At 66.3% G+C, this 55,857-nt stretch carries 54 protein-coding genes (2 of these 54 only partly in view); 23 read left to right on the forward strand and 31 right to left on the reverse strand.

The window, feature by feature from the left end; genetic code table 11:
• Positions 1-1,038, forward strand: the 3' portion of a protein-coding gene (locus AC0Z35_RS27680) for a FecR family protein (RefSeq protein WP_485133079.1). Its footprint begins 51 nt before the window's first position; the window shows 1,038 of its 1,089 coding nt (coding positions 52-1,089); the start codon falls outside the window, past its left edge; the stop codon is at positions 1,036-1,038.
• Between the two features lie 219 nt (positions 1,039-1,257).
• Positions 1,258-3,684: a TonB-dependent siderophore receptor gene (locus AC0Z35_RS27685; RefSeq protein ID WP_485133078.1), complete on the forward strand. Its 2,427-nt coding sequence runs from the start codon at positions 1,258-1,260 to the stop codon at positions 3,682-3,684.
• A 32-nt stretch (positions 3,685-3,716) separates the two neighbouring features.
• Here AC0Z35_RS27685 and AC0Z35_RS27690 read toward each other — a convergent pair whose 3' ends face one another.
• Positions 3,717-4,649 carry an MBL fold metallo-hydrolase gene (locus AC0Z35_RS27690; protein WP_104144137.1) on the reverse strand — a complete coding sequence of 311 codons (933 nt, stop codon included), beginning with the start codon at positions 4,647-4,649 and terminating at the stop codon, positions 3,717-3,719.
• Between the two features lie 233 nt (positions 4,650-4,882).
• Here AC0Z35_RS27690 and AC0Z35_RS27695 point away from each other — a divergent pair, with 233 nt between their 5' ends.
• The 3 genes from AC0Z35_RS27695 to AC0Z35_RS27705 all read left to right on the forward strand — a co-directional run bounded on the left by AC0Z35_RS27695 (position 4,883) and on the right by AC0Z35_RS27705 (position 7,638).
• Positions 4,883-5,755: an RNA polymerase sigma-70 factor gene (locus AC0Z35_RS27695; protein ID WP_046804795.1), complete on the forward strand. Its 873-nt coding sequence runs from the start codon at positions 4,883-4,885 to the stop codon at positions 5,753-5,755.
• 135 nt (positions 5,756-5,890) lie between these two features.
• Positions 5,891-6,307, forward strand: coding sequence for a cupin domain-containing protein (locus AC0Z35_RS27700; RefSeq protein ID WP_046804794.1), 417 nt, complete (start codon positions 5,891-5,893; stop codon positions 6,305-6,307).
• A gap of 230 nt (positions 6,308-6,537) precedes the next feature.
• Positions 6,538-7,638, forward strand: coding sequence for a LysR family transcriptional regulator (locus tag AC0Z35_RS27705; RefSeq protein WP_082134468.1), 1,101 nt, complete (start codon positions 6,538-6,540; stop codon positions 7,636-7,638).
• Here the strand turns inward: AC0Z35_RS27705 and AC0Z35_RS27710 are convergent.
• Together AC0Z35_RS27710 and AC0Z35_RS27715 are read right to left on the reverse strand one after the other, a co-directional pair.
• Positions 7,530-8,285 carry an SDR family oxidoreductase gene (locus AC0Z35_RS27710; RefSeq protein ID WP_485133077.1) on the reverse strand — a complete coding sequence of 252 codons (756 nt, stop codon included), beginning with the start codon at positions 8,283-8,285 and terminating at the stop codon, positions 7,530-7,532. The genes AC0Z35_RS27705 and AC0Z35_RS27710 overlap by 109 nt on opposite strands.
• Positions 8,286-8,295: 10 nt before the next feature.
• Positions 8,296-8,775 (reverse strand): carboxymuconolactone decarboxylase family protein, encoded by a 480-nt coding sequence (locus AC0Z35_RS27715; RefSeq protein WP_120156526.1) that lies wholly within the window; start codon positions 8,773-8,775, stop codon positions 8,296-8,298.
• 269 nt (positions 8,776-9,044) lie between these two features.
• On the opposite strand from AC0Z35_RS27715, the gene AC0Z35_RS27720 reads away from it, so the two are divergent.
• Entirely contained in the window at positions 9,045-9,302 is a 258-nt protein-coding gene (locus AC0Z35_RS27720; protein ID WP_104144140.1) for a CrpP-related protein, read from the forward strand.
• On the opposite strand, the gene AC0Z35_RS27725 is transcribed toward AC0Z35_RS27720, so the two are convergent.
• Entirely contained in the window at positions 9,255-9,584 is a 330-nt protein-coding gene (locus AC0Z35_RS27725) for a hypothetical protein (RefSeq protein ID WP_314361818.1), read from the reverse strand. The two genes, AC0Z35_RS27720 and AC0Z35_RS27725, sit on opposite strands and share 48 nt — an antisense overlap.
• Between AC0Z35_RS27725 and AC0Z35_RS27730 the strand changes: the two genes are divergently transcribed.
• The 4 genes from AC0Z35_RS27730 (at position 9,573) to AC0Z35_RS27745 (ending at position 13,319) form a co-directional block, all read left to right on the forward strand.
• Positions 9,573-9,941, forward strand: coding sequence for a VOC family protein (locus AC0Z35_RS27730; protein WP_046804895.1), 369 nt, complete (start codon positions 9,573-9,575; stop codon positions 9,939-9,941). The two genes, AC0Z35_RS27725 and AC0Z35_RS27730, sit on opposite strands and share 12 nt — an antisense overlap.
• Positions 9,942-9,957: 16 nt before the next feature.
• Positions 9,958-10,821, forward strand: coding sequence for a LysR family transcriptional regulator (locus AC0Z35_RS27735; RefSeq protein WP_104144141.1), 864 nt, complete (start codon positions 9,958-9,960; stop codon positions 10,819-10,821).
• A 177-nt stretch (positions 10,822-10,998) separates the two neighbouring features.
• Complete coding sequence (locus AC0Z35_RS27740; protein ID WP_485133075.1) at positions 10,999-12,660, forward strand: YbfB/YjiJ family MFS transporter; 1,662 nt, start codon at positions 10,999-11,001, stop codon at positions 12,658-12,660.
• Positions 12,661-13,091: 431 nt separating this feature from the next.
• Positions 13,092-13,319 carry a hypothetical protein gene (locus AC0Z35_RS27745; RefSeq protein ID WP_104144142.1) on the forward strand — a complete coding sequence of 76 codons (228 nt, stop codon included), beginning with the start codon at positions 13,092-13,094 and terminating at the stop codon, positions 13,317-13,319.
• A gap of 113 nt (positions 13,320-13,432) precedes the next feature.
• On the opposite strand, the gene AC0Z35_RS27750 is transcribed toward AC0Z35_RS27745, so the two are convergent.
• From AC0Z35_RS27750 to AC0Z35_RS27820, 15 genes are all read right to left on the reverse strand, one after another.
• On the reverse strand, positions 13,433-14,641 hold the full coding sequence (locus AC0Z35_RS27750) for a zinc-dependent alcohol dehydrogenase (RefSeq protein ID WP_219990716.1): 1,209 nt from the start codon (positions 14,639-14,641) through the stop codon (positions 13,433-13,435).
• Positions 14,641-14,868, reverse strand: coding sequence for a hypothetical protein (locus AC0Z35_RS27755; protein ID WP_143215474.1), 228 nt, complete (start codon positions 14,866-14,868; stop codon positions 14,641-14,643). The genes AC0Z35_RS27750 and AC0Z35_RS27755 overlap by 1 nt, the downstream gene beginning before the upstream one ends.
• Before the next feature lie 69 nt (positions 14,869-14,937).
• Complete coding sequence (locus tag AC0Z35_RS27760) at positions 14,938-16,002, reverse strand: UDP-glucuronic acid decarboxylase family protein (protein WP_082134641.1); 1,065 nt, start codon at positions 16,000-16,002, stop codon at positions 14,938-14,940.
• On the reverse strand, positions 16,002-16,970 hold the full coding sequence (locus AC0Z35_RS27765; RefSeq protein WP_046807147.1) for a glycosyltransferase: 969 nt from the start codon (positions 16,968-16,970) through the stop codon (positions 16,002-16,004). The genes AC0Z35_RS27760 and AC0Z35_RS27765 overlap by 1 nt, the downstream gene beginning before the upstream one ends.
• Positions 16,967-18,028: a glycosyltransferase family 9 protein gene (locus tag AC0Z35_RS27770; protein ID WP_485133074.1), complete on the reverse strand. Its 1,062-nt coding sequence runs from the start codon at positions 18,026-18,028 to the stop codon at positions 16,967-16,969. Before AC0Z35_RS27770 ends, AC0Z35_RS27765 begins: the two co-directional genes overlap by 4 nt.
• Complete coding sequence (locus tag AC0Z35_RS27775; protein WP_485133073.1) at positions 18,025-19,011, reverse strand: glycosyltransferase family 2 protein; 987 nt, start codon at positions 19,009-19,011, stop codon at positions 18,025-18,027. The genes AC0Z35_RS27770 and AC0Z35_RS27775 overlap by 4 nt, the downstream gene beginning before the upstream one ends.
• Entirely contained in the window at positions 19,008-20,747 is a 1,740-nt protein-coding gene (locus AC0Z35_RS27780) for a carbamoyltransferase family protein (protein ID WP_485133072.1), read from the reverse strand. The genes AC0Z35_RS27775 and AC0Z35_RS27780 overlap by 4 nt, the downstream gene beginning before the upstream one ends.
• Complete coding sequence (locus AC0Z35_RS27785) at positions 20,728-21,852, reverse strand: glycosyltransferase family 9 protein (protein ID WP_052946115.1); 1,125 nt, start codon at positions 21,850-21,852, stop codon at positions 20,728-20,730. Before AC0Z35_RS27785 ends, AC0Z35_RS27780 begins: the two co-directional genes overlap by 20 nt.
• Before the next feature lie 2 nt (positions 21,853-21,854).
• A complete protein-coding gene (locus AC0Z35_RS27790; RefSeq protein WP_046807143.1) occupies positions 21,855-22,445 on the reverse strand; it encodes a D-glycero-alpha-D-manno-heptose-1,7-bisphosphate 7-phosphatase in 591 nt (196 codons plus the stop codon).
• On the reverse strand, positions 22,436-23,179 hold the full coding sequence (locus AC0Z35_RS27795) for an SDR family oxidoreductase (protein ID WP_485133071.1): 744 nt from the start codon (positions 23,177-23,179) through the stop codon (positions 22,436-22,438). The genes AC0Z35_RS27790 and AC0Z35_RS27795 overlap by 10 nt, the downstream gene beginning before the upstream one ends.
• Positions 23,180-23,236: 57 nt before the next feature.
• Positions 23,237-24,508: a glycosyltransferase family 4 protein gene (locus AC0Z35_RS27800; RefSeq protein WP_485133070.1), complete on the reverse strand. Its 1,272-nt coding sequence runs from the start codon at positions 24,506-24,508 to the stop codon at positions 23,237-23,239.
• 159 nt (positions 24,509-24,667) lie between these two features.
• Positions 24,668-27,442 carry an ATP-binding cassette domain-containing protein gene (locus AC0Z35_RS27805; RefSeq protein ID WP_485133069.1) on the reverse strand — a complete coding sequence of 925 codons (2,775 nt, stop codon included), beginning with the start codon at positions 27,440-27,442 and terminating at the stop codon, positions 24,668-24,670.
• Between the two features lie 114 nt (positions 27,443-27,556).
• Positions 27,557-28,030: a hypothetical protein gene (locus AC0Z35_RS27810; RefSeq protein WP_219990724.1), complete on the reverse strand. Its 474-nt coding sequence runs from the start codon at positions 28,028-28,030 to the stop codon at positions 27,557-27,559.
• A 71-nt stretch (positions 28,031-28,101) separates the two neighbouring features.
• On the reverse strand, positions 28,102-28,974 hold the full coding sequence (locus AC0Z35_RS27815) for a glycosyltransferase family 2 protein (protein WP_104144153.1): 873 nt from the start codon (positions 28,972-28,974) through the stop codon (positions 28,102-28,104).
• Complete coding sequence (locus AC0Z35_RS27820; RefSeq protein ID WP_485133068.1) at positions 28,971-29,693, reverse strand: PIG-L deacetylase family protein; 723 nt, start codon at positions 29,691-29,693, stop codon at positions 28,971-28,973. The genes AC0Z35_RS27815 and AC0Z35_RS27820 overlap by 4 nt, the downstream gene beginning before the upstream one ends.
• A 128-nt stretch (positions 29,694-29,821) precedes the next feature.
• On the opposite strand from AC0Z35_RS27820, the gene AC0Z35_RS27825 reads away from it, so the two are divergent.
• On the forward strand, positions 29,822-33,946 hold the full coding sequence (locus tag AC0Z35_RS27825) for a CheR family methyltransferase (RefSeq protein ID WP_104144155.1): 4,125 nt from the start codon (positions 29,822-29,824) through the stop codon (positions 33,944-33,946).
• A gap of 18 nt (positions 33,947-33,964) precedes the next feature.
• Here AC0Z35_RS27825 and AC0Z35_RS27830 read toward each other — a convergent pair whose 3' ends face one another.
• Positions 33,965-34,174 (reverse strand): hypothetical protein, encoded by a 210-nt coding sequence (locus AC0Z35_RS27830; RefSeq protein WP_046807136.1) that lies wholly within the window; start codon positions 34,172-34,174, stop codon positions 33,965-33,967.
• 370 nt (positions 34,175-34,544) lie between these two features.
• On the opposite strand from AC0Z35_RS27830, the gene AC0Z35_RS27835 reads away from it, so the two are divergent.
• Both AC0Z35_RS27835 and nadE read left to right on the forward strand, forming a co-directional pair.
• Positions 34,545-34,775 carry a CrpP-related protein gene (locus AC0Z35_RS27835; protein ID WP_319304754.1) on the forward strand — a complete coding sequence of 77 codons (231 nt, stop codon included), beginning with the start codon at positions 34,545-34,547 and terminating at the stop codon, positions 34,773-34,775.
• Positions 34,776-34,891: 116 nt separating this feature from the next.
• Positions 34,892-35,800, forward strand: a complete 909-nt coding sequence (nadE, locus tag AC0Z35_RS27840) for an ammonia-dependent NAD(+) synthetase (RefSeq protein WP_485133067.1) — start codon at positions 34,892-34,894, stop codon at positions 35,798-35,800.
• Between the two features lie 62 nt (positions 35,801-35,862).
• On the opposite strand, the gene galU is transcribed toward nadE, so the two are convergent.
• The 5 genes from galU to glf all read right to left on the reverse strand — a co-directional run bounded on the left by galU (position 35,863) and on the right by glf (position 43,135).
• The gene (gene galU, locus AC0Z35_RS27845) at positions 35,863-36,699 is read right to left on the reverse strand and encodes a UTP--glucose-1-phosphate uridylyltransferase GalU (RefSeq protein WP_485133066.1); all 837 of its coding nucleotides are present in this window, start codon (positions 36,697-36,699) and stop codon (positions 35,863-35,865) included.
• 94 nt (positions 36,700-36,793) lie between these two features.
• Positions 36,794-37,684 carry a manganese catalase family protein gene (locus AC0Z35_RS27850; RefSeq protein ID WP_104144158.1) on the reverse strand — a complete coding sequence of 297 codons (891 nt, stop codon included), beginning with the start codon at positions 37,682-37,684 and terminating at the stop codon, positions 36,794-36,796.
• Between the two features lie 74 nt (positions 37,685-37,758).
• Complete coding sequence (locus tag AC0Z35_RS27855) at positions 37,759-39,594, reverse strand: ABC transporter ATP-binding protein (RefSeq protein ID WP_485133065.1); 1,836 nt, start codon at positions 39,592-39,594, stop codon at positions 37,759-37,761.
• Positions 39,595-39,597: 3 nt separating this feature from the next.
• Complete coding sequence (locus AC0Z35_RS27860; protein WP_485133064.1) at positions 39,598-40,743, reverse strand: beta-glucosidase; 1,146 nt, start codon at positions 40,741-40,743, stop codon at positions 39,598-39,600.
• 13 nt (positions 40,744-40,756) lie between these two features.
• Positions 40,757-43,135, reverse strand: coding sequence for a UDP-galactopyranose mutase (glf, locus tag AC0Z35_RS27865; protein WP_485133063.1), 2,379 nt, complete (start codon positions 43,133-43,135; stop codon positions 40,757-40,759).
• Positions 43,136-43,364: 229 nt separating this feature from the next.
• On the opposite strand from glf, the gene AC0Z35_RS27870 reads away from it, so the two are divergent.
• The 4 genes from AC0Z35_RS27870 (at position 43,365) to AC0Z35_RS27885 (ending at position 45,413) form a co-directional block, all read left to right on the forward strand.
• Entirely contained in the window at positions 43,365-43,631 is a 267-nt protein-coding gene (locus AC0Z35_RS27870) for a hypothetical protein (RefSeq protein WP_485133062.1), read from the forward strand.
• On the forward strand, positions 43,621-44,088 hold the full coding sequence (locus AC0Z35_RS27875; protein WP_485133061.1) for a hypothetical protein: 468 nt from the start codon (positions 43,621-43,623) through the stop codon (positions 44,086-44,088). The genes AC0Z35_RS27870 and AC0Z35_RS27875 overlap by 11 nt, the downstream gene beginning before the upstream one ends.
• Entirely contained in the window at positions 44,085-44,909 is an 825-nt protein-coding gene (locus AC0Z35_RS27880; protein ID WP_485133060.1) for a DUF2243 domain-containing protein, read from the forward strand. The genes AC0Z35_RS27875 and AC0Z35_RS27880 overlap by 4 nt, the downstream gene beginning before the upstream one ends.
• 285 nt (positions 44,910-45,194) lie before the next feature.
• Positions 45,195-45,413 (forward strand): hypothetical protein, encoded by a 219-nt coding sequence (locus tag AC0Z35_RS27885; RefSeq protein ID WP_046807128.1) that lies wholly within the window; start codon positions 45,195-45,197, stop codon positions 45,411-45,413.
• A gap of 38 nt (positions 45,414-45,451) precedes the next feature.
• On the opposite strand, the gene AC0Z35_RS27890 is transcribed toward AC0Z35_RS27885, so the two are convergent.
• The 4 genes from AC0Z35_RS27890 to AC0Z35_RS27905 form a co-directional block, all read right to left on the reverse strand.
• A complete protein-coding gene (locus tag AC0Z35_RS27890; protein WP_046807127.1) occupies positions 45,452-45,784 on the reverse strand; it encodes a four-helix bundle copper-binding protein in 333 nt (110 codons plus the stop codon).
• A gap of 81 nt (positions 45,785-45,865) precedes the next feature.
• A complete protein-coding gene (locus AC0Z35_RS27895) occupies positions 45,866-46,873 on the reverse strand; it encodes a chemotaxis protein CheB (protein WP_485133059.1) in 1,008 nt (335 codons plus the stop codon).
• A 38-nt stretch (positions 46,874-46,911) separates the two neighbouring features.
• Positions 46,912-47,298, reverse strand: coding sequence for a hypothetical protein (locus tag AC0Z35_RS27900; protein WP_146073912.1), 387 nt, complete (start codon positions 47,296-47,298; stop codon positions 46,912-46,914).
• 13 nt (positions 47,299-47,311) lie between these two features.
• Positions 47,312-47,491: a hypothetical protein gene (locus tag AC0Z35_RS27905; RefSeq protein WP_104144168.1), complete on the reverse strand. Its 180-nt coding sequence runs from the start codon at positions 47,489-47,491 to the stop codon at positions 47,312-47,314.
• 199 nt (positions 47,492-47,690) lie between these two features.
• On the opposite strand from AC0Z35_RS27905, the gene AC0Z35_RS27910 reads away from it, so the two are divergent.
• The 3 genes from AC0Z35_RS27910 (at position 47,691) to AC0Z35_RS27920 (ending at position 52,479) form a co-directional block, all read left to right on the forward strand.
• The gene (locus AC0Z35_RS27910; RefSeq protein WP_319304779.1) at positions 47,691-50,825 is read left to right on the forward strand and encodes a CheR family methyltransferase; all 3,135 of its coding nucleotides are present in this window, start codon (positions 47,691-47,693) and stop codon (positions 50,823-50,825) included.
• Positions 50,826-50,835: 10 nt separating this feature from the next.
• Positions 50,836-51,213: a response regulator gene (locus AC0Z35_RS27915; protein WP_046807122.1), complete on the forward strand. Its 378-nt coding sequence runs from the start codon at positions 50,836-50,838 to the stop codon at positions 51,211-51,213.
• 66 nt (positions 51,214-51,279) lie between these two features.
• Positions 51,280-52,479 carry a mechanosensitive ion channel family protein gene (locus AC0Z35_RS27920; RefSeq protein ID WP_485133058.1) on the forward strand — a complete coding sequence of 400 codons (1,200 nt, stop codon included), beginning with the start codon at positions 51,280-51,282 and terminating at the stop codon, positions 52,477-52,479.
• A 69-nt stretch (positions 52,480-52,548) separates the two neighbouring features.
• On the opposite strand, the gene AC0Z35_RS27925 is transcribed toward AC0Z35_RS27920, so the two are convergent.
• A complete protein-coding gene (locus tag AC0Z35_RS27925) occupies positions 52,549-52,803 on the reverse strand; it encodes a hypothetical protein (RefSeq protein WP_046807121.1) in 255 nt (84 codons plus the stop codon).
• Between the two features lie 178 nt (positions 52,804-52,981).
• Here AC0Z35_RS27925 and AC0Z35_RS27930 point away from each other — a divergent pair, with 178 nt between their 5' ends.
• The 3 genes from AC0Z35_RS27930 (at position 52,982) to AC0Z35_RS27940 (ending at position 55,322) form a co-directional block, all read left to right on the forward strand.
• Positions 52,982-53,512, forward strand: a complete 531-nt coding sequence (locus AC0Z35_RS27930; protein ID WP_104144171.1) for a CinA family protein — start codon at positions 52,982-52,984, stop codon at positions 53,510-53,512.
• A gap of 171 nt (positions 53,513-53,683) precedes the next feature.
• Positions 53,684-54,520, forward strand: a complete 837-nt coding sequence (locus AC0Z35_RS27935) for an alpha/beta fold hydrolase (RefSeq protein WP_104144172.1) — start codon at positions 53,684-53,686, stop codon at positions 54,518-54,520.
• A 379-nt stretch (positions 54,521-54,899) separates the two neighbouring features.
• The gene (locus AC0Z35_RS27940) at positions 54,900-55,322 is read left to right on the forward strand and encodes a GreA/GreB family elongation factor (RefSeq protein ID WP_046807288.1); all 423 of its coding nucleotides are present in this window, start codon (positions 54,900-54,902) and stop codon (positions 55,320-55,322) included.
• Between the two features lie 143 nt (positions 55,323-55,465).
• Here the strand turns inward: AC0Z35_RS27940 and pcaG are convergent, their stop codons facing one another.
• On the reverse strand, positions 55,466-55,857 hold the 3' portion of the coding sequence (pcaG, locus tag AC0Z35_RS27945) for a protocatechuate 3,4-dioxygenase subunit alpha (protein WP_104144173.1). The gene runs 217 nt beyond the window's last position; only the last 392 of its 609 coding nucleotides appear in the window; its start codon lies off the right edge, out of view; it ends in the stop codon at positions 55,466-55,468.

A 55,857-nucleotide genomic window follows, 5' to 3' on the forward strand; every position in this document is an offset into this window, starting at 1 on the left:
CCCAGGCAACCGCGCATGCCGCCGCGCAATGACGACGGCGGCAGCGATGGCGGCAGCGATGGCAGCGACGCGCTGGACCATCCCGCCGACGCCGCCCACTGGTTTGCGCGCATGCAGTCCGGCGAAGTCACCGCCGCGGACCGGCAGGCCTTCACCGCCTGGCGCGATGCCAGCCCCGACAACGACCGCGATTACCGCCGCCTGAGCGCCCAATGGGACGCCGTGCTGTCGCTGCCGCACGCGCGCCTGCGCGGCTTGATGGACGCCTCGCTGACGGCGCCCCGCCCGCCCGCGATGTCGCGGCGGCGCTTTGGCCTGCGCGTGGCGGCGGTCTGTGCGGTGCCGCTGGTGGCCGGCTTGGTGGCGGCGCCGTTCGTCTTTGACGGCAACGACACGCTGGTCAATTACGCCACGCGCAAGAATGAGCGGCGCGAGGTCACCTTGCCGGACGGCTCGGTGCTGAGCCTGAACGGCGACACTCGCGTGGCGGCCCGTTTTGGCGCGGGGGAGCGGCGCGTGGAACTGGAACAGGGCGAGGCATTTTTCGATGTGCGGCACGATACGTCGCGCCCGTTCGTGGTGGTCGGCGGGCTGGGGCAAGTCACCGTGACGGGCACCCGGTTCAATGTGCGGCGCGACAGCGACCGTTTGCAGGTCAGCGTGGAATCCGGGTCCGTGCGTTTGCAGACGGGGTCCTGGTTGCGCCGGCACGAACGCCGGCTGAGCGCCGGCCAGCAAGCCGTTGCCTACCCGGGCAGCACGTTAAGCGAGGTCGCCGCCGTCAATGTGCAGGACCTGACGGCGTGGCAGCGCGGCAAGATCATATTCAATAACGTGCCGCTGGCCACCGTCATCAGCGAGATGAACCGCTACCTGCCCCGGCCCGCCAGCCTGGACGCCCCGGCGCTGGCGCAACACCGCGTGTCCGGCATCTTCAGCGTGGACGACCCGCTGGCGATGATCGATGCGCTGCCGGCCATTGCCCCCGTCACGCTGGACCGCCAACAGGATGGCGCGATACGCATCGTGGCGCGTTGAGAGGGAGGCGCTGATCCACGGGTCAGCCGGTCCGCTGGTCCCGTAGCACGCCGGTCCTTTTGTAACGCACCTGTTACACAATAATATCGATTCTTATTCCGGTTTTCGTGGGGCTCGTGCGTCTAGATAGGAAGGGGCCGACCGCCCCAGGGCATCCCTGCCCGATTCCGTTGAAACCGGCGCGCCGTGCGGGCGCGCCTTCCACCCGAGCTACCGATCTTGAAACCCGTATCTGCCCGACCCGCTTTGCGTGTGCCCTCGCGCGTGCCCTCGCGCGTGGTTCTCAGCGCGCTTGCATTCTCGCTATCGCTTGCCTTTGGCATGGCACCCGCCGCGCACGCGCAGGAAGCCCCCGTCAGCGTCTACATTGCCGCGCAGCCGCTGGGCGACGCGCTGTTGCAGCTGGGCTCGCAGACTTCCTTGCAGATCTTCTATTCGCAGGACATTCTTGCCGGCCAGCAGGCGCGCGCCCTGTCGGGCAAGCTGGCGCCCGAAGACGCGCTGCGCCAGCTGTTGCAGGGCACCGGCATCGAGTACACGCGCAACGGCAACAACGTCACGCTGTCGCGCCCGGCCACGGCCGGCGGCACCGTGCAGCTTGAAGCGGTGACCGTCACCGCCGGCATTCTGGGCGAGCTGGCCCCGCCCTTTACCGGCGGGCAGCTTGCCACCGGCGGCAGCCTGGGCGTGCTGGGTTCGGAAGACGTGATGGACACGCCGTTCAGCACCGTGAACTACACGTCCGAACTGCTGTACGACCAACAGGCCCGCACGCTGGCCGACGTGGTGGTCAACGACGCGTCGGTGCGCACGTTGACCTCAAGCGGCGGCTTTGGCGAAGACTTCCAGATCCGCGGTTTTGCCGTGGGCAGCGGCGACGTCAGCGTGAACGGCCTGTATGGCCTGGTGTCGTCCAGCCGCGTGCCGGTGCAGATCCTGGAGCGCGTGGAAGTCCTCAAGGGCCCCGGCGCCTTCATGCGCGGCATTCCGCCCAACGGCAGCATCGGTGGCGCGATCAACGTGGTGACCAAGCGCGCCGAAGACGAACCGCTGGCGCGCGCCACGCTGGGCTACGCCAGCAAGGCCAACTTCACCGGCCAACTGGACCTGGCCCGCCGCTTTGGCGAAGACAACGCCTGGGGCCTGCGCTTTAACGGCGTCAAGCGCGGGGGTGAATCCACGTTGCGCGACGGCAAGCAAGGCCTGGACATGGGCGCGCTGGGCATCGACTATCGCGGCGCGCGGCTGCGCTGGTCAGCCGACGCCATCCACCAGGAAGACGTGATCGAGAATTTCCGCTCGCAGATCGGCTGGCAGGCCAACGTGACCGAGCTGCCCTCGCCGCCCGACGGCGACATCAACTTCTACCCCGGCACGCGTCTGTCGCAGCGCGACAGCACGATCATGTCGCGCCTGGAATATGACTTCACCGACAACCTGACCGGCCACATCGCGGCGGGCTATCGCGACGGCAAGGTGCGGCAGATTTTCCCCGTCACCGTCAACATGGCCGGCGCGCGCCAGTCGGTGGACCAGGACGGCAATTTCAACGTCATGACGACGTACTACGACTCGTACTCGAAAACGCGCAGCGGCGACGCCGGCCTGACCGCGCGCTTTGCCACGGGCCCGGTCAATCACCGCGTGACGCTGGGCGCGACCTACATGAAGCAGGAATTGGGCAACGCCTATTCCACCGGGTCGGCCATCGTGGCGTCCAACATCTACGACCCCACGCCCATTCCCGACGGCCCAGCCGTACGCCTGACGCCGCAAAAAGCGTCCGACACCACGCTGACCAGCTTTGCGCTGGCCGACACGCTGTCCTTTGCGCAGGACCGCATCCTGTTGACGGCCGGCATCCGCCACCAGATCGTGGACGTAGACAGCTACAACACCGCCGGCGCGCGCACCAGCGGCTACCGGGCCAGCGCCAACTCGCCCATCGGCGGCATCGTTGTCAAGCCGCTGCAGAACGTGTCGGTCTACGCCAACTTCACCGAAGGCCTGACGCGCGGCACGATCGTGGGCGACACCTACGAAAACCGTGGCGCCGTGCTGGCGCCCTACAAGTCCAAGCAGTATGAAACCGGCGTAAAGGTGGACTGGGACGGCAACATCATCACCACCCTGTCGCTCTTTCAGATTGCGCGCCCGTCCGGCCAGGCTGACGACAGCAACGTCTACGGCTACTTCGGCGAACAGCGCAACCGTGGCCTGGAACTGACCGGCTACGGCGAACTGGTGCGAGGACTGCGCCTAATGGCCAGCGCCGCCTTCATCGACAGCGAACTGACCAAGACGCCCGGCGGCGTCAGCCAGGGCAACCGCCCGGCCGGCGTGCCCGCCAGCACCTACAACCTGGGGCTGGACTGGGACACGCCATGGGTGCAGGGCCTGAGCCTGAACGGCCGCGCCATCCGCACGTCGTCGGTCTACTTGAACAACGCCAACACGCTGCGCCTGCCCGGCTACACGCGCTTTGACCTGGGCGCGCGCTACGCGACGCAGATCGCCGGCAAGGACGTCGTGTTCCGCGCCAACGTCGAAAACGTGGCCGACAAGAAGTACTGGCTGGCCTCGGGCTCTTTCGTGACGAACGCGGCGGGTCGCACGTATATGTTGTCGGCGTCGATCAACTACTGATGCGTTAAGGCAGACCGGGCGACGCGCGGCGATCAGAAATCCCAAATCACCGGGACCCAGCGAAACGCGTCGCCCGCCACCGCAATCCGGCCCACCGACGGAAACGGCAAGTGGGCGGCCACCAGCAGCCCACGGTTTTCCGCAAGCTCGCGGAACAGCCCGATGCGAACTTGGGCGGATACGTCGGGGTCGTGCTCAAAGCCGTTGTGCCAGTCCGGGTGGTCAAAGCCCACGGGAAACATCGCGTCGCCCGCAAAGGTCAGGCGTTCGCCGCCCGAGACCAGATCGACCACGCTGTGGCCTGGCGTATGGCCACCGGTGACGCGCACCGTCACGCCCGGCGCCACCTGGTGCTTGTCGTCGAACAGGCGCAGCCGGTCGCGGTATTCGTTATAGAACGCGGTGGCCGTGGTGCGCAGCACGTCGGGCACCGGCTTGGGCATCACCGTCTGCGAAAAGTCGGGCGACGTCCAGAACGCGACCTCGGCAGCCGCCACGTGGATGCGCACGTCCGGGCGCAGACGCTTTTTCACATCGTCCACCAGCAGGCCGCCAACATGGTCCATGTGCATGTGGGTGATGATCACGTCCGTCACGGATTCCAGCGCAATGCCCGCGCAAGCGAGCCGCTGCGGAAACAGCCCGGCACGCGGGAAGCCGGGAAACTGCCCGCCCAGGCCCGCGTCGATCAAGATGGTTTGCTCGCCGCTGCGGGCCACCATCACGTTCAGCGGCCAGTCGAACGCATCGGGCGGCATGAACATGTGGTCCAGCCAGTCCGCCAGGTCGGCGGGGTCGGCGTTGGTGGCCATCGTGGACGTGGGCAGGGGCAGTACGCCGTCACTGACGACCATCGCGTCGATGTCGCCGATGCGTACCGCGTAACGGGACGGGACCAGGTCCACGGGGGTCTGGACGCCGGCATGCGAAGGCGAGGTGGACAGGGGGGTATCGGTGCGAAACATAACGAATCTCCTAAGTGGCTGGACAGCGTAGCCATCCTAGGCGCGGCCCCGGATGCGCGGTAGCCACGCGCGGTGAAGCGCCATGTTGCGAACGGCGCACCAATCGCTGGCGGGTGGTCCGGCTTGCACACCGTTGCGCGCTGACCCATTGCCCGGCTGACCCATTGCCCCGGCAAAGTGCGGCAAAATACGCGGCTGCACGCCCCGACTTCTACCTGGCGCTTGCGTCCGACATGACCGATTCATTGCTACTTTTCGAGCGTCACCGCCCGCGCCTGTTCGCGCTGGCGTATCGCATGCTGGGCGCGGTGGCTGAGGCCGAGGACGTGGTGCAGGAAGCATGGCTGCGCTGGCACGGCGCCGACCACGCCTTGGTGGAAAACGCCGAGGCCTGGCTTGTCACGGCCACCACGCGTTTGTCCATCGACCGCCTGCGCGCGGCCAAGCTTGAACGCGCCCAGTACACGGGCGTATGGCTGCCCGAACCCATGCTGATGGCCGCGCCGTCCACGCCTGAGCAGATCCACGAATTCGCGGACGATGTGTCCGTGGCGTTTCTGTTCATGTTGGAACGTCTGTCGCCCGACGCGCGCGCGGCCTTCCTGATGCACGACGTGTTCGATGCCGATTACGAAGACATCGCCGACACGCTGGGCAAGACACAGGCAGCCTGCCGCCAGCTGGTACGGCGCGCCCGGCTGCAACTGCGCCAGGGCGCGCCGCGTGAAACCGTCTCGCGCGCGGCCCTGCACCGCTTGTTGCTGGCCTTTGCCGACGCCATGCAGCGCAGCGATTTCCACGGCTTGCATGCGCTATTAAGCGACGACGCCGAACTGATCGGCGACGGCGGTGGCAAGGCCACCGCGTTTGCGCGGCTGGTGGGCGGCAAACGGCTGGCGCAATTGTTTTACGCGGGCAAGCGCCGCTTTGGCGACGGCCTGCGCGCCGAGGTCGTAGAGATCAACGGGCAATGGACCTTGCTTCGATACATCGACGGGCAACTGGAATCGGTGCAGTCGTACGAGACGGACGGACAACGGTTGACGCGCGTGCTGGTGCAGCGCAACCCCGACAAGCTCGCGCGGATCGCAGCAGCGTTGGCATAAGGCGGTACGCGGCGATGGGGCTTTGCCGCGGCGATGGTGCGCAGCGGGCAACATGGTGATCCCTTGCGCGGCTCTACCGCCACGCCGGTCGGCACTTCTACGATGGGGCCTTGTCACATCCGCCAAGGAACGCCCATGTCGAAACTGTTCAAGCTTGCCCTGCCCCTGGCCCTGGTCGCAACCGGCGCCCTGCTGGGCAACGCCCCGGCCCAGGCCGCGCCCGCCGAACCCATCGTTACCGAACTGATGACGAAGCCGCTGCCGGACATTCCCGGCAAAGACGCCTTGATGATCACGGTCGATTACCCGCCCGGCGCGGCCGACCCGATCCACCGCCACGACGCGTACAGCTTCGTCTATGTCCTGCAAGGCAGCATCATCATGCAGGTCAAGGGCGGCAAGGAAGTCACCTTGACGCCGGGCCAGACCTTCTTCGAAGGGCCGGACGATGTGCACACGGTGGGGCGCAACGCCAGCCAGACCGAACCGGCGAAGTTCGTGGTGGTGCTGATCAAGAAAAAGGGCGCCCCCGCCTTGATCCCCGTTCACTAAGCCGCCCCCCCTGAGCCGGACGCGCCGGGCAGCGGGCGCCGTCCGCCCCTGCCGGGCGCAATCCGCGCCCGCGCTTGAGGCGCTTTTTGATGCGCCTTTTGACGCGCTTTTTGATGCCTCTTTGGGTGGCGCCCCATCCTAGGGAAAACCCGAGTTTTTCCCATCCAATGTCACAGAATGGCCGCGTGCGCCGTCTTAGCCATAAGACCCACCCTTGCCGCGCCGCCACCATGTCGACACCCTTGTTTGCCCCATCGATCACCCCCTCTCCCCTTGGGCCGGATTCCCTGGCCGACAGCTTTGCCACCAGCTATGCCGGCGTGGTGGCATTCATTGCGGTGGCCGTCGAAGGCAACTTCGCCAAGGCGGGCGACCGGCTGGGCATCGGGCGGTCGGCCGTCAGCCGCAGCGTGCAGAAACTGGAAGACCAGCTGGGCACCCGGCTGTTCGTGCGCACCACGCGCAGCACGTCACTGACCGCCGAGGGGCGGCAGTTTTACGACCAGTGCCATCCCGGCGTGGCGCGTATCGTGCAAGCGCTGGATGACATGCGCGAACTGCGCGAAGGCCCGCCGTCGGGCCACCTGCGCGTGTGTTCCACCGTGGGCTTTGGCCGCAAGGTCGTCGCGCCCCTGCTGCACGGGTTCTGCCGGGCCAACCCCGGCATTGCGGTGGACCTGCTGCTGGACGATGGGCCGACCGACTTCGCGGCGGACGGCGTTGACGTGTCGTTTCGCAATGGCCGCATGGAAGACAGCCAGGTCATCGCAAAAAAAATCATCCCCATGCAGATGCTGCTGTGCGCCTCGCCCGGCTACGCCGCCGCGCACGGCCTGCCCGCCAGCGTGGACGACATCCTGGACCACCGTGGCGTGAACTTCCGACTGGCGTCGGGCCGGATCTTTGAATGGGAATTCAAGCTGGGCGACCGCTTGCAGAAGGTGACGCCGCCCGCGATGCTGACCTTCAACGACGCCGACCTGGTGTTGCAGGCGGTGCTGGACGGCCACGGCATTGCGCAGATGGCCGCCTACCAGGTTTGCGACCATCTGCGTGCCGGCACGCTTGTGGCCTGCCTGCCGCAGCACGCGCCCGATGACCGCGGGCATTACCTGTGCTTTTTAAGCCGCCAGCATCTGCCCGCCCGCATGCGCGTGTTCATCGACTACATGACCGAGCACATCCGGGGCTCCGGCTTGCTGCCGCCCCCGGCGCCGCCCCGCTATTTCCTGACGCCCGACTGGCTGAACCAGGTGTCGAAGTCTATCGAACCCAAGCGCGCCGAGGACGCCGGCACCAGGGTGTCGTCATTGAGCAGCGCGCCGAAATAGCGCGCACCGGGGTCGGCGCGCACCGTGCGGGTATCGCCGGTCTTGTCCAGGTATCGTTGCACCAGTGTGGACAGCCGCACCTGCTCAGGCCCGGCGATTTCCACGATGCCGTTCACCGGCGGGGCCAGCGTGGCGTCCGCCATGGCCAGGGCCACGTCGTCGGACGCAATCGGCTGCACAAAGGCGGGCGAGAGCCGCACGTCGTTGCCCTGCGCGCCCGCCTGCACGATGCCGCCCAGGAATTCAAAGAACTGCGTGCTGTGGACGATGGTGTAGGGAATACCGCCCGCCTCGATCAGCGCTTCCTGCGCGATCTTGCCGCGAAAATAGCCGCTTTCGGCCAGGCGATGCGTGCCCACCACCGACAGTGCCACGTGGTGCCGCACCCCGGCGCGCGCTTCGGCGGCCAGCAGGTTGCGCCCCGACGCCCGGAAGAATTCCAGCACGGCGTCGTCTTCAAACGAGGGCGAATTGGCCACGTCGACCACGGTGTCCACGCCCACCAGCGCGCTATCCAGGCCCACGCCCGTGACGGTGTTCACGCCGGTGGCGGGCGAGGCGGCGATGGCCTCGTGGCCGCGTTCGACAAGCCGCTTCACAAGCTTTGAGCCGATCAGGCCGGTTCCGCCGATGACCAGGATTTTCATGGCGCTTTCCTTAGCTGAAGTTGGCTTTGTCCAGGCCATAGGCCTTGTCGGCCGAGCCCGGCACGGTGCGAAAGCCCACGTTCAGCCGGTTCCACCCGTTGATGGCCATGATGGCGAAGCTGAGGTCGCTGATTTCTTTTTCGGACAATTCGCCGCGTACGCGCTCGTAGATGTCGTCCGGCACGCCATGCGCGCCCAACGTCGTCAGTGCTTCGGTCCATGCCAGGCAGGCCCGTTCGCGCGGTGAAAATTCCGTGGACTCGCGCCAGATCGCAACATGGTGCAGGCGCAATTCGCCTTCGCCACGGATCTTGGCCTCTTTCACGTGCATGTCCAGGCAGAAGCCGCAGCCGTTGATCTGGGACGCGCGGATCTCGATCAGGCCCAGGATGGACGGCTCGATCGACCCCGACTTCAACAACATGCCGAATTCGACAAACTTCTTGAACAGCGCGGGCGATTGCGCAAAAGCGTTAAGGCGTTGACTCATGGTGGCTCCCGGGAGGTTGGATTTGGGTAAGCGCGCCGCGCGGTGTCGCGGGGGGCGCGGGATGCTTGAACGACGCCCAAATCGTAGGCCTGCCCACACCAAGGCAGTAGGCCTGCACCAGGGACCACGATGTTGCCCGCGGGGCAACAATGCGCCTTGCCCCGGGAACAATCCAACTCCCCTCATCTGGTACCGCAACACTATTGCAAAGCCCCCCCGAACCGCACGATACTGGCGGTCCGTTCTTCATACTTTTGGAGGGTTCAGCAATGCATCGCGATGACATCCAGAAGCTCGGCGCGAACGCCGCCCGGCAGGGCTTGACCTTATGGGACTGCCCGTACTATCGCGCTGTTGAAATGCCCGGCCACACGGGCGAGTCGATCTCCCTGTGGCGTGAAAAGGTGCGCGCCTGGGAAGCCGGGTGGCGCATGCAGATGCGCAGCCGCCCGACCCCGGCGCGCGACCGCGCGCATCAGCTAGTCGCCATGGATCGAAGTGCGCCGGTAGTCCTCCGCACGGGCTAGGGTGCGATAGAACGAGGCGCCAATATTGATCAGCCTGTCGCACTCCTCCGGGCTCAGGCGCGGGCTGATCTGCACCAGACAGCTGGCGAATTCCGTCAGCACCTCGGCCCAGTCGTCAAAACGACGACACGGTGCAGTCTTTACGATCATCTTTGCAAGTAGTTCGTCCTGTAGCATGGGTTTCGCCTCTGTGTGGCCGACAAGAGCCGTGCGAAGCAAACGCCATACCCGGCGGCCATCGGCCGCCGCATTCAATTGATTAAGGCCAGCATGTTCGATCACATCGGATTCGGCGTCAGCGACATGGAACGCAGTCGCGCATTCTTCCTGCAAGCGCTGGCTCCCCTGGGGGTTGGCCTTGCCATGCAAGGGCCCGACAGCGTGGGCCTGGGCCGCGCGGGCAAGCCCTCAATGTGGCTGTACGGCACCCAGGCGGTGTCGCCGCCGCTGCACATCGCCATCACCGCCGCCAACCGCGCCGAGGTGGACGCGTTCTACCAGGCCGCCATGGCGGCAGGCGCCACCGACAATGGCGCCCCGGGCCTGCGCCCCCACTACCACCCCAATTACTACGCCGCCTTCGTGCGGGCGCCCGACGGCCACAACCTGGAAGCCGTGTGCCACCTGCCCCCGGCCTGAGCGCCGGGACGACACCATGAATTGGGACGATGCAAGAATATTTCTTGCGCTGCAACGCGAAGGAACGCTGCGCCGCGCGGCGCGTGTGGCGGGCGTGGACCAAGCCACGATAGGACGGCGGATCGGCGTGCTGGAACACAACCTGGGCGCCACCCTGTTTCTGCGCAGCTCAACCGGCTACACGCTGACGACGGCCGGCAGCGCGGTGCTGCACGCTGCCGAACGCATGGAGCAGTTCGCCAATGACCTGGTGCGCCAGGCCCAGGGCACGGACGGGCGGCTGGAAGGCGAAGTGAAGGTGGCCACCACCGATTCGCTGGCGATGGAATTCGTTATTCCGGCCATCGCCGACTTGCACGCGCGCCACCCCGACGTGCGGGTGCGACTGAGCGTGGCCACGCAGATGGCCAACCTGGCGCGGCGCGAGGCCGACATCGCCATCCGCAACATGAAGCCCGACAACCCGGACCTGATCGCGCGCCAACTGGCGCTGTGGCCGGTGGGCCTGTATGCCTCGACAGGCTATCTGGAACGACACGGCGCGCCCACCGAGCATGGCGGCTTCAAGGGACACGATCTGGTGTATTACCAGCCCTACCTGGAAGGCGGACGGCCGCCGACCATCGTGGGCGAACCGGCGCAAGCGGGCCGCATCGTGGCTACGGCCAATTCCAGCCTGATGCTGCGCACGCTGATCGCTAGCGGCGTGGGCATCGGTGAATTGCCGGTGCCGATGGGCGAACGCGGGGGCCTGACACGGCTATGGTCCGACCGCGAGCGGGAAGGTGGCTTTGCCGTCTGGCTGGTCACCCACCAGGACCTGCGCCACACGGCACGCGTGCGCGCGTTCATCGATACGGTCGTGGCGCAGTTCGAATAGCGCGGTGCGCAATGCGGCTGGGGGATCGATGCCGCACCCTGCGCACGCCGCCTACAAACCGCTGCGTTTTTGCATCATCGCCATTGCAAATTGCTGCGTGATTCCAGCACCTGGCGTTCCTATACTTTTTGGCATATCGACCCGATTGGGTCGTGCTGAAAACGTAGAGGTCCCACCATGTCACGCCCATCCACCCCTGCCCTGCCAGGCTCCGCCGGCGCCCCCTGGCGCTACGTGCTGGCCGGGTTTGCCGCCAGTCTGGCCAGCATCGGGCTGGCCCGTTTTGCCTATGCGCCCCTGGTGCCCGCGCTGATCCAGGCGCACTGGTTTTCGTCGTCCAGCGTGGTGTTTCTAAGCGCCGCGAACCTGACCGGTTACCTGGTCGGCGCACTGATCGGTCAGCCTTTGGCGCGGCGTTTTTCCAACACCCAGGTACTGCGCGCCATGATGGCGCTGGTGACGCTGGCGTTTCTGGCTTGTGCCTACCGCCAAGCGCTGGGCTGGTTCTTCGGCTGGCGCCTGATGTCGGGCATCGCGGGCGGCGCCATCATGGTGCTGGCCGCCGCCACCGTGCTGCCGCACGTGCCGCGCGAACGCCGGGGGCTGGCGGGCGGCGCGATATTCCTGGGTATCGGCGTGGGCATCGCGGGCTCGGGCACGGTCGTGCCGTGGCTGCTGGGCTTCGGGCTGCAAGCCGCATGGCTGGGGCTGGCCGCGATCTCGGCGGTGCTGACCTTGTTGACATGGAGCGCGTGGCCGGCTCATGGCGTGACCGTGCCCGTATCGCCGGCGGCACCGTCGCCGTCGGCGTTGGCCTCGGTCAGCGCCGGCGCCGGGACGAGCAGCGTTGGGACGAGGGGCGCTGGGACGACCGACGTTGGGACGACCGGCGCTGGAACGACCGGCGCTGGAACGAGCGGCGCGGGCACGTCCGGCAGGGGCACGCCCCGCGACTCATCCGCACCCGCGTCAGCCCATGCGAACGCTTCCGACCCGCGCGCCGGAGTTGTGTTGTTGTTCGGCCAATACGGTCTGATGGCCGTAGCGCTGGTGGCGCCGATGGTGTTTCTGGTGGACTTTGTCCAACGCGGCCTGACCGGCGATCCGCACGCCGGTGCGTATTACTGGATTCTGTACGGGGTGGGCGCGATGATGGGGCCGCCGCTGTACGGCTGGCTGGGCGACAGGCTGGGTCCGCGCAGCGCTTTGCGCCTGGTGTTGGCGATGCAGGCCGTTGCCATGGCCGCGTTGACCCTGGCGCACGGCGGCGCGTTGCTGGCGGCCGCCGCGTTCATGGTGGGCACCTTCCCCCCGGGCATCGTGCCGCTGGCGCTGGCGCGCATTCACGACCTGATTCCGCACGACCCCGTGGCGCAGAACCGCGCATGGAGCCGCGCCACCGTCAGCTTCGCCACCTTTCAGGCGGTGGCGGGATACGCCTACTCGGCCGTATTCAGCGCCACCGGAGGCCAACACCGCATGCTGTTCGCGGTGGGCGCGGTGGCTCTGGTGGTGGCATTGCTGGCCGAACTGCGCCCGATTGAACGCGCCCTTGGCCGCCGCCTGGGCGCGGCTTCCAATCAGGGGATCGCGGACAAGTCCTCGCCGGGATCGGGCGCGGGGGTGGCCGGGGCCGCCGGCGCCGTGCCAGCGGGCGGGGCTGCGGGGCCGCTGCTTTGCGGGGCCGGGGGCGGGCTTGCCGGAGGGCTTGCCGAAGGGCTCGCTGAAGGGCTTGCTGAAGGGTTTGCCGAAGGACGTTCCGATGGGCCCGCGGTCGACTTTTCGTGTCGGCTGGCGCATACGAAGGCCAGCTTGTTGCCCTCGGGGTCGCGGCAGTAGGCGGCGTAGAAGTCGGGCGCGTACCGGCTGCGCAAGCCGGGCGCGCCTTCGTCCACCGCGCCGTGCGCCAGCGCTGCGGTCCAGCACTGGCGCACCACGTCTTCGGACGGCGCCTCGAAACTGACCTGGCAGCCATTGCCCCAGGTGGCGGGCAAGCCGTTGAACGGGGGCGCGATCACAAACGTCGGCCAGCGCGCCGAGCCCACGCCCCAGATCACGCCTTCCGGCCCTGCGTTGTCGATGGCGTTGCGCCGCGCCAAACCCAGCGGCGCCAACACGGCGTCATAGAAGTCCACCAGCCGCGGCCAATCGCGCGCGCCGATTTGGATGTGAGTGAACATACCGTCTCCTTCAGGAATGGCAGTTGCTGAACCGGTGCCGACGCCGCGCATCCCGCAAGGCACGCAACCCGCACCCTGCCAGGAGGAACCATGACCGATTCCAAACCCGCGCCCGCCCCCAACCCGCCGCCCTCGCCGCACGTGGACCCCGCCGAAAAGGGCGCCACCGGCCAACCCGTGGCCGACGGGCCTCCGCAAGGCGAGGTCAATCGCGACCCGAATACCAATTCGGGCTATCCGGCCGGCGGCTCACAGGCCGAGGAAGGCAAAGACGTCTACGGACGTCCGGTCGACCCGGCCCGGCCGAATCGAAAGTAAGGCCAAGGCGCCGGCCTGCGCGTCAGCTCAAGCCGGCGCCCTGCCCGAGCAGCAAGCACGGGGCCGACCCCACCTGCCCGTCCGGCCGCCAAAGCCGCACCCAGCCGCACCCATTACGCCGCCGGCTCCAACTGAACCTTCAGCCAGCCGGGCTGGCGGGTGTCGAATGCCTTGAACGCATCCACCGCCTGCGTCAACGGCTCTTGTCGCGTCAGGATGGCCGCCGGGTCCACCGCGCCTGTGCGCACCAGCTCCATCAGCATCGGCACGTATTTGCGGTGATTGCAGTTGCCCATGCGCAAGGTCAGGTTCTTGTTCATGGCCTCGCCGATCGGAAACGTGCGGTCATTGGGCGGATATACGCCGATGATCGACAGCGTGCCGGCCTTGGCCAGCGCCTGCACCGCCCATTGCAACGCTTGCGACGGCGCGTTGCCCGGCCGCCAGTTCTCGCCGTCCGGCTTGGCATGGGGCGCACCCTTGCGCGCCTCTTCTTCCATTGACGCGTTGGTATCGGCGTTGCCCGCCGGGCCATCGTGCGCATGCACCGCATCCACGCCCACGGCATCGATGGCGCAGTCCACGCCAATGCCGCCCGTCAAGCCCTTGATGCACGCCACGGGGTCTTCCGCATTGAAATCGATGACCTCGGCGCCCTGGGCGCGCGCCATGGCCAACCGGTCGGGCACGGTGTCCACGGCAAAGATCCGGCCGGCGTGCATGAGCTTGGCCGACGCGATGGCAAACTGCCCCACCGGCCCGCAGCCGAACACCGCCACGGTGTGGCCGGGCTTGATGTCGGCCAGGTCGGCGCCGAAATATCCGGTGGGGAAAATGTCCGACAGCATCAGCGCCTGCTCGTCGCTGACGCCGTCCGGCACCTTGACCAGGTTGACGTTGGCAAACGGCACGCGCGCCAGCTCGGCCTGCAAGCCGTTGAACGGGCCGGTGGACTGCGGGCCGCCATAAAACGAGGTGCCGGCATCGCGCCCGTTGGGGTTGGCCACGTCGCACTGCGCGTAATAGCCGGCGCGGCAGTACGAGCAATAGCCGCAGGCGATGGTGGACGGAATCACCACGCGGTCGCCCACGTTCAGGTTGCGCACGCCGGGCCCCAGTTGCTCGACCACGCCCACGCCTTCATGGCCGAGGATGGTGCCGGGCTTCATGGATTCCATGGTGCCGCGAATAAAGTGCAGGTCGGTGCCGCAGATGGCGCTGGCGGTCAGGCGCACGATGGCGTCGTTGTCTTCCTGCAAGACGGGGTCGGGGACGGTGTCCAGACGGATGTCGCCGATGCCGTGAAATACAACAGCTTTCATTATTTGCTCCTTGAGGTGCCCGACCGGTTGTCTACCGGCGGCGCGTCCGGCGTGGAGTTGCCCGGGTCCCAGACGTCATCGGGGTGCATGCCGGGCGGCACTTGTTGGCCGGCGCCGGTACGGTTGGGGTCCGCGGGGCGCCCCGCCAGCGTGCGTTCCGATTCCGGCACGGGCTTGCGGTCCGCCGCCTGCGGGTCGTCCTGATGGGAGTGTGGCTTGGTAGTCATCACGTGCTCCTTGGTGGGCGATGTGCGCGGCGACAGGATGGCGCCGCATGCGGGAGCACGCAGCAATCGCTATGCCCGGTCGGCGGGCGCGTAGCGGCGCACGCTGGCGCCGGGCACGGCGTGTTCGGGGTGTTCGGCGTGTTCGGCGTGCTGGACCGGCCCGTCCGCCGGACGCGTGCGCTTGGCCTCGGCCGCGAAGTACGCCACCGTGCGCGCGATGCCCTCGGCCGGGTCCACCCTGGGGCTCCACCCCAGCCGGGTACGCGCCAGCGTGATGTCGGGGCATCGGTGCGTGGGATCGTCCACCGGCAATTCGCGGTGCACCAGCGGCACGCGTGACCCGGTCAGCTTGCGCACCATGTCGGCCATTTCCAGCATCGTCAGTTCGGCCGGGTTGCCCAGGTTGACCGGCTGCGCGAGGTCTTCGGGGCTTTCCATCAGGCGGACCAGGCCGTCGATCAGGTCGTCCACATAACAGAACGAACGCGTCTGGGTGCCATCGCCGTAGACGGTCAGCGGCTGCCCCGCCAGCGCCTGCACGATGAAGTTCGACACAACGCGCCCATCATCCGGCGCCATGCGCGGCCCATAGGTATTGAAGATGCGCGCAATCTTCACCACCACGCCTTCGCGCCGCGCATATTCCATGAAAATCGTTTCCGCGCAGCGCTTGCCCTCGTCATAACAAGAGCGCGGCCCAACCGGGTTCACGTGCCCCCAGTAGCCTTCACCCTGCGGATGCTCCAGCGGGTCGCCATAGACCTCGCTGGTGGAGGCCTGCAACACCCGCGCGCCGACATCGCGCGCCAGTTCCAGCAGTTGCATCGCGCCCAGCACGCAGGTGCGCAGCGTCTTGAGCGGGTCGGCCTGATAGTGCACGGGCGAGGCCGGGCACGCCAGGTTGTAGATGCGGTCCACGCGCACGCGCGGCAGCTTGTCGACCACGTCGTGGCGCATGACGGTAAAGCGCGGGTGCGCGGCCAGCGGCGACACGTTGCACGCCCGCCCCGTCTGGAAATTGTCAACGCATATCACTTCCCACCCGTCGTTCAACAGCCGCGAGCAAAGGTGCGAGCCCAGAAAGCCCGCCCCGCCCGCCACCAGCGCGCGGCCGCTACGTGGAATATCGTTCATCATGCTGCCTCCAGGATCGTGTCGAACACGTCTATCCAATCAGAAATAAAGCGGCCCATGCCAAAGCGTTCCAGCGCGGTCCGGCGCCCCGCCGCGCCCCAGGCCCGCGCCAGTTCGGGCTCGGCCACCAGTTGCCGCGCCACCGCCAGCAGCCGGTCAGGCCGCGTATCCACATAGCCGTTTTCACCGTTCTTGATCACGGTCGGCAGTTCGGTGGTGGCAAAGCCCACCACCGGCACGCCGCACAGCATGGCCTCTACCAAGGACAGGCCCAAGCTGGCATAGCGGATGGGGCTGAAAAAATAGCGATACCGCGCCATCACGGCGCCCACTTCCATATTGGGCACTTCGCCCAGCCCGCCCAATTCCTCCGAGCCCATGCCGATCAGGTCCATGGGCGTTTGCGCGCGCAGCTGGTCAAACAAGTCGCGGCCCAAGCGGCGGCCGCGGCGGCCCAGGTGGTTGATGACCACGATGCCTCGCGCGTTGCCGCCGTCATAGCTGACATCGGGCGGCGGCACGCCGTGCTCGACGATGCGCACCGGCATGCCGTCCGAGTCCCACATCGCGGCATTGAACGGGGTCACGTGCACGACCAGGCCACGCTCGTGCCGAAAGGGATGCATCGTATCGGTGGGATGCGGCTCGGGCGGGTTGTGTTCCAGGTAGACGCTGGGCAGCGCGCGTTGCGCCTCGTTCAGCCAGCGCGGCGCATCCGCCAGGTTCTGCCGCGACTGGTACAGCACGCAGTCGAACGCCATGCCGCGCAGGTTCTCGGCGGGCACCTGCACCACGTTTGCGGGCCACGGTATCTTGCGGCCCAGCGCGCCATAGCCCGACGGATTGCCCGGCAGGGAAGGCACCACAAAGTCATGCGGCACATGGCTCAGGGCATACAGATAATTGCCATGAACATGCCAGGTCAGAATGCGCAGGCGCCGACGCGGCGCCGCCACGGACTGCGTCATTGCACGGCCCCTTTGAGTTGATGTTGAACTTGCCCCAGTACGTCGGGCACCGTCACCGCCAAGGCGCACGGGTGCCCGATCGGGCATTCCTCGAACGCGCAGGGGCGGCACGCCATGTCGGCGGCCAGCACCACGTGGCGTGCGCTGTCGATGGGCGCCCAGCGCCGCTGGTCGCTGCCGCAGGCGATGACGACACTCATCGCGCCCACGCCCGCCGCCACGTGCGACACGCCCGTGTCGTTGCACACCAGCAGACGGCACATCGTCAGCAGCGCCGCCAGGCTGCCCAGGTTGGTCTGCCCGCACAGGTTGGTCAGCGGCACGCCCGCCTGGTCTTGCAGCGACTGCACCAGCGGCATCTCGCTGTGCATGCCGGTCAAGGCGACTTGCCAACCCTGGCGCGACAGTTCGCCGGCCAGCGCCGCGTATCGCTCCAAGGGCCAACGCCGCGACGGCAGCCGCGCGCCGACGTGCATCAGGATCAGCTTGGCGGGGTCCAGCGCATGCTTGCGCATCAATGCCTCGGCATCGCGCTGATCGGTCTGCGACACCGGAAATTCCAGCGCATCGTCATCCGCTTGCAACCCCAGGTATCGCAACAAGGCCAGATAGCGGCGCGGCTCGGGCAGGTCGTCCGGCCACAACATGCGGCAGCCGGGAATCTGCGCGGTCGGGTCCGCCACAAAGCCGCCCCAGCGCCCCGCGCCCAACTGCGCGACGATGGGATTGGACTGCGTGCCGCTGCCGTGCAACTGCAAGGCCACGTCGGCGTGCAACGCGCGCACGCGCCGGTAGAACGCCGGCAGATCGTCCGGACGTGGCTGCTGTTCGGGAAAGGCCGGTATGCCGGGAAATTCGATCAGCTCGTCCACATAGGCGTGAAAGCGGTCAACGAACTCATGCGCGTTGGGCAGGCCCACCAGAACAATGCGCGTGTGCGGAAACGCACGCCGCAATGCGCGCAAGGCGGGCACGGCGCACAGCATGTCGCCCAATTGCAAGGCGCGAAACACCACCAGCGTGGCGGGCGGGCGCAAGGGATCGAACAGCGGCGTCATGATTCGCTCCTGGCAAACCGCAGCAGGCCCACCAGCCGCCACCAGATGGACAGCAGCGGGATGCAGGCCGACGTGATCGCCAAGTCGACCACGTTGCGCAAGCTGCGGCGCGTGCCGCGCAAGCGCCGCATGAAGAAATGCACGCTTAATGCCAGCCACGCACCCGCCGCCGCGACGGCGGCAGTGAAATAGCCCAGCGCCGCCAACGCCACCGCGCCCACCGCCGCCGCCGTCACCCCCAGGTAAAAGCGTGGCGGGCGCGACCGGATGCGGCTGCGATACAGCAGGGGGTATTTCTTGCGCAACAGCATGTCGAACATCACTTTTTTCTGCATGCCCAGGCCCGCCGCGAACCGCACCGGGCGCATCGGATGCAGCACGCGTGCCAAGGGCGCGCGCTGCACCGAAAAGCCATGGTCCAGCAAGGCAAAATGCAAGTCTGAATCTTCGCGCCACGCCATGGTGTAGCGGGTGTCAAAGCCGCCGACCACTTGCAGCGCCGTGCGCCGCACGAAGCAATTGGCGGTGATGAATTCAGACCGCGTCAGGCCGGCCGCATCACGTTCGTAGTCGCTGGGCGGATCGGGCAGCGGCATTTCGGTCACGCCGGTCACCGCCGCCAGGTTGGGCCGCAGCGCCAGCACGCCATGCCCCAGCCAATCGGGTTGGGGGATGGTGTCGTCGTCGGTGAACGCAATGATTTCGCCGCGAGCGCTTTGCCAGCCCTGGTTGCGCGCGCCGGCCGGGCCGCGTGTGCCCACCACCGGCAGATAACGCAGTGCCGGCCGCCCGCCCCAGGCCGCCTGCAAGGCTTCGACTTGGCGACGCGTGCTGGCCAGCGCGGCGTCGTCGCACACCAGCACTTCGTACTGGTCGCGCGGAAAACGCTGGTTGCCCAGCGCTTCCAGGCAGCGCGCCAGCAGGTCGGGGCGCCGATACGTAGGCACCACCACCGACACCAGAATGGACGCGTCGTCGCTCATCGCGGTTTCTCGACCAGATACGAACCGATCACCAGCGCATCCAGTGGCGACGTCCAGAAGCATTCCACGGCGTCGCGGGGTGTACACACCACTGGTTCCCCGCGCGTGTTGAACGATGTGTTCACCAACACGGGCACGCCCGTCAGCCGCTCAAAGGCCACCAGCAAATCGTAGTAGCGCGGGTTCTGATCGTGCCTGACGGTTTGCACGCGCGCCGTGCCGTCAATGTGCCGCACGGCCGGAATCTGCTGCGCGCGATGCGGCAGCACGTCATAGACGAACAGCATGAATGGCGCGCAGATCGACGGTGCGCCCCGGCCGTCGAACCATTCCGCCGCCCGTTCTTCCAGCACCACGGGCGCCACGGGCCGGAAGTCCTCGCGATCCTTCAAGCCATTCAAGCGCGCCTGCATGCCGCTATCCAGCGGCGAGGCCAGGATGGACCGCGCACCCAGGGCGCGCGGGCCGAATTCCATGCGCCCCTGGAACCAGCCCAGGATCTTTTCCTGGGCCAGCAAGGCGGCCGCCTCGCCCGCCACGTCGTCCAGCCGCCGGAACTCCAAGCGCGAGTTGTAGAGAAAACGTTCGATTTCCTCGTCGCCGTACGAAGGGCCCAGGTAGGCGTGTTCCATCGACCATTCGCGCTTGCAGCCGCGCCGGTGATAGTCCACGTACAGCGCCGCGCCCAGCGACGTGCCGGAGTCGCCCGCCGCCGGTTGCACCCAGACGGAATCGAACGGCCCGTCCTTGGCGATGCGCGCGTTCATCACGCAGTTAAGCGCCACGCCGCCCGCCATGCACAGGTCCTTGGCGCCCGTCTTTTCATGCAGCCACTGCACCATGTGCAGCGCGGTCTCTTCCAACACGTATTGCAACGAGCTGGCGATGTCCTTGTGCTTCTCTTCAAAGGGCGCGCCGCGCCGGCGCGGCGGGCCGAAGCGCTCGGCCAGACGAGCGGGCTGCAAGGAATAACCGCCCTCTTCCTCCAGCCGCAGGATGTCGCGAAATTCGGCGCGGTACTTCGGCTTGCCGAACGAGGCCAGCGCCATCACCTTGTATTCATCGGAAGAATGCAAAAATCCAAGATAGCGTGTGACGTCCTCGTACAGCAGGCCCAGCGAATGCGGCAGGTCGATCTGCTTGAGCCGCGCGTACTCGCCGCCTGAAAAATGGCCGTAGCTGGTGGTGGTCTTTTCGCCGCGCCCGTCCATCGTCAACACCGCCGACTCCTTGCACGGCGCGGCCAGGAACGCGCTGGCCTCATGCGACAGGTGGTGGTCCAGGTACACCCAGCGGTCCAGGATATGTTCCAGCGTCAGGTCGTCAAAGCGCGGCGACTTCAAATGGTGTGGCGCCCCATCCAGCAATTGGCGCGGCGCGTTCACCAGATAGGACAAGAACAGCGGGTCCCACGGGGACTCGCCATTGGGTCCGAAGCCGGCGCGCGATGGCTCCAGCGGCAGCGCGATATCCAGCGGGCGGGGTTGGCCGTCGGCCAGCAGCGCGGGGTCGTACGAATAGACGATGTGATCCACGTCGCGCAGCCGGATATCCGCCACCGACAGGCAGTAGTCGATGGCGTAGTACGGCAGTTGCCAGGTGGTGAAGGGAACCGGGCGCTTGCCGTGCTTGACCCGCGTGAAGCGCTCTTCCTCGGCCGCCGCAAGGACGATGCCGTCCCGCACGAGCGTGGCGGAGCAGTCGTGGTAGGCCGCGTTAATGCCTAGTGTGTACATGGGTGGTCTCCTTGGCCGCGCGAGGACCGAACAGGTCCACGCGAGTCTCGTTCAACAGTTCCCGCGCCGCCGTCGCCACCTGAGTGGGCGCAACGCCGGCAAGGCAAGCTTGGTGTCCTTCCGGGCACACGCTGCGATAGCAGTATTTGCAGGGCACGTCGTGGTTCAGCACACGCGCGGGCGTCTGCCACGGCGTGTGTTGCGGATTGGTCAGGGCGTACAGGTCCACCACCGGCACGCCCAACGCGGCGGCAATGTGCGCCGGCCCGCTGTTGTTGCAGATCATCAGCGCCGACGCCTCAAGCGCCGCGCCCAGTTCGCCCAGCGTCAGGCCGTTGGACAGGTCGATCAGGCCGGGCAGCAGTTGCCGCGCTTCGGCCAGCGCCACGGCCAGCTCGGCATCCTCGTGCCCACCCAGCAGCAGGATGCGGCGGCCATCGCCGCGCAGCTCGACCAGCGCCTGCACCATCTGCCGGGCCGGATAGCGCCGTGACGACGCGGTGGCGCCCGCATGCGCGCAGATCCAGCCGCCCGTCTCGGTCACGCCCGCGCGGTGCAGTTTGGCCTGTAGCGAAAAACGGTCCGAATCGCTGACCCGGAACGACATGCGAGCGTTGTCGCAATGCGCCCCGACGCTGGCCACCAGGTCCAGCTGGCGCTGCACTTCGTGGCGGATGCCCGAGGCCGGTTCGGTTTCCCGCACCCAGTCGGAGATCAGCCGATACGGGTTTTCGCGGCAGTGCGCCAGCACACGCGGTACGCCGGCCAGGTGGCACAGCAGCGCGGCGGGCAGCGGGCTTTGGCTGTACGCGGTGAAGATCACGGCGGCATCGGGCCGCAGCGCCCGCACACGCGCGATGGCGTCCAGGTCCTGGTCGCGGCCGTGCGAATCGTTCTTGACCCACGCCGGGTCGTACGCCAGCGCGGTGTCCACCTCCGGGATATAGGCCGCAACGCGCGCGCCGGAATGGGACGTCAGCAAGGACAGGCGCCGTGCGCCCGCCTGGCGCAGCGCGCGAAACGCGGGCGTGCACATCACCACGTCGCCCATGTTGTCCAGGCGTATGCACAGCACGTGCGCGCATTCCTGCCAGTTCCAGGCCATGGTCACCCCTTGCCCGGCGCCAGCGGCACCGGCGGGTTCGACAGCACGATCTGCGCGGCGGCGTCCAGGTCGGGCGCGCGGCAGTGCGGCAGCCGGTGGGGACCCTCGCGCCATTCGGTTTCGTTGCCGACGTCCAGCAAGATGGTGCGGCAGCCGGCCAGGTTGCCCGCTTCGATGTCGTCCAGGATGTCGCCGATGAACCAGGACGCGCGCAGGTCCAGGCCCAGCTCGTCGGCCGCGCGCAGCAGCAGGCCCGGCTTGGGCTTGCGGCAATCGCACTCGATGTCGTAGCCCTGAACCACGCCGTCGGGATGGTGCGGGCACCAATAGAAGCCTTCCAGGTGGGCGCCGGCCGCCATGAACATCGACGCCAGCTTCACGTGCACGGCGTCCAGCGCGCTGGCCGCGAACATGCCGCGCGCCACGCCCGACTGGTTGCTGATGACCACCAGCGGCAGGTCCGAGGCGGCCAAGCGCGACAGGCCCGCCAGCGCCATGGGCGCGTAGGCCATGCGCGCGGGGTCCACGTTGTAGGGTTCGTCCGCCAACACCGTGCCGTCCTTGTCCAGAAAGACCGCCGGCCTCAAGGCCATGACGTTTCCTTCATCGGCAGCACCATGATTTCAGGCACCACCGTTTCTTCCGGCTGCGTCAACACGAAGCGCACCGCGCGCGCCACATTGGCGGGGTCTTGCAGCGTGTTGGTATCGATGTCCGGAAAGCGGTCAAGCAGGAACGGGGTGCGCATGCCGCCCGCAATCACCGCGCTGACCTTGATGCCCGCGCCGCGCAGTTCGGCGTGCAAGGCATGCGACAAGCCCATCAAGCCCCACTTGCTGGCGTGATACGCGCTGGCGTTGGGCCAGGCGCGGCGCGCGGCGGTGGAGGCCACGTTAACGATGTGGCCGCCCGGGCTGAGCCGGTCCTTGCCCAGCTTGGCCATCAAGAAGGGCCCCGTCAGGTTGGTGCGCAGCACGCGTTCCCACACGTCGGGGTCCAGGTCGTCGATGGGCGCGGTCACGTCCACGCCCGCGCTATTGACAATGGCATCCAGCTTGCCGAACTGGCGCACCACCGCGTCCAGCCCTTCGCGCACGTCGGCCACCACACCCACGTCCATGATGCAGGCCATGACGTTGGCGCCCTGCTCCGACAGCTGGCGAGCCAGCGCGGTGGCGCGCTGTTCATCGACGTCGGTCACCGCAACGCTGGCGCCTTCCGCCGCCAACATTTCGCACAGCGCCGCGCCCAGGCCGCTGCCTCCGCCGGTCACCAGCACGCAGCGCCCTTTCAGGCTTTCAAAGTGGTTGTTCGCAAGGTCGGTCATCGTGTACTCCGTGATTGGTCCGGACCCGGTCCGGGGTTATTCAAGGGCTATGTCGGATCAAGCCGCAATGCGCGTGGCGTGGCGATCCGCGTGGACGGCGCCAGCCACCATGTGCCCGTAGACGGACATCAGGTCCTGGCCTACCCGCTTCCAGGTATAGAGACGGCGCGCGCGCATCCGGCCGGCCTCGCCCATGCGGGCGCGCAATTGCGCATCGGCGGCCAGCTCGGCCAGGCGCTGCGCCAGCGCGTCCGGATCGCGGGGCGGCACCAGGAAACCCGTCTTGCCATGCACCACCGTGCTGCGAATGCCGCCGGTGTCAGAGCCGACCACAGGCTTGCCGCAGGCCATGGCTTCGACCGGCGTAATGCCAAAGGGCTCGTACCACGGCGTGGTCACGAACACGTCGCTGGCGCTGTAATAGGTGGCCAATTGATCGCGGTGACGGCGGCCAGTGAACTCCACGCATTGCGCTACGCCCTCTTCGTCGGCAATGCGGCGCAGGCGCCCGATCTCGGGCGTCGAGGCCTCGTCGGCGCTATCGCTGTTTCCGCCCACGATGCACAGCCGCGCGTTCACGCCATGCTGGTGGCGCAGGCGCCCCAGGGCGCGAATGACGTTGTCAACGCCCTTGCGCGGCACCATCCGGCCCAGCTGCAACAGCGTGAATGCGGAATCGTCCCATCCCAATGCCGCGCGCGAAGCGGCGGCAGGACGCGGCGCCATTTCGGCGGCGTCGTAACCACAAGGCACGATCTCGATGCGACGGGGGTCGGCGCCATACAGTTCGATCAGGTCGGCCCGGTCTTGCGGGCACTCGGCCACGATACGGTCGGCGCGGCGCGTGATTTCGTCTTCGATATCAAAGCGCACGTCGGGAAACAGGTCGGCCTCTTGCTGGTGGCGGCGGCGCACCTTGCCCAGCGCGTGGAAGGTCACTGCCAGCGGAATGCCGAAGTGCTGGGCCACGGGCAGCGCGGCCATCGCGGACATGAAGAAGTTGGCGTGGATGACGTCATAGCCGCGCCCCTGCCGGCCGAAATAGCGCAGCAGGAAGGCCGAGAACTCATCCATGTACGGCAGCATTTTTTCTTTGGGCAGGTAGCTGTCGGGACCTGCCGGCACATGCACGACACGCACGCCGCGCATCATGGTCTGCTCGGCCTCCAACGCGGGGTTGTCCTTGCGGGTGAACACATCCACCTGCATGCCGGCGCGCGCAAGTTCGCGCGCCACATTCGCCACATAAACGTTCTGGCCGCCGCTGTCCACGCTGCCTGCAATTGCAAGCGGCGAGGCATGCTCACTGATGATGGCAATTCTTTTCATGGTCCGACTCCGTTGATCGTGCCTGTTTCCAAACCAACGATGAGCAAGTGGTGTGCCAAAGTGCACGCCACCACGGCGATGCAACGTGTCGATATTCAGGGGTCGGGTTTTGGACACGGCACTTCTTACACGCACGGTAAGAAGTGCCGTATCGCACGCTCAGGCCTCGGGGCCCTCTGCGCCTTTGTCTGTGCTTTTGTCAGTGCTTTTGTCAGTGCCTTTCTCAGCCCGTTTGCCGCCGGCGGGCGGCAGCATTGCGCCCACGGTCGCCAGCAATTCGTTAGGGTCCACCGGCTTGGCCAGATGCACCTGAAAGCCCGCCAGCAAGCTGCGCAAGCGGTACTCGGGGCTGACGTGGCCCGACAGCGCGATGGCCGGCAGGCGATGCGCCAGCGACGCGCCGCGCCGCGCTTCCATGTCGCGAATGCGGCCCACGACCTCGTAGCCGTCCATGTCTCCCAGCGACAGGTCGCAGATCAGCACGCGCGGCCAGTGGTCGGGCGGCAGGTCGGCGAACGCCTTCAACACTTCCTGGCCCGTCGTGCATTGCGAAACGTCGGCGCCGTTGGACCGCAGGATCTCTGCCACCATGTCGCCCGCTTCCGGCTGGTCATCCACCACCATCACCGTGGCGCCTTGCAGGTCGGGCAGGCCGACGTCGGCGCGCAACGCGGTCGCCTCTACCGCGCGCACCGGAAAATCAGCGCAATAGGTCAGCCCGCCGGCCGGCCCCGTGGTGCTGTGGAACGCACCGCCCTGGCGCTGCACCTCCGCCGCCAATTGCGCCGGGTCCAACGCAGCGGCGGCGCGCAGCGGCTCGGGCATGTTCAGCGAAATGTCAGCGGGCACGGCCTCCGGCTCATCCGGCTGCGCCGCCACCGTCCGGCCGTCCGTGACGGCAAGCCGCGTCATCTGCCCTTCGCGTTGCAGGCGTATCTCGATGCGGCCGCCCATCGGCGTAACGGCAATGGCGTGCAGGCACATGTCCCACACCAGCTGCTGCAACGAACTGGGGTCGCCGGTGATGCGCGCGGCCTCGTTGCCGATGGTCGTGTACACGTTCACGCCCTTGTCCTGCGCCAGTTCGCGCGCGGCGTCCAGTACGCCCGCCACCACGGCCACCAGGTTCACCGGCTGGCGCGTTTCGCGCCCCATGGCTTCTTCCAAGGCGGACTGCTGGCGTTGCAGCGCCCACATCTGCGCATACATGCCCTGCCGCTTGAGCAGGTCTTCATGACGGCCCTGCTCGATCACACGGCCCCGGTCCAGCACCAGAATGTTATGCGCGTGAACAATCGTGGAAAGGCGGTGCGCGATGATCAGCGTGGTGCGCCCGCGCGAGATGCGCTCCAGCTCGCCCTGAATGGCGCGTTCGGTGCGCGTATCCAGCGCCGAGGTGGCTTCGTCGAACACCACGATGGACGGGTTTTTCAAGATGGCCCGCGCAATGGCGATGCGCTGCCGTTCGCCACCGGACAGCATCACGCCACGCTCGCCCACCGGCGTCTCGTAGCCGTCGGGCAGGCTTTCGATAAAGTCATGCACCCGCGCGCCCCGCGCCGCTTGCACGACCTGGTCGCGCGTGGCCTCGGGCCGGCTGTAGGCGATGTTGTAGGCAATGGTCTCGTTGAACAGCAGCGTGTCTTGCGGCACGATGCCCAGCGCGCGGCGCAGGCTGCGCACGTTGACCGTGCGCAGGTCCTGCCCGTTGATCAGGACGCGCCCGGCATCCGGGTCGTAAAAACGGAACAGCAGGCGGGCCAGGGTGGATTTGCCCGAGCCGCTGCCGCCCACCACCGCCAGCGTGGTGCCGGCGGGCACGGTGAAATCGATGTCCCACAAGATCTGCCGGCCGGGGTCGTAGCCAAAGCTCACGCCCTCGAAACGTATTTCGCCCGCGCCCGGGTCCAGCGCGGGCAGGTTGGGGTCATCGCCCGTTTCAGGCGGATGCCGCAGCAGATCGCACACGCGTTCGGCGTTCACAAACGCTTCCTTGGCCTGCCGGAATATCAGGCCCAGCGTATTGAGCGGCAGGCATATCTGGATGATGTAGGCGTTGACCAGCACCAGGTCGCCCACCGTCATCTGCGCGGTGACCACCTGCTGCCCGGCCAGCAGCATCACCGCCGCCACGCCGCAGGCGATGATGCCCGACTGCCCCACATGCAGCCGCGACAACGACCGCTGGTTGCGGATGCCCACTTCGGTCCATTCGTTCAGGATGCGGCTCAGGCGCGAAGATTCCAGCGCTTCGTTCGCGTTGAGTTTCACTGCCTCGTAATTCAGCAAACTGTCAACCATCTGGCCGCTCGCCCGGGAATCCAGCTCGTTCAATCGGCGTTGATATCTAACGCGCTTTCTGACCAGTACCGTGGTGTAGGAAAAATAGGCAACGAAGGTCACCGTGACAATCAGCGCGAACCAGGCGCTGTAGCCCATCACCAGGATCAGCACCACGGAAACGATTTCGACCAAGGTGGGCAGCAGGGTGAACAAGCCCGTGCCCAGCAGAAAACCCAGGCCGGCCGTGCCGCGTTCGACATCGCGCGCCAGGCCGCCGGTATTGCGGGCGCCGTGAAAGCGCGCGCCCAGCTGTTGCAGCTGCCCGAACACTCGCACCGTGAAGTCGGCGACGGTGCGCTGGGCCACCTTGACGAAGACCACATCCCGCAGCTCGGTGAACACGCTGCCGCCAAAGCGGATCAAGGCATAGGCCAACAACAGGAACACGGGCAGCATCAGCGGGCCTGGCGCGCTGAAGGTGTCAACGATCGTTTTCAGAACGACCGGCACCAGCACCATCAACAGCTTGGCGGCCACCAGCAATGCCACCGCCGCGCCGGTGCGACGTCGATACTTCCACAGCGCCGCCCAGATGGTGCGGTTGACTTCCTTGCGAGCGAAATCATTCGCGCTGGCGTCTGCTTCTTTCATGGGACCGGCCCTCAAAACGATGAGCGCCGGGGCCAGCAAATGCCGTTCCGCGCGTACCGGTTCCGGGTGAAAGGGGGCGCGGAAAAATCAGGCCGCGCGGACTTGGGCGCTGGCTCAGGCGCTGGCTTGGGCGTCCACCTGGGCGTGGACGCAGGCTTTGAACAGATGCGCGATGGCGCCGGACAGTGCTTCGTCAAACCAGGGGTTGGCACCGCTGACCGCCACCACCACGCCATCGACCACCGCGCTGCCCCAGACCAGCACGTCGCCCTGGGCAACCAGATGCGGTTGCAACGCCAGCACCTCGTGGCTGGGCCGGCCGGTGCGCCAGCTCAAGCGCGCCTTGGCGCGCGCATAGGCGCCATAGTCGGCGTCCCACCTGGACGTGTCGCCGATGCTTTTTTCGTACAGGATGGCCGATTCAAAATCGCCGTCGGCGGGCCGCGCCTGGGGGTCCATGATCACCACGTGCAAGAAGCCGCTCTCGCCTACGCGCCGATCGGCGCGGGCCGCCTCCAGCATCGGCATGGCCAGCTGTACGGCTTGTTCTGCCGCCTCGCGGTGGCGGGTCTGGGGCAAGGTGTTCATGTGGATCCTCCTGTTGACGGCGTCCACGGCGGACGCGGTGGGTTGCAATGGGAATGATGAACCGCCCCGCGTCACCCTGCGGCTTCCGTCTGCCAGACGGTGTTGAGCTTTTCGCAGGTGGCTGGGTCCAGGCGGCGACGGTGCTCGCGGATCAACTCCCATCCGGCCAGCGCGTCGCGGCAGGCGCGCAGGCGCTCGGGCCAGCCGGGCAGATCACGCAGCACGGCCAGGCTGCGCCGGGCCGCCATGCCCGCCGGCAGCCGCAGCCACGCGGTCCACAAGGCGTTGCGCGCCAGCATCCGGCGACGCAACGGCGCATCGCGCGACTTGGACGGCCAGTGGTAGGTTTCCAGGTCGGGCGCGTAAACGATGCGGCCCCCGTCAGCCATGATGTCCAGGCTTAACAAGGTTTCTTCGCCGCCGATGAAAAACGGTTCCCAGTAGCCGCCTGCGTCCATGAACGAGCGGGTGCGCATCACGTTCGCCCCGGCCATGAAGCCGACCAGCTCGGGGCCGATGCCGGCCAACGCCGGCAAGGGACTTTGCGCCATGGCCGCGCAAGCGGGGTCCAGCCGCGCGTCCGCGCCGACCAGGATGCGGGCGTTCAGCACGGCAATCTCGGCATGCGCGTCCAGCAGGTCGGCCGCGCGTTCCAGCGCCCCGGGCGCCCAGCAGGTGTCGTCATCGCAGAAAGCGACGTAGGGCGTGGTGACTTGAGCCACGCCGTGATTGCGCCCCGCCGCGCCCAGGTTCTTGCCTACGCGCACCAGCAGCACCGCCGGAAATTCCTGCTGTAAATGATCGGCCGTCCCGTCGGTGGACCCGTTGTCCACCACGATGACGGGGTAGCCCCGGCAAAACGCATCCAGCCGTTCAAGCGTGCGCCGCAGTTCGCGCCAGCGGTTGTGGGTCAGCACCACAATGGATACGCGCTCTTCGCTCACGGGCAGTCCCCTTTGCTGGACAGGCGCCAATAGCGCTCGGGCCGGGACAGGTCTTCGGGCAGGCCGTTGAACCCCTTGATCTGACTGGCGTAGGCGGCAATGGCGTCTGCCTTGTCTGCGGGATCGCCCGCGAAACTGGCTGGCGTCAGCATCAGCCCGCGCGCGTGCAACTGGACCAGCCGCTGCTGCACGGCGCCCGGCTGGGCGCGATACGGCGCGTCTTCATACAGGAACCATGACATGCCGGGCCAGGTTTCCCAGGTCAGCAGCGCCGCGTCGCTGACCCGGATGTGATCGCCATGGAACAGGCCCAGCGGTATCGCCACCGCGTCCGGCGCCAGCTCGTGCACCGTGCTGAGCAGCGCCTCGGTCAGCCGGGGCATGCCCGCATCCGGGCAGTCGATATATTGGCAATCCAGCAGGTCCAGCGAACGGCCCTCGCAACGCAGCATGCCCAGGGCGCGGCGGTTTTCTTCATGGCGCGCGCGCAGCGATTCGCCGGCGCTGGCGAATCCGCAGGCGCTGTCCCAGTCCGTCAGCACGCCCGGGTCTGGCGGCACGCCGGTGAATACGGTGACGACCGTGGTGCCTGGACACCGGGCAAGCAGGCTGCCGCAGCTGAATACCGCGTCGTCCAGGTGCGGAGAAATGACGACCAGCGACCCGGCGCATCGGCCGGGGTCGCGCGCCGCTTGGGTGCAAGAGAAAACGTCTGGCATGAGGGGTGTCTGACCGGAATGGAATCTGCCCGCCATGCAGCAAGTCACGTACCCGACACAGGCCCCCCGACTGCCTTGTCCGGCTGTATCATCCCAGGCAACGCAGCCCATCGCGAGCCCTCCCCCCCATGTCCAACGTTCCTTCAGCGCCGGTCAACAAGCCGGGTCTTGCCATCAGCGATTTGCACTTTCCTGTTGTGGGCCTCGGCGCCTCGGCGGGGGGCATCGAAGCGCTACAGGACTTCTTTTCGAACACCCGCGACGAATCCAACATGGCTTACGTGGTGATCGTGCATTTGTCGCCCGACCACGAAAGCGTGCTGGACAAGATCCTGCAAGCCACGACCCGCATGCCGGTCGTGCAGGTGACCCACCCGCAGCGCATCCAGAGCAACCACGTCTACGTCATCCCGCCGGCCTCGATGCTGGCGATGAACGACGGCTATTTAAGCGTGTCGCCCGCCAGCCAACCGCAAGGCACGCGCGTCGCCATCGACGAATTCTTCCGCACGCTGGCCGACGTGCACACCACGCGCGCGGTCGGCATCGTGTTGACGGGCGGCGGGTCGGACGGGTCGGTGGGCCTGGCGCGCATCAAGGAACAGGGCGGCGTCACGTTCGCGCAGCAGCCCGAAGACGCCGAACACGACGCCATGCCGCGCAGCGCCATCGCGACCGGCATGGTGGACATCATTTTGCCGGTGGCGGCCATGCCCGAGCGGCTCAAGCAGATTGCCGACAACATGGCGGCCATCCATATCCCGCGGCTGTCCCAGGCCACCGGATCGGCGGCCGACGCGGTGCACGAAGCCGATCCCGACAAAGAAGACCGCAACGCGTTGCGCGACATCCTGACGCTGCTGCGCGCCCGCACCGGTCACGATTTTCGCCATTACAAGACCGCGACGGTCCTGCGGCGCATCGAACGCCGCATGCAGGTGACCGGCGTGTCCACCTTGACCGCATACGGCAAGCTGCTGCAAGACCGCGTGGAAGAAACGCCGCTGTTGCTGTCGGACATGCTGATTGGCGTGACGCAATTTTTTCGCGACAAAGAAGCTTTTACGTCGCTGGATAATTTCGTGCTGGCCAAGCTGTTCGAGCGCCACCAGAAAAATCCCGGCAGTCCCATGCGGGTCTGGGTCGCGGGCTGCTCGACGGGCGAAGAAGCGTATTCGCTGGCGATCCTGCTCAGCGCGCGCGCCGACGCGCTCAACTACAGCCAGAAGATCCAGCTGTTCGCCACCGACATCGACGAGGCCTCTTTGGCCACCGGCCGCGCGGGCGCCTATTCCATGGCAATCGAAGCGGACGTGCCGTCCAGCCTGCTGCAAGGCTATTTCACCCGGCTGGAACACGAATACCGCATCAAGAAAGAAGTGCGCGAACGCGTGCTGTTCGCCGTGCACAACGTGCTGCGCGACCCGCCGTTTTCCAAGCTGGACCTGGTCAGCTGCCGCAACCTGCTGATCTACCTGGACCGCGAGGTGCAGCAAGACGTGCTGCGCATGTTCCACTTTGCGCTCAAGCCCGGGGGATACCTGTTCCTGGGCAGCTCGGAATCGGCCGATGCGTGCCCCCGACTGTTCCAGGTGGTGGACAAGCGCAACCGTATCTACGTGGCCAAGGAAACGCCCGCGAAGCTGCGCAACGTGCCGGCGTTGCCGGCCGCCCACGCGTTCGAACGCCCCAGCACCGCCGCCGCGCCCTTGACGCGCAACCGCCACAACAAGGTGTCGTACGCCGATGTCCACCAGCGCGCGCTGGAGATGTACGCGCCGCCCAGTGTCATCGTGGACGCCGAAAGCGACATCGTGCACATGTCGGAACGGGCCGGCAGGTTCTTGCGCCATGGCGGCGGCGAACCGTCGCGCAACCTGCCGTCCCTGGTCTATCCGGAACTGCGCACCGAACTGCGCACGGCAATGTTCCAGGCGCTGCACACGCGCAAAAGCGTCGAGGCACGCCGCGTCAAGATGAAGATCGGAGACCGCCAGGCCTACGTCAACATGGTGGTGCGGCCGTTTCGCCACGAAGAAACGTCCAACGACTACATGCTGGTGCTGTTTGACGAAGTGGAAGACGTGATGAGCCCCGAAGCCATCGCGCCCATCGTCGGCGCCTCGGCCGTGCTGACGCAGCTGGAGGCCGAGCTGCAAGGCACGAAGGACCAGCTGCAATCCACTATCGAACAATCCGAGACCTCCACCGAAGAATTGAAGGCTTCCAACGAAGAGTTGCAGGCCATCAACGAAGAGCTGCGCTCGGCCACCGAAGAGCTTGAAACGGGCAAGGAAGAGTTGCAGTCGGTCAACGAAGAGCTCATCACGGTCAACGCCGAACTGAAGTCCAAGGTGGACGAGACGGCCAAGATCAACGACGACTTGCAAAACCTGATTGCGTCCACCGACATCGCCACGTTGTTCGTCGACCGCAAAATGCACATCCAGTGGTTCACGCCACGCGCTACCGACGTGTTCAACGTCATCAACAGCGACGCGGGCCGCTCGCTGCTGGACATCACGCATCGGCTGGACTACCCCGACATGGCGCGCGACGCGGCAGGCGTGTTTGAATCCCTGCGCGCCGTGGAACGCGAAGTGTGCAGCGATGCCGGCCGTTGGTATCTGGCCAGGCTGCTGCCCTACCGCAGCGCCGAACACCGCATCGAAGGCGCGGTGCTGACCTTCATCGACATCACCGACCGCCGCCAGGCCGAAGACCGCGTGCGGCTGGGTGAAGCGCATCTGAAGCTGATGACGGAAAGCGCGCGCGACTTCGGCATCCTGACGCTGGACAACGACGGCATCATCACCAACTGGAACGTGGGCGCCGAGACCATGTTCGGCTACAGCCGCTCAGAGGCCATCGGCAAGTCGTTCTCCATCATCTTTACCGACGCCGACAACGAAGCCGGCCGACCACAGAAAGAGCTGGAACGCGCCCGGCATATCGGCTATGCGCCCGACGAACGCTGGCACCGGCGCAAGGACGGCGGCCTGATCTTCTGCACGGGCGGCGTCAACCGCATGGACGACCCGCACTATCAGGGCTTTGCGAAGATCGTGCGCGACGTGACGGAACTGAAGCTGCGCGATGCCGAACAAGAGTCGCGCCTGGACCGTGCGCGCGCCGACAACGTGCTGAAGGACGAATTCTTCGCCATGGTGTCGCACGAGCTGAAGCATCCGCTGAACCTGATCCAGCTGAACGCGGAATTGCTGGCGCGCACGCCGGCGGTGCGCAATTCCCCGGCAGCAGCCCGCTCGGCAGACCTGATCCAGCGGTCGGTCAAAGGGCAAGCGCGCATCATCGACGACCTGCTCGACCTTTCCCGCGTGCGCACGGGCAAGCTGGGCCTGAACCAATCGATATTCGATATCACCGCGATAGCCACCAACATTCTTGAAGTGCTGGGCCCCGTGGCCAGCACGGCAGGCCTGACGCTGCGCGGCGAGTTCGACCCCAACCGCGCCATCCATCTGAACGCCGATCCGCTGCGCGTGGAGCAGATCATCTGGAACCTGCTGAACAACGGCATCAAGTTCACCCCGCCGGGCGGCACCGTCACGCTGAAGCTGGACGTGGAAGACGAACGCTTGCGGCTGGATGTCATCGATAACGGCCAGGGCATCGACGCCCAGTTCCTGGGCAAGGTGTTCGACATGTTCAGCCAGGCGGATCTGCGCCAGCGCAATCTGGCCAGCCCCGGCCTGGGTATCGGCCTGGCGGTGGCCAGCGAACTGGTCAAGGCCCACGGCGGCACCATCCAGGCGCATTCGGATGGCAATGGGCGTGGCGCGCGCTTCACCGTGCGCATGGCGCTGGCCAACACACAGCAACAGGAAGTGCAGCTGCCGCTACCCGGCGAGAGTCCCCTCAAAGGGTTGAAGGTGCTGATCGTGGATGACTCCGAGGATATTCTTCACATCATGCGCGAGCTGCTCGAAATGGAAGAGGCCTGCGTCACGGCGGTGGGCAGTGGCCGCGAGGCGCTGGAAGCATTCGCGAATGCGCCGTTCGATCTGCTGCTGTCCGATATCGGCATGGCTGACATGGACGGGTATGAGCTGATCCGCGCCATTCGCGAAAAGCATCCGGACAGCGCGGTGCCGGCCATCGCACTGACCGGCTTTGGTTCGAAGGAAGACATGAACGAGGCGCTGCAAGCCGGCTATTCCGCGCACATCAGCAAGCCGGTGTCGCTGGACAACCTGCTGGACATCGTGCGCCATCTGCGCGACGGCGGCTAAGGGGGAACGCGGCGCGCTTCAGGCGCCGGCCTGCCCTTGCCCGGAACTCCGGTGGCCCGCCAGCACCTGAAACGCCCGCGCCACATCGTCGGGAATTTCGGTATCCAGCACGTCGTGCTTCCACCCCCGCTTGGGCGGCCACGGCACGCCCAGCAGCGCCAGCTGCTTTTGGTTATAGCCGCCGCCCGCGGTTTGCCATCGCAGCAGCCATTCATTGGTGACTTCCATAAGGCTCACCTCAAAGAAGGAACGGCCGCTATCGCAGCCAGATCGCTACCGCCCATACCACGAGCAAGATCGCCACAAGCGCTCCGATAAAGGTTGCGAACTGCCGCCACGGCCCACGGCCGGAAGTGGACTTGCGCGCAGCGTGTGCTTGAGCTTCGTCCGAAGACGGCTGAGTAGGGTTTGGCGTTTTCATTTCAGCTCCGATCCGCCCGAACGGCGGCGATGCCTGGCATGCGTTGTCCAGCACGTAGCGTGCCCAAGCCGGACCCCGGGGGTCCCGCCACGCTATGCCGTCTAGTGCTGTCACACTATTGCAGCTGTCAGGGTCTGCGCTCATACTCGGCGCTCACACAAACATCAAGGTTCCGAGATGGAAAAAGACATCCAAAATCAGGGTGCACAGGCCGCCCGGAACGGGTGGAGCCTGTTCGATTGCCCCTACCTGCGGGCGCAACAAATGCCCGGCCACACCGGCGAGCCCATCTCCGAATGGCGCGCCAAGGTCGCCGCCTGGGAAGCCGGCTGGAAGACGGAAGTGGAAAGTTGGCTGGGCCGTTCCCAACCGCCCGCCGTCGTGCGCGACACGCCGGTAATGCACTGACGCCAGCCGCTTTCCCCCGACTATCCGGGGCCGGGTTCGGTACTTGCTACCGCCCCTCAGGTGCACATGGCGGACGCCGGTCCGCCGCATTCGCAACTGTGGAGGGAGACCTGATCATGGCTCGGAATACCAACACGCAAGATCGCCAAGCTGCCATTGCGTGTGAACTCGGCGTCCAACAAGGCTTCGACTCGGCCCGCGAGCTCGAAAGCCGGATCGCATTCCTGGAAAATTATTTGTCAGACACCGGAAAATCCGGCTATGTGCTGGGCATCAGCGGCGGCGTGGATTCGACGGTGGCGGGAAGAATGGCGCAGTTGGCCACCGAGCGGCTGCGCCTGAAGGGACGCCGCGCGTTCTTCGTGGCGGTGCGCTTGCCGTACGGCGAACAGCACGACGAAGAGGATGCCGCGCGCGCGCTGGACTTCATTCGCGCGGACCACGTCATGCAGGTCGATATCAAGCCGGCGGTAAACGCCCAGCGTGACGCGCTGGAAGCAGCGGGATTGGTATTCACCGACAAGGCAGCGGAAGACTTCGTCGCTGGCAACATCAAGGCGCGTCAACGCATGGTGGCGCAATACGCGATTGCCGGCGCGCTGGACTGCCTGGTCATCGGCACCGACCAGGCGGCGGAAGCGCTGATGGGTTTTTTTACCAAGCACGGCGATGGCGCGGCCGACCTGCTGCCGCTACGCGGTCTGACCAAGCGGCGCGTGCGCGCGCTGGGCGTGGTGCTGGGTGCACCCGCCAAGCTCATCACCAAGGCCCCCACGGCCGACCTGGAATCGCTGCGGCCGGGCCTGCCGGACGAGGTGGCGCTGGGCGTCTCGTACGACGAGATCGATGATTTCCTGGAAGGCCGGCCGGTACGCGACGATGCGCGCGAGACGATCCTGAAGCAATACGACGCGACCGCGCACAAGCGCTTGCCGGCCGCCGCGCCGCCAGCGCCCGGCACGGACGACCGGGGCAGCGGCAACGACGCCCCCAACGGCAACGGGCATCCCTCGGCGGCGGCTTAGGGCTTCCAGGCCCCGCGCGGGGCCAAGGCTGCGGGGCAGCCTCTTAGCCCCGCCCCAGCCCATCACCCCACCATGCCGTGGTACTTGCGCCCGATTTCCATCGTGGCGCGGTAGAACCCTTCCTTGCTGCCGCAGTCGTAGCGCACGCCGTCGTACTCGTAGCCGTACACCTTGCGATCCTGCAACAGCGACGCGATGGCGTCGGTCAATTGAATTTCGCCGCCCACGCCCGGTTGCGTGGCCTTGAGCGCGTCAAAGATCTGGGGCTCAAGAATGTAGCGGCCCACCACCGCGAGCTCGCTGAGCGCGTCCTCGGGCTTGGGCTTTTCCACGATGCCGGACACCTGCACGACGCTTTGCGAGGCCGGCTTGCCGGACACGATGCCGTACTGATTGGTCTGGCTGCGCGGCACGTGTTGCACCGCCAGCACGCTGCCTTCGAACTCGCGCGCCACTTTCATCATCTCGCCGATCACCGGCGTGTCGGCGTCGATCATGTCGTCGGCCAGCAGCACCGCGAACGGCTCGTCGCCCACGATGGCCGCCGCGCACATCACGGCGTGGCCCAGCCCCAGCGCGGCGGGCTGACGCGTGTAGACGCATTTGACGGAATCGGGAATCACGTTGCGCACGCTGTCCAGCAACGCCACCTTGTTTTTCAACTCCAGGTCGCGTTCCAATTCGGGCATGCGGTCAAAGTGGTCCTCAATGGCGCGCTTGTTGCGGCCGGTGACGAAGATCAATTCGGTAATGCCCGCCGCCACGGCCTCCTCGACGGCATATTGGATCAGGGGCCGGTCAACGATGGGGAGCATTTCCTTGGGCATGGCCTTGGTGGCCGGAAGGAAACGCGTGCCCAGGCCGGCAACGGGAAATACCGCTTTTCGAATGGGAAGCATGGCTTGGCTCTCACTGTGATGACAACCCGGAACGGGGTGCCGGAATTGAGCAAAAATCGTGCCCGCGATCCGGGTTGCCAGAGCGCCCGTGGCATCAGGTCAATTTGTCGCTGGCGCCCGGCCCCTGACCCAGCTCCGCGCCCGTCTCCGGGTCCGCCGAGGGGTCCGACGCGGTGCGCGCCACCATGGCTTGCAGCGCCAGCGTTTCTTCTTCCGTCAGCCCGACGCTGGCCATGCCGTCGCCATCGATGGCGCGCTGCTCTTCGCGGGCCGTCACGTAGGTAAAGTTTTCGTCGCTGTTCCACGAGCCGCGCATATCGCCTTCGCCCTGCGACATGTTGAAGTACACGTTGGCAAAGCGCGGATCGCCCGGCAGCTTTCCGGGCGGGAAATTGGGCTCCATGGAATACAGCGCCTTTTCAAAGGACCGCTGGTGCGCGACTTCGCGCGTCATCAAAAAGCCCAGGGCTTCCTTGACGCCGGGGTCGTCCGTGGCGTTGATCAAGCGTTCGTAGATGATCTTGGCGCGGGCTTCGGCGGCGATGTTCGAGCGCAGGTCGGCGGACGGATCGCCGATGGTGTCGATATAGCCCGCATTCCACAGCTGGCCGCCCGAGTTGGTCAGCGCCGGCCCGCCGCCGTACAGCACTTGCGTCACGTGCGAATCGTTGCCCGGCCCGTTCAAGCGCCGGTAGATCTCGGCCTCGGATTCCGTGGCTTCGGCCAGCGCGCCCTTGGCGCCCTTGTTCAGCATGGCCACCATGGTCCCGATCACTTCCAGATGGCTCAGTTCTTCGGTGGCGATGTCCAGCAGCATGTCTTTGCGGCCAGGATCGTCTTCGGCGATGGCCTGAGTGAAATATCTACACGCCGCCGCCAGTTCTCCTTGCGGCCCGCCAAATTGTTCCAGCAGCAGGTTCGCCAGACCGGGATTGGTCTGCGAGACGCGGACGGTGTACTGCAATCGTTTGTTGTGAGCAAACATGGTTTATCTCCTTTGACGCCGTTCCCCTAATGGCCCGGCTGCCGCGACCCTCGCAACCGCCATGCCGAAACCGCCTACGCCTGCTTGAGCTGGCCTTCGCGCGCGGCGCGCGCATCGTCCAGCGATTCCACCGCCCCGTCATCATGCGGCATCGCGCCCTTGCGGCTGGCTTGCAGGTCCCACAGCGCGCGGAACGGCCCACGCGCGCGCAGCAGTTCATCCAGCGTGCCGTCTTCAACGACCGCGCCGTTTTCCAGCACCACGATGCGGTCGTAGCGCGCCAACGAAGACAGGCGGTGCGCGGCGGCCACCACCGTGCGGCTGCGCATCAGTTCCGCCAGCGCGCGCTGGATCAGCATTTCGGAATGGCTGTCCAGCGCCGAGGTGGCTTCGTCGAGCAAGAGAATGGGTGCGTTTTTCAAAAATGCGCGCGCAATACCGATGCGCTGGCGTTCGCCGCCGGACAACATCGCGCCGCGTTCGCCCACCACGGTGTCATAGCCCTGCGGCATCTTGCTGATGAATTCGGCGCAATGCGCCTGCGCGGCCGCTTGCAGCACCTCTTCCTCGGACGCATCCGGACGGCCATAGCGGATGTTCTCCATCACGCTGCGGCGGAACAGGCTGATGTCTTGCGGCACCACCGAGATCGCGTCCTTCAGGCTTTCCAGCGTGGCGTGGCGGATGGGTTGCCCGCCGATCAAGATGCTGCCGTCGTCCGGTTCGTCGGCCCGTTGCAGCAAGGACAGCAGCGTGGACTTGCCCGCGCCGGAGGCGCCCACCAAGCCGACCTTCTGCCCTGCCGGTATCGTCAAGGACACGCCCCGCACCGCGCGATTGCCGCCTGGGTAGGTGTAGTGCACGTTGTCGAACACGATGGATGCGGATTCCGGGCGCAGCGGTCGCGCCCCGGGCAGGTCGGGCACGGCGGGCGGACGCGCCACCACGCGCAGCATTTCGCCGATGACGCCAAACTGCTGCGCGGTGCCGACCAACGCCAGCGCCAGGTCGCGCGACCCATGCAGGATGCGAAAGGTCAGCGCGCTGACCACCACCACATCGCCCGGCGTGGCGTTGCCGCGTTGCCAGGAATGCAGCACCCAGAACAGCATGGCGCTGGCCGCCAGCCACAGGCAGGCATCATGGATCACGCGGGCCTTTTCCACGTACATCCAGCTGCGGCGTTGCGCGCGGGCTTCTTCGCCCAGCGCCCGCTCCAGCCGCGCGCGCTCACGCGCCTGGGCCGAAAACGCCTGCACCGCCCAGATGTTCGAAATGGCGTCGACGATTTCGCCGCCGACGTGGGCCGCCTGTTCGCCATAGTGCTGGTGCAGGCCGCGCCCCCGGGCGCCAAAGGCGATGATGACCGCGCCCAACACGATCACGAAGCACAGCAAGGCGGTAGCCATGCGCCAGTCCACCGTCGACAACACCACAATGGCGCCGATGAAGTCCACGCAGGGCGGAATGATGCTCCACACCGCCGCGCCATAGATCGCGCCCGCCGCCGTGGCGGTGGCGGTGATGCGGTTGGCCAGCGCGCCGGAATGGTGCTGGCGGAAGTAGCGCGTGGAGTGGTGGCTCAGGTGTTCGAACAGTTCCACCCGCAAGGCCGCGCAGGCCGCCACGATGTTGCGGCAGCCCAGCCAGCCGCCACTGCGCCACAACGCCGCTTCGACGGCGATCAGCGCCAGGAACACGCCCAGCGGCCACCACACATCACCGGCCGACGCCTGCCCGCCGGCCATGGCGTCCACGATCAGCTTCATGGCGTACTGCACGGCGACCGAGCACGTGCCGGCCAACACCACCACGAAGGCCAGCAACCCGAACGCCAGCCGCCGCTGGGCAACGTAGCGCCAGATAAACGCCAACGGTCGGGTGGGCAATGCTTGTTGATCCGACGACATGGTTCAACCCCCTAGTGCAACGGCGCGCGGCGCGTCCAGCAAGCCGGCCGGGCCATCACCAAAGCGCGCTGCCTGTTTACGCAGCTCGACTTCCAACGGCGCGTACACCGCGCGTTGGCCTGTGTCCGACGGCGCGCTGAGCAAGCCGGTCGAACAGTAGCGGTTGTCTTCCCACCCGGGGTAGTCCGTGACCGGGTACAGGCAGATGCCCGCCACATCCACTCCCGCGCCGCGCGCGAGCAGCGCCTGGTCCGCCACGTAGCGCAGCCACGGCGCGCGCGCCGCGCCTTCCGCGCCCGTCTCTGCGATCAGGATCGGACGGCCATGGCGCTGCGCCTGCTCTGCCAGCAACTCCCCCAGCGCCCGGTAGCGCGGGTCGTCATGGCGCAACTGCGGGCCGCAATGCAGCCACTGGTTGTGCGGGTAGTAATTGACGCCCACGATATCCAGGTAGCGCTCGTCACCGCCCAATTCCGGCTTGGCGCGGCCGGTGATCATGTCCACCGCTTCGAACTGCGAGGCGTTGGCGGCGGCGGCCGGGCCGTCGTCACCCGGTTGCCACGGATGCACCGCAATCATCGGCTCGGCGGCCAAAAAACGCGCGCCGGGATCGACCTCGCGAATGGCGTCGGCCGCCTGCACAAAGGCCCGCACCAGCTGCCGCTTAAGCTCGCCTCCCCGCCCGGTGCCGCATGGGCTGAAGTGCGCCATGTCGCCGCCTGCCCAGCTCCAGTACGAAATCTCGTTGATCGGGCAAAACCAGGTCGGCAGCTCCGACTCTTGTGCGATCAGGCGCGCGACGGCGGCGGCATAGCGCGCAAACGCCTCGGGAAAGCGGCTGGACCAGATGTCGATCCACTGGGGCCAGCCAAAGTGGCATAAATCCCAGATGACCTGCATGCCGGTCGCGCGCGCCGCCCGCAACATGGGCAGCACGCTGGACCAGTCGTAGGCATAGGGCGCCGGGTTGACCAGGTGCCAGCGCACGCCGTCGCGCGCGGTGCGCAGCCCCAGCGACACGGCGTGGGCATAGTCCGACTCGGCCCATTGGGCGTGGCCGGTGGAGGCCAGCAGATCCAGCTGGCGTCCGTCGGGAAAGCGGTGGCATGAACATTCGAAACCCGCCAGGAAAGCACTTTGAAAATGCATCGGGCGCCCCCGCTCAGGCGACAAGCGCGGTGTGCACCTCGGCGTTCTTCGCGGCGATGGCCTCGTACGTGGCCAAGGCCTGCGCGACCACCTGGTCCATGTTGTAGTAGCGATACGTGGCCAAGCGCCCCACGAAATGCACACCGGGGGTGGCATCCGCAAGCGCCTGGTAACGCTGGAACAGCGCGGCGTTTTCGGGTCGCGGGATCGGGTAGTAAGGGTCCCCCTGCGCCGACGGATATTCGTAAGTGATGGCCGTGCGCGCATGCTGTTGGCCGGTCAGGTGCTTGTATTCCGTGACGCGGGTGTACGGCACATCTTCGGATGGGTAATTCACCACGCCCACCGGTTGATGCCATTCTTCGTCCAGCGTTTCGTGGCGGAACTTCAAGGATCGATACGGTAGCGCACCGAAGCGGTAGCCGAAGTATTCATCGATGGGGCCGGTGTAGATCAGGCCATCGAAGGTGAACGCGGCGCGGGCTTCTTGATAATCCAGCCCCAGGGCCAGCGATATGTTCGGATGGTCCAGCATGCGTTCGAACATGCGCGTGTAGCCGTGCAGCGGCATGCATTGGTGGCGGTCGGTGAAGTAGCGGTCGTCGGTGGACAGGCGCGTGGGTACGCGGGCGGCCACGGAACGGTCCAGCTGTGACGGGTCCAGCCCCCACTGCTTGCGCGTGTAGCCGCGAAAGAAGGTCTCGTACAGTTCCCGGCCAACTTGCGACACCACGAAATCTTCCGACGTGGCCACGTTGGCGATGGGTTCGGCCACCGACTTCAGAAAGCGCTCGGCCTCTTCGGCCGAAAAGCGCTTGCCGTACAGCTTTTCCAAGGTGGTCAGGTTGATCGGCATGGGGACCAGCCCCTTGGGCGTTTCCGCCAGCACGCGGTGTTCATAGCTGCGCCACGCCGTGAAGCGCGACAGGTATTCCAGCACCTTGGCGGAATTGGTGTGGAAGATGTGCGGGCCATAGCGGTGCAGCAGCAGGCCGGCATCGTTGAAGTAGTCATACGCGTTGCCGCCCACGTGCGGGCGCTTGTCCACCACCATCACGCGCTTGCCGCTGCCGCGCGCCAGCCGTTCGGCAAGCACGCTGCCGGCAAAGCCCGCGCCCACGATCATGTAGTCGTAGTGCCGCACGGTGCCGGCCGACTTGACGGCGCGCGCGGGCTCGTGCGCCGCCGCGCGACGCGTTGCGCTGCTAGTGTAGGCGCGGTTCATCACGCGGCACATGCCGTCCCAGCTGGCGTCCCACGACATCCCGCGCAGCGCATGGTCAGCCTTGGCAAGCAGGAGCTCGGGGGTCTTGGTGGCCTGCAACGCGGCCGCGGCGGCGTTAACGAAGGCGGGCGCGTCCCGCGCGATGAACACCACGTCGGAACCGCCATAAGTGCGCACCACGTCGTTGATGGGCGTGGACACCACGGGCCGCCCCGCCGCCAGATATTCAGGCGTCTTGGTCGGGCTGATGAAGCGCGTGGATTCGTTCAGCGCGAACGGCATCAACGCAACGTCCCAGCCCGCCAGATAAGCAGGCAACTGGTCATACGAACGCGGTCCCAGGTAATGGATGTTGGCGGCCTGCGGCAATTCAGCGGGGTCTATCTTGACCACCGGGCCAATGAACACAAAATGCCAGTCTGGCGCCAAGGCCGCCACCTCGGCGACCAGACGCGTGTCGAAGCGTTCGTCCAGCACACCGTAGAAGCCCAGGCGCGGACCGGGTATTTCTTGCAAGTCGGCCGGAATTTGCGTGACGGCGCGCGCCTGCCCAAAGTGCGCGCAGTCCACGCTGCTGGGAAACGCGTGCACATTGGGATGCAGGCGGCTCTTGGATTCATACAGGCTGTGGCCGCCGCAAAACACCACGTCGGCGCGCGCCAGCAGGCGCTTTTCCATGTCGACCAATTCCGGCGGCGCGCCACGAAATGCGGACAGCTCGTCCATGCAGTCGTACACGACGAGGCTGGCTTCGACCTGATCCGAGAACGGCAGGCTCATGGGCGTGTAGTACCAGAGCACCGGCCGCGTCACGCCGTCGGCCCAGAGCTTTTCCTGCAACAGTCGGCGGTGGCTTTCCACCCAGTTATCGCGCGCCAGGTGCGGGGTCAGCACGGTGACGCCGTCGCACTGATTTTCCTCCAGCCAGCCATGCCGCGCGCTGTCCACCCAAACTGGCTCTTCAACGTAATAGACGGTGTGCGAGCGCGCAAACCGGGTCATCAGATGTTGGGGGCGCTGGAACACGAAGTTCCAACGCAAGTGCGAAAAGCAAACGATGGCGGGAGTATCGCGTGCCAGCCATGAGCTGCCCGACAAGGCATCTTCAAGGTAGGTGCGTTCGGCTGCCGGCTGGTGGCCGGATCGAGAGTCGACAGTGCTGCTCATGGGGATACTCCAAAGGAGAAATAAGGGGCAAGGGAAGGGCGCGACGGATGCCGCAATTGGCGTGCCGAAAACTTGCCGATTGCGGGGCCGGATCACGCGGTCTTGCGCAGGCGGGCCGGCTGTCTTGCCGCCTGTTCGCCGTCAGGCTTTTGAAGGGCCTTGCGGCGGCGTCGCGGGCACGCCAATTGCTCGCCTGCCGGACTCGTTGAACCCCGCCAGGAGAGCTCCCATGCCCCAACCCCCATCAGACGGTTCCCGCAACACCATCCCCGGCCAGCCCGACGTCAACGCTGGCGCGTTGCGGCCGTCGTCCAAACCTCAGGCATCGCGTGACATTCCGGACATTGACCATCCGCCCGCCGCGCGCAGCCACGAGGGCACGGGCTTTGACCGCGCCGAGGCCCAGGAAGAAACCGAGGCGCGCACCGGCACCTTGCCCGGCTCGAACGACACGCGCCCCGCGCCACCGCGCGAGGAGTCGGAAGATGATCGTTGAAGCCTTTCAGCGCCCGGACGGCAAATGGAGCTTTCGCGGCATAGCCATGCTGGGCGTGCAGCAGGACGCCCGCGCCTATCCCACCTGCGAAGCCGCCGTAGAAGCCGCCCGCACCGAATATCCGGACTACGCGGTGTCCATTGTTGAACCTGAATTCCAGGAGCCCCCCATGAAGCCCACGCAAGCAGTGAAAGCCACCAACCCGCCCACCGCTGGCAGCGGCGCGGTGGAGCCGTCCACCGAGGACCAGGTGGATATCGCCAACCGTGTTCAGGACGGCATCAAGCACGCCGATGACCATAGCGAGAAAGGCCGGCAGCCGGCCACCCGCGCGGGCGGCGTCAAACCCATGGATGGCAACCCCAACCCCGAGCGCGACACCGAAGGCGATACCTTCAAGCCGGCGGACGACACACCGGCGGTGTTGCCCAAACGTTCTGGCCCGGTCTCGCAATGAACGCGCCGCTGCGGGCCGGCCCGGCCGCCACCCTGCCCCGCCGCCATCCGTGGGCGGGTTTTTTATTGGGCTTCGGCATGGGGGGCTTTTTTGACGGCATCCTGCTGCATCAGATATTGCAATGGCACCACCTTCTTTCCGGTCTGAACGCGGCATCCCTGGCTGATTTGCGCGTGCAAGTCGTGGCCGATGGCGTTTTCCACGCGCTGATGTATGTGGTGGCCGGGGCAGGCTTGTGGAGTCTGTACCGCTCGCGCGGTGCCGGCATGCCGCCGCGCAAGCGTCTGCTGGCCGAATTCCTGATCGGCTTTGGGGCATGGCATGTGATCGATGCCGTGTTGTCGCATTGGGTGGTGGGCCTGCATCGGCTACGCATGGATGTGGCCGAGCCCTTGCCCTGGGAGCTGGCGTGGCTGGTCCTGTTTGGGATCGTGCCGCTTCTGGCGGGGTGGGTGCTGCGGCGGCAAGGACCAGGCGCGGCGGGCGCGGGGGGCGCGGGCGGCGCCGCCGTGTCCGCGTTGCTGGCCGTGGTCATTACCACGGCGGCGGCCCTGAACCTGTATCCGGTGTCGGCGCCGGCCCAGGACACGTCGGTGGTGGTGTTGCGGCCGGGCGCCAGCGCGGCGGGTCTGCTGGCCGCGCTGGACGGCACGGACGCCCGCGTGGTGTGGGCGGACGCGTCGGGCGGCGTGTGGGTATTGGCGGATGCGCCCAGCGCGACGTTGTTTTCCCTGTTTGGCGCGGGCGCGCTTTACGTCAGCGGCGCCAGCGCACCGGGCGGCTGCTCGGCGTGGATTGCGCCGCGCGACGGGCGGGCCTGATAGGCGCTACCCGTGACGGTGCTGCCGGGACGGCGCTGCCCCGACGGGCGCTGCCCGGGGCGGGCTCCTGGGGAAGCCGCTCCTGGAGAAGGTGCTCCCGGCGAAGGTGCTCCCGGGAAGGTGCTCCCGGGAAGGTGCTCCCGGGGAAGGCGCTCCCGGGGAAGGCGCTCTTCTTTGGGCACGGCACTTGCTGTATAGGACCGCGGCCTGCGCCGCAACCCTTTGCAGACCCGCACGGCGTGGGCGGGACCCTTCCACACACGTCCTTGGATTACAGGATCGACCATGGCCTCCCCCACCTTGCCCTCCGTGCCGCAAGCCGCCCCGCTGCCGCTGGCCGGCGCCGCGACCTCGCTTCCGATCACGCCCGCGACTCGTTTGCCGCTTGCCGGTCCCGCAACCGGCTTCCGGCTGTCGCTAGGTATTTTGTTGGCCATCGTGTTCTGGATGGTGGCCGGCTCGCTCCTGGTGACGCTTTGGCTGGCGTCGCAGCGGCTGGCGTAGCCGGCCGGCCGCGCCCGCGCGTGCAGGCCGCCATCCGTTCAGGCCGCCATCTTTTTGCAGCTGTCGGCGCAGCGCCGGCAGGCTGCAACGCAGTCGTCCATGCCACCGACGCCTTCGCAGCTGTCCGCGCACGCGGCGCATATTTCGGCGCACGCGCCGCAAACGCGATCGTGTTGTTCGATGCCAATCAGCATCGTGTGCGCGGCCGTACGGCAGATTTCTGCGCAGGCCATCATCAGGCGGAAGTGTTCGGGTTCGACATGTTCGCCGCCCGCCTCCAGGCAGTGGTTGGACGCGGTTTGCAGGCAGTGCCGATAGCAGGCCAGGCAGTTGTCGATGCAGGCTTCCATTTCTTTGTTCACGGCGGTCATCGCTGATCTCCTTGCATAGTTATCCCCGGGGTGGGACTGCAAGGGCCGCAAATCGCATTCCTGCCGCGCTCGGCGCGCCGGTCAAGCGATGTCGGTCTTCGCCAAGGGGCCGTCGGTGGTCGCGGCCAGGCTGCGTAGTTGCTGGTAGGCCGCTTCCCATTGCGCCACCGACGCCCGCAACCGGCCCGTGGCGTCGGCCGTTGCCCCGCCCGTAGCGATTTCTTCACTGGCCAGCAAAATACGCTCGCGCAGCAGGCGGGCGGCGGACCAGATGGCATCGTCAACCTGCTCGGCCTGCGCGGCGTTCAGCGAGGCGGACGAGAATGCGTGGCCGGTGTGGCACCGATATCGGACCGGCACGCCCGTGTCCACGCGCCAGATTGCGCCGCCACATTCCGGGCAGGTCAGGCCTGCCTGCCGCCCGATGCGTTCGAGCACGGCCGCCGAGGACTGGCCCGTTTCCGTCATGCGCGACTCGGTGCGCAGCGTTTCGGACGGCCCGCTGCCCGCTGCGCGAGACGCCACTGTTGTGTTGATCGCTTTAGCCATCGCATTTCCAATTTGTTGAAGCGGCAGCACCTGCGCCGTGGGCACGGCCGCGATCGCGTTGGCAGGCATATCCTGCGCCACGCTGTCCTGCGGGTCCTGCACGATGGCAAAACCGCCACACGCGTGCACCGATTTCAGCCCGGCCGAGCCATCGTCCAGGCGCCCGGTCAGGACGATGCCCACGACGCGCGGCCCGTAATGCACGGCGGCTGAACGAAACAACGGGTCCGCCGCCGGCCGCGTGAAGTTTTCCTTCGGGCCACGCGTCAATACTGTGGCGTCATGCTGCAAAATCATGTGCCGGTCGGGCGGCGCGATATAGACGACGCCGGGCGCGAAGGGCTGGCCATCCTCGGCATGTTGCACCTGCCAGCGCGTACGGTTTTGCAGCAGGCTGGGCAGGACGCTGCGGTGGCCGTCCACATGCATCGCCACGAACACCGATGCGCGCAGGCCTGGGTCCAGATCGCCCAACAAGACCTCCAGCGCGGCCAGGCCGCCCGTGGAGACCGCCACCACCACGATGTCTCGGTTTTGCATGATGCGCCGCCTTTGCTTTACATGGCGTCCGGCCTTTTTCAGCGGCCGAACATGTTGGTCTTGTGTCCGCCCGAGCCCGCCTTGCCGCCGGGAATCTGCCCGTCGGGCGCCGGGTTGGCCGATGAGCCCTTGACCGTGCCCTGCCCCTGCACCGGCTGCGACGGCGTGGTGCCCGGCGCGGCCTGCGGCACGGTGGGCGGCGGGCGCGACGGATCGCCTTTGGATGGTGCCGGTGCGCCGCTGTCCGGCGCGGGCCCCTGGGGCGCCGGCGTGCCGGCAGGCGGCGGGCCACCCTGCCCCGCCGGCCCCGCCGGGCCACCGGCCGATTGCGCGAAGGTCAACGGCGCCCAGGCCAGGCCCGCCGCCAAAGCGAGGGCAAGCGCTGAGCGGCGAGCGCCATGCAAACTATGCCCGGGATGTGTCATGGCGTGTTCTCCTTTAAGGCTTGCTACGCGAACCGGCGCCGCGATTGCGCTGGCTCTGCTGATCCTGGCCGGTGCCGATCTGCGTGACATGGCCTTCTTTCTTGCTGCGGTTCTGCGTGTCGCGGTGGCTGGCCTGCGCTTCCCGCGGGGTGTCGTCGGCGGTGGGGTTGGGCTTGTTGTCTTTGGATTTCATCGCGAATTCCTTTTGAAAAGTGGCGCTTGTCTTCCAGCAAGCTGCATTCCTGAAACCGCCGTCGCATAGCACCGTTACCGCACGGTTTTTTCAGGGTGCGTCCCGCATAGGTATGTAGATTTTTCCGACCGGGACACCCAGTGATTCCCCGTGCTAACGTCGTCGAATATCATCCTGCTTTTCCCATTTTTGGAACGACATGACCCTTTCCAGTGCCGCTTTTGTTGTGGGTATCGGTGCTTCCGCCGGCGGCGTGGAGGCCCTGGAAGGTTTCTTTGCGGGCATTCCCAAAGAGCCCGACATGTCGTTCATCGTGGTGACGCATCTGGGCCCGGGCCGCGAAAGCCATCTGCCGGAGGTCATCGGCCGCCACACGTCGTTGCCGGTCAACACCGCGGAAAACGACATGGCGATCGAGATGAACCAGGTCTATGTACTGGGGGCGGACGCCGACATCTCGATCAGCCAGGGCCGCATCAAGCTTGCCGCCACGTCCGGCCAGCGCGCCGGGCGGCGCCCCATCGATCAGTTCTTCATGTCGCTGGCACGCGATTATGGCCAGCGCGCGGTGGGCATTGTGCTGTCCGGCAGCGATTCCGACGGCACCCTGGGCTTGAAGACCATCAAGGAATATGGCGGCATCACCATGGCCCAGGCCCCGAATGGCAACGGGCCGGCCTATGCCGAAATGCCCGACAGCGCCATCGGCGCCGGCATCATCGACTTTGCGCTGCCCGCAGTCGAAATGGGCACGCGCCTGCACATGCTTGACGCCGCGCCGACCTCCCCGATCGGCCTGTTAAGCGCCGACGAAGACGAAGCCATGCTCCCCGAAATGGAAAGGATCAAGTCGGACATCTATGCGATTTTGCTGACCCGCACGGGCCATGATTTCAGCGGTTACAAAAGCAAGACCTTCATGCGTCGCGTGCATCGCCGCATGAAGGTGAACCAGTCGGACTCGCTGGAGGCCTACCTGGCGTACCTGCGGCAAACGCCCCAGGAAGCCGGCGCGCTGTTTCGTGACCTGTTGATCAGCGTGACCGACTTCTTCCGCGACCCCGAGGCGTTCGAGGCGCTGGCCAAGCTGGTGGTGCCGCAGCTGCTGGAAGGGCGCAGCGTTGGCGATACCGTCAGGGTGTGGGTGCCTGGCTGTGCCACCGGCGAAGAAGTCTATTCGCTTGCCATCCTGCTGCGCGAGCACATGGACAAGATGGATACGCCTCCGCGCGTGCAGCTGTTCGCCACCGACATCGACGAGCGGGCGCTGAATATTGCGCGCACGGCCCGCTATCCGGGCACGCTGCTGGACAGCGTCAGCCCGGAACGCCGCGAGCGGTTCTTCATTGCCGATGGCGAAAGTTATCTGGTCAGCAAGCAGATCCGCGAACTGTGCATTTTTTCGCCGCACAGCGTTTTGCGCGACCCGCCCTTTTCGCGCATCGACCTGGTGTCGTGCCGCAATCTGTTGATCTATTTCGGCGGCACCATTCAGAAGCAGGTGTTCCCGACGTTCCATTACGCGCTGCGCAGCGGCGGCTATCTGTTCCTGGGCATGTCGGAAAACACGACGCAGTTCTCCGATATGTTCGGCCCCGTGGACAAAAAGCATCGGATTTTCCAGCGGCGCAGCGACATCGCCGTACGCCCGCGACCGCATTTCAACCTGCCATCGGCGGGGATGCCGTCGTCGCAGGACCTTCTGCATCGGCGCCTGCCGGCCAGTGCCACGGGGCTGCGCCAATCCATCGATTCGCAGGTGCTGAACCAGCATGCGCCGCCCCACGTACTGGTCAACAAAGATGGCGACGTGGTGTATTACTCGGGCCGCACGGGCAAGTACCTGGAGGCGGCGGCGGGCGTGCCGACGCGCCAGATCCTGGCGCTGGCGCGCAAGGACCTGCGCCTGGACCTGCGCGCGCTGCTCAACGACGCCATGTCCACCGGCGTGACGGCCACGCGCCATAACGTGGCCATCGAAGGCGACGACGGCCGCGTGCAGCTGCTGCGCCTGACGGTGGACCCATTGCTGGAGAACCGCGAAGGCGAACCGCTGTACCTGGTGCTGTTCGCCGACGACGGCCCGCCCGTCAGCCGCGAAGAGGCCGACGCCTATCTGCACGCCGCGCACATCGGCGCGGCCGAACAGATTGAAAGCGAGCTGCGCGAAACGCGCGACCGCCTGCAATCGACCATCGAGGAATACGAAACCGCGCTGGAAGAATTGAAGTCATCCAACGAAGAGCTGGTCTCGGTCAACGAAGAGTTGCAATCGTCCAACGAAGAGCTGGAAGCGTCCAAGGAAGAACTGGTGTCGCTCAACGAAGAGCTGCACACCGTGAATGCCGAATTGCAAGGCAAGGTCGACGAGCTGGACCGCAGCAACAGCGACCTGCACAACCTGTTTGCCAGCACCGCGTTCGCCACGCTGTTCCTGGACGGCAACCTGGTGATCCGCAGCTTCACGCCGCCCGTGTCAGACGTGTTCCGCATTCTGCCCAGCGACCGGGGCCGGCCCATTACCGACCTGGCCAGCCGCGTCCCGTTGCCCTCGTTCGCGCAAGACATCCAGCAGGTGTTTCGAACCCAGGAAGTGATCGAGCGCCGCATTGAAGGCGATGGCGACGCCAAGCACTACCTGCTGCGACTGGCGCCTTACCGTGATGCCAACAACCGCGTGGACGGAGTGGTCGTCACCTTCATCGACATCACGCAGATCACGCAGGCCGAAAAGCGGCATCGCATCCTGATTGCCGAGCTGCAACACCGCACCCGCAACCTGCTGGCGCTGGTGCAGAGCATTGCGTATCGCACCCTGGGGCGTGGCGAGCCCTATGACCGGCTGGACAGCCGGCTGTCGGCGCTGAGCCGGGTGCAGGGCCTGCTAAGCGATGCGTCGCACGAGGCCGTGGATTTTGGCGAGATCGTGCGCCGCGAGCTGGACGCCGTGGGGCACGGGCAGCACGTGTCGGTGCAAGGCGAGCCCACGTTCGTCAGCGCGGAATGCAGCCAGTCACTGGCATTGGCGCTGCACGAACTGGGCACCAACGCGCTCAAGCATGGCGCCTTGAAATACGCCAGTGGGCAGTTGCAGGTGCAATGGCACACGCGGCCACAGGGCGACGGGCAGACGCTGGTTGTGGAATGGCACGAGTCCGGCCTGCCCACGCCACCTGATACGCGCCGCAAGGGCTATGGGCGCGAGCTTATCGAACAGGCACTGACGTTCACCCTGCAAGCGCGCACGTCGCTGGATTTCAGGGAAGATGGCCTGCGCTGCCGTATCGAAGTTCCATTACGACCGTCGACCCACTTTAAGATCGCGGCCAAGTAAAAGGATCACCATGACTGAAACTCTCCCACTGTCGGCTTGCAAGTTGCTGATCGTTGAAGACGAATACGTCATTGCGGAAACGCTGGCGGAAGCGCTGCGCGAAGTGGGCGCCGAGATCGTCGGCATGATTGGATGGCTGGACGAGGCGACGCGCTTTGCCGACACACACGCCGGGCAATTCAATTGCGCGGTGGTTGACATCAATTTGCACGGCACGCTGTCTTATCCGCTGATCGATGCGTTGACGGCGCAGGGCGTGCATGTGGTGCTGCTGACGGGGTTTGGTGTCGAGGCCCTTGAAGCGTGCTATCGCGAATTCCCCCGTTGCGAAAAGCCCTTCAACCAGGCCAGATTGATATCGATGCTGCTGTCCCGGTTCGGCCAGTAGCCTGACGCCGCCGCACGGCGGCACAACATTTGCTGCCCACCGCGAGTCCAACCTTGCGGAGGCGGTATGTTGAGTCAATGGATTTCTGGAACGCGCGCGCTCGCGGACCATCCCATCGCCCTGTGGCTGATCGCGGCGGCGGTCGCGGCCACCCTGTATTTGATATTGATCTTTGCGTTCCGCCTCGTGCGCACGCGGCTGGAGCGGCGCGCGGCGCAGCCCGGGCACGGCATGGCGGCGGGCGCGATCCGCGTCATGCAGCGCACCAGCTGGATCCTGCTGGCCATCTTCGCCTTGCTGATCGGCATCGACGTGGCGGGCGCGCCGTTCCCCTGGAGCGAAGGCGGTGCACAACATTTGTGGTTTGTGCTGATCGCGCTGCAACTGGCGCTATGGCTGGACCGCGCGGTGGACGTGGGCTTGAGCCACGCCCTGCACAACCGGGGCACCGTGACCGCAACCTTGCTGAGTTTTCTGCTGCGGGCGCTGGTGTGGGTGATCGCGCTGCTGGCCATGCTGGACAACCTGGGCGTGAACATCACCGCGCTGGTCGCCAGCCTGGGGATCGGTGGCGTGGCCGTGGCCTTGGCGGTGCAGACCATCTTGAGCGACCTGTTCGCGTCGATCTCCATCGGGTTGGACAAGCCCTTTGAAGCCGGCGACTTCATTGTGTTCGGGCAGGTGGCCGGCAGCATCGAGCACGTGGGGCTGAAAACCACGCGCATTCGCAGCCTGGGCGGCGAGCAGATCGTCTGCTCGAATACCGAGCTGCTCAAACAGACCATCCAAAACTACAAACGGATGCAACAACGGCGCATCGTGTTTTCAGTGCGCATTACGTACAAAACCGACGTGGAAAAAGTGGCCGCCGTGCCGGGCATTATTCGTTCGCAGATCGAGGGCCAGAGCGACACGCGCTTTGACCGCGCGCATCTGGCCCGATTTGGCGAGGGCGCGCTGGAGTTCGAGGCGGTCTATTACGTGCTGACGGCGGATTACAACCACTACATGGACATCCAGCAGGCGATCAACCTGGGGATCATGCGGCAGTTGCAGGCGGCGGGCATCGCGCTGGCGTTGCCGGAACAGATCTTGCATATGCAGCGGGATGCGGCGGATGCGGCGGCGGCGGCGGAAGACGCGGCAGGGAATACGGCCGGGAATGTGGCGGGAAATGCGGCGGGATCCTCGCCCGGCAAGGGCGGTGGGTCGGCGGGGGGACGCAACCCGGGTGGGAGTGCGCCGCCCGCGCCGCTACCGGCGTAGCGGCTTAGCGGCTTAGCGGCCTAGCGGCCTGGCGGCCGGGCCGGGCGGAAACGCCCGGCATCCCGGCCATTACAGGCCGCGCGTGCTGCGCAGCCATTGCTGGTCGGCGATATTGGCGTCACCCAAGCGGTCGATACCGGGGGTCTGCTGCGGGTCCAGGCCCGGCATCGGATTGGGCAGGGCATCGGGCGGCCAGCGCCCGTCCTTGTCCCGTTCCTGGCCCGGCGCGCGGCGGTCCGGATTCTCGGCCGGGGATTGGTCGGGCTGGCCCTGGTTGGGCTGCGGCGAGGTCGGCTTTTGCTGCAACGTCGACGGGATGTTCATGGCAGGCTCCTGGCGTTGGTGGGGCAACGGCCCCATTGATGGGATGACGGAATGTCGGGATAACGCCATGCCGGAGCAACTGCCATGCCCGCAAGGCTGTCGGGAACGCGGTTTGCTTGGGGGGCACTCGCCTGGGGCAATGGCCATGACAAGGCGGCCCCCTTACCGGAGCGCAACGATGAACGCTATCGAACGAGTCGCGACATTCATGCAGGAAAACGACCTGACGCTGGTGACCGCCGAGTCCTGCACGGCGGGGCTGATTGCGGCCACCCTGGCCGACATTCCCGGCGCCGGCCAATTGCTGGACTGTGCCTTCGTCGTGTATTCCGTTGAGGCCAAGCAGCGTTGCCTGGGGGTGCCGCAGGCCACGCTGCGCTCGCACAATCTGACCAGCGAAGCCGTCGCGCGCGACATGGCGCTGGGCGCGGCGCGCAAAAGCCCCGCGAACGTGGCGGTGTCCAATACCGGCGTCACCGACGCCACCGACGACGAAATTCCCAGCGGCACGCAGTGCTACGCCTGGGTCTTCAAGATGGGCAATGCCGACGCCCACCCCGTGGTGTTCACCGCCACCAAGCGTTTCTCGGGCGACCGCAACAGCATACGCAAGGCCAGCGCCGAATATGCCCTGCAAGGGGTGGTGGAACACTATCGGGCGCTGCAAGAAGGCGGGGGCCGGGCCGGGGGCGGGGGCCAGAATGCCTAGTACTGCCGCCCCCCCAGTGCAAGATGATTTCGTTCAAAGCCGGTTCATAATCTTCAAGCGCTGCAAGGTGGGCAGCGCTACGCTCAGGGTTTCGCGGCGCCGGGGCCGGCTTGTTCCCAAGCCTGCACCGCCGCCCGCCCTCCCCGTGGCACCTACCCGGAGTACAAGCCCATGAGCACCATCACCACCCCCGACGGCGTGCAGATTTTCTTCAAGGACTGGGGTCCCAAGACCGCCCAGCCCATCATGTTCCACCATGGCTGGCCCTTGTCCAGCGACGACTGGGACGCGCAGATGCTGTACTTCGTGAACAAGGGGTTTCGCGTCATTGCGCACGACCGCCGTGGCCACGGACGCTCAAGCCAGGTCAGCGACGGCCATGATATGGACCACTACGCCGCCGACGCGTCCGCCGTGGTCGAACACCTGGACCTGCGCAATACGGTGCACATTGGCCATTCGACGGGCGGTGGCGAAGTGGCGCGCTATGTCGCCAAATTCGGCCAGCCGCAAGGCCGCGTCGCCAAGGCCGTGCTGGTCAGCGCCGTGCCTCCGCTGATGCTCAAGACCGAATCCAACCCGGGCGGCCTGCCAATGGAAGTGTTCGACGGCTTCCGCGAAGCGCTTGCCGCCAACCGCGCCCAATTCTACGTAGACGTGGCCTCGGGCCCGTTCTACGGCTTTAACCGTTCGGGCGCCAAGGTGTCGCAGGGCGTCATCAACAACTGGTGGCGCCAAGGCATGATCGGCGGCGCGCGTGCCCATTACGAAGGCATCAAGGCGTTTTCCGAGACCGACCAGACCGAAGACCTGAAGGCCATCACCGTGCCCACGCTGGTCATGCACGGCGACGACGACCAGATCGTGCCCATCGACGACGCCTCGCGCCTGTCGGTCAAACTGCTGAAAAACGGCACGTTGAAGGTGTATCAAGGCTTGCCGCACGGCATGTTGACGACCCACGCCGACGTCATCAATCCGGACCTGCTGGCCTTTATCAAGGGCTGATTTACCGCGTGTACCCGGGAAGGGGCGGCGCAAATCGCCCCTTTTCAGAATATTCCGACACACGCATGTGGCAATGGCCTATATACTCGCCTATTGCCGACAGCAGATTGGGCGCCAAACGCGCAAAAACTGCACCGCTTCGACGCTCGAATCAGCCCGGTAATCATCTCTGTCCGGGGTCCGAAGCCTGCTTTAGGGTGGGCTAGCCGCAGTAAGCCGCAACGTCGGCGCGCTGCCCGGGCACGATCCACACCGTACGCTTCGTCGCGGCACCGCTTGAACATTCTCTTCCCAAAGCGCTGTCATCTCCTCCATTGCCTCGCCCGCGCACGCCGAAAGGCCTACGCCTAGCGGGGCCTTTCGTCCAAGAAGAACCGACATGAACGCCGTGCCGCAAGACAAACTCATTACCGCCCTGGACCACGCCCGACTGCTGGGCATGATCACCCGCCCCGCCACCGCCGCGACCCTGTCGCGCGATGCCGTCGATGCCGCGCAGGAATTGCTGGACTCCGCGCCCATCATCGCCATCGAGGAAGTCACGCCCGACATCATCACGATGCGTTCGCGCGTGCGCCTGCTGAACGACAAGGGCGATGAAATGGTTGTCACGCTGTGCTATCCGGCCGATGCCAACCTGGCGCAGGGCCAGGTGTCGGTGATGTCGCCGCTGGGCCTGAGCCTGATCGGCTCGCGCACCGGCCAGCTGGTCACGTGGACGGCGCCGAACCAGACGGAGCATTCGGCCAGCATCGAAGAAATTCTGTACCAGCCCGAAGCGGCTGGCGACACCACGGCCTGATGCAACGCGGGCGGTGTCATACCCCCCCCGCATTGGCAAGGCGCTGAAGTTTTCAGCGCCTTTTTTTCGCGGTGATTTTCAGGCCGAATATTTAGGCCCAATCTTCGGGCCGGGTTTTTGCCCGGATCGCGTGATGGCGCAGGCTACACGTCGAAGAACACCGTTTCGTACGGCCCCTGCATATGGACGTCGAATCGGTAGATAAGCTCGCCACCCCGCTCGTCCTTGCGCGCCAGCAGGCTGTGGCGCCGCGCGGCATACACGGAATTTAAGACCGCATCCGCTGCATTCGCCTCGGCCTCGTCCTGGAAGTACACGCGCGTGAACACGTGCAGCAACAGCCCTCGCATGGTCACGATCATGTCGATATGCGGCGCCTCGCCGTCTGCCTGCGACGCCGGCTTGACCGTGTGAAACGCGTAGCGGTTGCCCAGGTCGGTGCCCGTGCCGCAACGCCCGAAGCCCCGAAACCCCATGGCCGATGCCTCGTACACATTGCGCGGATACCGGCCCTGCCCGTCCACGTGCGAGATTT

The sequence above is a fragment of the Achromobacter sp. 1L-A-4-B-C2 genome (assembly GCF_057291955.1).

Coding starts and splice junctions, on each gene's coding strand:
- AC0Z35_RS27690 (WP_104144137.1), bottom strand. CDS start 4,649: ATGTTTCGCACCGATACCCCCCTGTCCACCTCGCCTTCGCATGCCGGC.
- AC0Z35_RS27695 (WP_046804795.1), top strand. CDS start 4,883: ATGACCGATTCATTGCTACTTTTCGAGCGTCACCGCCCGCGCCTGTTC.
- AC0Z35_RS27700 (WP_046804794.1), top strand. CDS start 5,891: ATGTCGAAACTGTTCAAGCTTGCCCTGCCCCTGGCCCTGGTCGCAACC.
- AC0Z35_RS27705 (WP_082134468.1), top strand. CDS start 6,538: ATGTCGACACCCTTGTTTGCCCCATCGATCACCCCCTCTCCCCTTGGG.
- AC0Z35_RS27710 (WP_485133077.1), bottom strand. CDS start 8,285: ATGAAAATCCTGGTCATCGGCGGAACCGGCCTGATCGGCTCAAAGCTT.
- AC0Z35_RS27715 (WP_120156526.1), bottom strand. CDS start 8,775: ATGAGTCAACGCCTTAACGCTTTTGCGCAATCGCCCGCGCTGTTCAAG.
- AC0Z35_RS27720 (WP_104144140.1), top strand. CDS start 9,045: ATGCATCGCGATGACATCCAGAAGCTCGGCGCGAACGCCGCCCGGCAG.
- AC0Z35_RS27730 (WP_046804895.1), top strand. CDS start 9,573: ATGTTCGATCACATCGGATTCGGCGTCAGCGACATGGAACGCAGTCGC.
- AC0Z35_RS27735 (WP_104144141.1), top strand. CDS start 9,958: ATGAATTGGGACGATGCAAGAATATTTCTTGCGCTGCAACGCGAAGGA.
- AC0Z35_RS27740 (WP_485133075.1), top strand. CDS start 10,999: ATGTCACGCCCATCCACCCCTGCCCTGCCAGGCTCCGCCGGCGCCCCC.
- AC0Z35_RS27745 (WP_104144142.1), top strand. CDS start 13,092: ATGACCGATTCCAAACCCGCGCCCGCCCCCAACCCGCCGCCCTCGCCG.
- AC0Z35_RS27750 (WP_219990716.1), bottom strand. CDS start 14,641: ATGAAAGCTGTTGTATTTCACGGCATCGGCGACATCCGTCTGGACACC.
- AC0Z35_RS27755 (WP_143215474.1), bottom strand. CDS start 14,868: ATGACTACCAAGCCACACTCCCATCAGGACGACCCGCAGGCGGCGGAC.
- AC0Z35_RS27760 (WP_082134641.1), bottom strand. CDS start 16,002: ATGAACGATATTCCACGTAGCGGCCGCGCGCTGGTGGCGGGCGGGGCG.
- AC0Z35_RS27765 (WP_046807147.1), bottom strand. CDS start 16,970: ATGACGCAGTCCGTGGCGGCGCCGCGTCGGCGCCTGCGCATTCTGACC.
- AC0Z35_RS27770 (WP_485133074.1), bottom strand. CDS start 18,028: ATGACGCCGCTGTTCGATCCCTTGCGCCCGCCCGCCACGCTGGTGGTG.
- AC0Z35_RS27775 (WP_485133073.1), bottom strand. CDS start 19,011: ATGAGCGACGACGCGTCCATTCTGGTGTCGGTGGTGGTGCCTACGTAT.
- AC0Z35_RS27780 (WP_485133072.1), bottom strand. CDS start 20,747: ATGTACACACTAGGCATTAACGCGGCCTACCACGACTGCTCCGCCACG.
- AC0Z35_RS27785 (WP_052946115.1), bottom strand. CDS start 21,852: ATGGCCTGGAACTGGCAGGAATGCGCGCACGTGCTGTGCATACGCCTG.
- AC0Z35_RS27790 (WP_046807143.1), bottom strand. CDS start 22,445: ATGGCCTTGAGGCCGGCGGTCTTTCTGGACAAGGACGGCACGGTGTTG.
- AC0Z35_RS27795 (WP_485133071.1), bottom strand. CDS start 23,179: ATGACCGACCTTGCGAACAACCACTTTGAAAGCCTGAAAGGGCGCTGC.
- AC0Z35_RS27800 (WP_485133070.1), bottom strand. CDS start 24,508: ATGAAAAGAATTGCCATCATCAGTGAGCATGCCTCGCCGCTTGCAATT.
- AC0Z35_RS27805 (WP_485133069.1), bottom strand. CDS start 27,442: ATGAAAGAAGCAGACGCCAGCGCGAATGATTTCGCTCGCAAGGAAGTC.
- AC0Z35_RS27810 (WP_219990724.1), bottom strand. CDS start 28,030: ATGAACACCTTGCCCCAGACCCGCCACCGCGAGGCGGCAGAACAAGCC.
- AC0Z35_RS27820 (WP_485133068.1), bottom strand. CDS start 29,693: ATGCCAGACGTTTTCTCTTGCACCCAAGCGGCGCGCGACCCCGGCCGA.
- AC0Z35_RS27825 (WP_104144155.1), top strand. CDS start 29,822: ATGTCCAACGTTCCTTCAGCGCCGGTCAACAAGCCGGGTCTTGCCATC.
- AC0Z35_RS27830 (WP_046807136.1), bottom strand. CDS start 34,174: ATGGAAGTCACCAATGAATGGCTGCTGCGATGGCAAACCGCGGGCGGC.
- AC0Z35_RS27835 (WP_319304754.1), top strand. CDS start 34,545: ATGGAAAAAGACATCCAAAATCAGGGTGCACAGGCCGCCCGGAACGGG.
- nadE (WP_485133067.1), top strand. CDS start 34,892: ATGGCTCGGAATACCAACACGCAAGATCGCCAAGCTGCCATTGCGTGT.
- galU (WP_485133066.1), bottom strand. CDS start 36,699: ATGCTTCCCATTCGAAAAGCGGTATTTCCCGTTGCCGGCCTGGGCACG.
- AC0Z35_RS27850 (WP_104144158.1), bottom strand. CDS start 37,684: ATGTTTGCTCACAACAAACGATTGCAGTACACCGTCCGCGTCTCGCAG.
- AC0Z35_RS27855 (WP_485133065.1), bottom strand. CDS start 39,594: ATGTCGTCGGATCAACAAGCATTGCCCACCCGACCGTTGGCGTTTATC.
- AC0Z35_RS27860 (WP_485133064.1), bottom strand. CDS start 40,743: ATGCATTTTCAAAGTGCTTTCCTGGCGGGTTTCGAATGTTCATGCCAC.
- glf (WP_485133063.1), bottom strand. CDS start 43,135: ATGAGCAGCACTGTCGACTCTCGATCCGGCCACCAGCCGGCAGCCGAA.
- AC0Z35_RS27870 (WP_485133062.1), top strand. CDS start 43,365: ATGCCCCAACCCCCATCAGACGGTTCCCGCAACACCATCCCCGGCCAG.
- AC0Z35_RS27875 (WP_485133061.1), top strand. CDS start 43,621: ATGATCGTTGAAGCCTTTCAGCGCCCGGACGGCAAATGGAGCTTTCGC.
- AC0Z35_RS27880 (WP_485133060.1), top strand. CDS start 44,085: ATGAACGCGCCGCTGCGGGCCGGCCCGGCCGCCACCCTGCCCCGCCGC.
- AC0Z35_RS27885 (WP_046807128.1), top strand. CDS start 45,195: ATGGCCTCCCCCACCTTGCCCTCCGTGCCGCAAGCCGCCCCGCTGCCG.
- AC0Z35_RS27890 (WP_046807127.1), bottom strand. CDS start 45,784: ATGACCGCCGTGAACAAAGAAATGGAAGCCTGCATCGACAACTGCCTG.
- AC0Z35_RS27895 (WP_485133059.1), bottom strand. CDS start 46,873: ATGCAAAACCGAGACATCGTGGTGGTGGCGGTCTCCACGGGCGGCCTG.
- AC0Z35_RS27900 (WP_146073912.1), bottom strand. CDS start 47,298: ATGACACATCCCGGGCATAGTTTGCATGGCGCTCGCCGCTCAGCGCTT.
- AC0Z35_RS27905 (WP_104144168.1), bottom strand. CDS start 47,491: ATGAAATCCAAAGACAACAAGCCCAACCCCACCGCCGACGACACCCCG.
- AC0Z35_RS27910 (WP_319304779.1), top strand. CDS start 47,691: ATGACCCTTTCCAGTGCCGCTTTTGTTGTGGGTATCGGTGCTTCCGCC.
- AC0Z35_RS27915 (WP_046807122.1), top strand. CDS start 50,836: ATGACTGAAACTCTCCCACTGTCGGCTTGCAAGTTGCTGATCGTTGAA.
- AC0Z35_RS27920 (WP_485133058.1), top strand. CDS start 51,280: ATGTTGAGTCAATGGATTTCTGGAACGCGCGCGCTCGCGGACCATCCC.
- AC0Z35_RS27925 (WP_046807121.1), bottom strand. CDS start 52,803: ATGAACATCCCGTCGACGTTGCAGCAAAAGCCGACCTCGCCGCAGCCC.
- AC0Z35_RS27930 (WP_104144171.1), top strand. CDS start 52,982: ATGAACGCTATCGAACGAGTCGCGACATTCATGCAGGAAAACGACCTG.
- AC0Z35_RS27935 (WP_104144172.1), top strand. CDS start 53,684: ATGAGCACCATCACCACCCCCGACGGCGTGCAGATTTTCTTCAAGGAC.
- AC0Z35_RS27940 (WP_046807288.1), top strand. CDS start 54,900: ATGAACGCCGTGCCGCAAGACAAACTCATTACCGCCCTGGACCACGCC.